Source organism: Streptomyces sp. NPDC052107 (assembly GCF_040680215.1).
Taxonomy (GTDB): Bacteria; Actinomycetota; Actinomycetes; order Streptomycetales; family Streptomycetaceae; genus Streptomyces.
Genome location: NZ_JBFAWG010000033.1, coordinates 1 through 56011, shown reverse-complemented (window position 1 = coordinate 56011; position 56011 = coordinate 1). Strand labels below are relative to the sequence as shown.

Genomic DNA, 56011 nt, shown 5'->3' with positions numbered 1-56011 from the left:
CCGGTGCGACTCGGACAGGCCGGAGGGCTTGTGCCGGGAGTCCAGCCGCCAGCGCAGGAGCAGCCGGGGCAGGGTGCGTGCGAAGAGGTCGACCGTGGGGCTCGCCAGCACCAGCGCGACGACGTTCGGTGCGGCCGACGCCGCGTGTGCGGCGACCTGGGTCCCACTTGAGTGACCCATGAGCACCGTACGGGCGGGGCCCCGCGACCGCAGCCAGTCCGCGACCGAGCGGCCGAACTCCGCCGCGTCGAGTTCGTGCGGCGGATCCCCGCTGCCCGCGGAGCCCGGCAGCTCCAGCAGATGCGCACGGGTCCACCGGCCGAGCGTGGCCAGCCCGGGCAGCAGGTGGTCGGCGACGCCCATGCCCTGCACAAGGACGACCTCGGGCATCTGTGGCCGCGGTCGTCCGACGGCACGGCTGCGCATGCGACCCAGCACGCCGTCGTGGAAGGCGATGTCGATCTCCTCGGGGAAGGGCGGGCCGTTCGGGTCCGGAGGCGTCACGGAACATCACGCCCCGGGCACCGGCATCCGGTTGAGGAACCCCTCCGGCTCGGCCAGGGACGGCGGGGGCGCCGCCGGGCGACGGTGTCCCGGCAGGGCGGCCCGGGCGGGCCCATGGCGAGGGGCGGCGCCGAAGTCCTCGAGGCAGGTACGTTCGTCGACGCCGAGCAGCCGGCCCGGGCCCCTCCTGGCATGGCGGGCGGCGAGTTCATGCCGTGCCCGGGCCCGGACCGAACCGCCGGGCGCGTGTCCAGAGGTACGGCGTGGGGCGCCGGGCACGGCCGAGCGTCGACGGGGGTGACGGGCATGCCTGCCGCCGTCGTCAGCGCTGGTACAGCCCGACGATGGTGCCGCTGGCGAGCTGTTCCCGGTCGAGGACGGCGTGTACGTCGTCGGCGGTGGCCCGGTCCGGGAGCGAGACCGGGGCGGGGAGGGCATAGAGCCGGAAGAAGTAGCGGTGGGCCTCGTCGCCGACCGGGGGCTGTGGTCCGCCCCAGCCGCGCTCCCCGAAGCCGTTGCGATGAGCCTGGCTGCCCTGTGGTGTCTGGCCGGCGTCCAGGCCCCCGACGCGGGGGTCGATGCCGGTGACGAGCCAGTGCACGAAGGTTCCGGACGGTGCGTCCGGGTCCTCGCACACCAGGGCCAGTTCCGCCGTGTCGTCCGGTACTCCGGACCAGGTGAGCGGTGGAGAGACGTTGTCCGCGTCATGGGCGTGGTGGCGCGGGATCATCGTGTGATCACTGAAGGCTGCGCTTCTGAGTTCGATACCGGCCATGCGACCGGAGTACCCCGCGCAGCCACGGGCATACGACCCAGCCGGACGGGATGACCTGGGAGGCGCGGGGTACCCGCTCGACCGACACACCCGTGCGAGGGGATGAGGAGACGAGGAGATGACTGCAATGCGCTTCATCGGACTGCTCCTTCTCGCGGGCGCGGGCGCTTTCACGGCCCTCGCGATCGCGGGCAACCTGTCCGGCGGGCCCGCTTACACGGTGTCCGTCCTCGATCACGACGTCGCCACCATGAGCGGCCTCGCCCTGTTCAGCTCCGGACTCGCGCTGGCGCTCATCTTCTGCGCGGGCCTGGCGATCATGATCGGTGGCGCGGCACACGACGGCCGGCACCGGGGCGGCTCCCGGCCGCGCCGGACGCGGCACACGACGCTCGGCGGGACGGGCGGCCCCGACGCCCGGGCCTGAACAGCGTTCGGGCGCGAGCAGCCTGAGCGGTGTGCCGTCAGCTCGTCCAGTCCAGCAGGCGCTCGCCCCTCTCGGGTGCCCGCAGCCGGCTGAGTGACTGCTTCTCCAGCCGACGGACACGTTCCCGGGTCAGTCCCACCTGGTCGGCCACCTGCTGCAGCGTGCGCGGATGCCCGTCGTGCAGCCCGGCGCAGGCTGAGGATCACGGCTCCGCGGGGAGCCGGCACGCCAGGGCGTCCCTGAGCTCCTGGGCGAGCGCCCGGTACTCGGCGACCTGCGAAGCCGGGAGTACGTCGGTGGCGGGGATGAGGTCGCCGACCACGGTCTCGCCGGTCTCGTCCACCGGTGTGTCCAGGCTCAGCGTCTGCCGCCCGACCCGGCGCAGCCAGGCGACTCGTTCCTCGTCGAACCCGCTCCCCCGGGCGACCTCGTCGTCCGTCGGCTCGTGTTCGAGGCGCAGCTGGAGTTGCCGTTCGGCTTTCGCGAGCTTGTGCAGCTGCTCCACGATGTGCATCGGCAGCCGTACGGCACGGGCGTGCTCGGCCAGGCCCGCTCGATCGCCTGCCGGATCCACCAGGTGGCGTACGTGGAGAACATGAAGCCCTTGGTGTGGTCGAACTTCTCCACCACCCGCATCAGGCCGAGGTTGCCCCTACTGGATCAGGCCGAGCAGGGGCGCGCCCCGGTGGGCGTGCCGTTCGGCGATCGACACCACGAGCCGCGGATTGGCCCGGATCATGTGGTCCTTGGCCCGGCGTGCCTCCCGTACGGCCGCCTCCGGTTCACGGCGGCGCGCTGGTGCGAGGACACCGTCGCCGGTCTCGGCCCGCTCCAGCTCCTCGGCGGCGCGCACACCGGCCTCGATGGCCTGGGCCAGCCGTACCTCGTCCGCGGCTTCGAGCAGCGGGTTCGCGGCGATCTGGGCCACAGGTAATGGCCGAGCAGATCCTCGGCGCCGGGCTCCGCGACCCGGCTGTGCGGGCGTGCGGACCAGGCGGCGGCACGGCGGCGTTCTCGGGGGTCCGCCACGGCGGATCGTGCCGGGGGAGGCATCGTTTCGGCCTCCGACGCCTGTCGCACCTCCGTGCTTCCAGAGGCGCATTCCGAGGGCGGGACACGTGCGCCCCGGCGCCCGGACGTCTCCTGGCGCGGGGGCGAGGCCGCGCGAACACCGTTTCGGGCGCGGCACCGCGGGAACCCGGTGCGGCATCCGCGGAAAGGGGAGCACGCCGTGCCCGAGACCGACCTGGACCGCATCCAGAGCCATGCCTTGCCGCTGACCGACCCGGCGTCGCTGGACCCGCTGATGGAGCGCATCGGCGACGCCCACTACGTGCTGCTCGGCGAGGCGTCCCACGGCACCGCGGACTACTACCAACTGCGAGACATGCTGACGCGCCGGCTGATCGAGGAAAAGGGTTTCTCCTTCCTCGCGGTGGAGGGCGACTGGCCGGACTGCCAGGCCGTGCACTGCTCCGTGGTCGCCGCTCCGGACGCGCCCGAGGACCCCGGCGAGGTACTGGCGGGGTTCAGGCGCTGGCCGACGTGGATGTGGGGCAACACCGACGTGGTCGCCTTCACCCGGTGGCTGCGCCGGCACAACGAGGCTCTGCCGCCCGAGGGGCGCGTGGGCTTTTTCGGGCTGGACGTCTACAGCCTGTGGGAGTCGCTGCATGCGGTGCTGTCCCATCTGCGCGAGCACGATCCCGGCCGGGTGGAGCACGCCCTGGAGACGTTCCGCTGTTTCGAGCCGTATGCGAAGGATCCGCAGGCGTATGCGCTGTCCACTCGTTACGTGCCGGAGGGCTGTGAACCCCAGGTGGTGTCTCTGCTCACCGAGCTGCGGCGGCGGGCCGCGCAGGCGGCGGCCCTGGACGGCACGCTCGCGGAGTTCGCAGTCCGGCAGAACGCCGAGGTGCTGGCCGGGGCCGAGGCCTATTACCGGGTCATGCTCGACAGCGGGCCCGAGTCGTGGAACATCCGGGACCGCCACATGGCCGACACCCTGGACCGGCTGATGGAGCACTACGGCCCTGATGCCAAGGCGGTGGTGTGGGAGCACAACACCCACATCGGTGACGCGCGTGCCACGGACATGGCCGACGTCGGCGAGGTCAACGTAGGCCAGCTGGTGCGCGAGCGGCATATGGGCAGGGGTGTGGTGCTGGTCGGGTTCGGCTCGCACTCCGGCACCGTGACCGCCGCGGATGCGTGGGGCGACGTCCCGAGGATCATGGGCGTGCCGGCCGCGCGCACCGGCAGCCTGGAGGATCTGCTGCACCAGGCGCTGCCCGGCGAGCGAGCTCTGTTCGTCTTCCCGCACGTGCAGCTCCAGCACCCGCCTTCGTCGGGCCGGGGCGAGTGGTTCCACGAAGAGCACGGTCACCGCGCGATCGGCGTGGTGTACCGGCCGCAGTACGACCGCATCGGCAACTACGTCCCCACGGTGCTGGCCCAGCGTTACGACGCCTTCTGCTATCTCGACCGCACGCACGCGCTCACACCGCTGCACCCGTTGGCGGAAGACAGCCGGGAGGAGCAGACCTGGCCTGCTGGCGTGTGACGCCGGCGCAGAGTGGTGTACTCGCCGGTGCGCTGCAGGCAGACCAGGTCGTCGGAAGGTGCTGGTGGTCGGTTCAGCTGGGCGTCGGCAGGCCCTTGCGCTCATCGGCCGAGAACCGTTGCGGCGATGGTGTCCGCAGACCTCCTTCCCTGCCGGACCTCCGCCCACGCGTCGTGACACCCGGCCCGGCAGGAGGTGAGCCAAGGCGCCGTCAGGTCAGCTCGGGATGGCCGAACAGCGCGGCGTATCCGCTCGGCAGCAGGCTCAGCAGCTTGTGCAACTCACCGCCCGACACGGTGTCGCCCACGGCGGTGAGCACCACTTCCGCGTCCCTCCGGGCGGTCGCCTCGTCCTCGGCGGCGGCCCGGGCCACCTGGCGGACGAACTCCTGCACGCCCCAGGTGCGTCCGGTGTTGCCCACGCCGGTGACGAATTCGCCGATCTCCAGGGGCAGCTGATCCGCGAGGTGATCCGCCGCGGTGGGCTGTAGCCGGTCGCCGAAAGTGCAGAGGACGGCTTCGGTGACGCGGGTTGCCTCGTCGCGGTCGGCGTACTCTCCGTGCTCCCGCACGGTGGCGAGGAATTCGGTGGACGTCATGATGCGCTCCCCAGTGGTGCTCCTGTGGCAGGTTGATCAGCGCCAGGCCGAGATCGGGGCGGTGGATCTGGGCCAACGCCGCCGGGCTGTCCCGCACGATCACCTCGAGCGTGGGCCAGACCAGGCCCTCCAGCAGGTGCCCGCCACGGGTCGTGCCGTCCGCCGGTCCCAGCACGGCGTGCAGGTGCGGAACGGGACCCTCCGCCCCGACGGCGATGTCCCCCAGCAGCGACAGCACGTCCCACTGTTCGCCGACCGGTATCCGCCGGTAGTCCTTGGCCGCGCGATCGAACCATCCGACCGTGGCCCGCGAGAACGCGCCTACGGCGGTCGTGGCGACGGCCTCTTCTCCCGGGGCAAGGACCACGACGAAGACCGCGGCCGGCGAGTCCTGCACCTGCTGCCACTCCATGCGCGCCCGGGTACCCGCGCCGTATGGCACCAACCGCCGTCCCGCGGCGGCGACACCGACAGGGCCCGCGGCTGCCGGGCGGCTTCCTCGACAAGGTCCTGCAGCGGGCTCTTGCCCGGCACGGTCCGGTAGCGCAGCAGGACACCCACTCCGTCGTTCACGTCGATGCGATCCGGCGGCAGCACGATGAGAGACCGGCCAGCAGCAGGGCCCCGCGTACCACTGCTCGACGAAGAAGAGCTGGGACACGTTGCGGAGGAACGCTCCCCCCACGTCGCTCCAGTGCAGGACCGTGGGTTCGGTGGCGGCGTGGGGCAGCGCGGCGACGCTCCGGTCATGGGGCCAGATCCGCCGGAAGGCGGGCGCGGCCAGGGTGACCGCGCCCGCCAGCAGCCAGCAGGGCATGGTCAGGGCCGGCAGATCCCAGATGTGCAGCAGCCGGTTCATGGCCGCCGTGACGACGGTGACCACGAGGCAGGCGGAGGCGGCGAGCAGCACCGTGGCCGGCCTGCCCGCGCCGAGGAACACGGCCAGTCAGAGTGCGGTCAGGCAGGAGTTGAAGCCCTCCAGGCCCGCCCGCACCCGGTCATGGGAGCTCCCAGCAGACGTGCGGCGCCGGTTCCGAGGGCGGCACCGCCCAGTGCGCAGGCGCCGTACCGCCAGTCCGCCGTCAACAGGGCGAGGGCGAAGAAGGCGCCTGCCCAGGCGCTGTCCAGGAACATGACCTGGGTGAGGCCGCGCAGCACCCGGATCGCGAACCGAACCTCGGACCGCGGCCGAGCGCCTTCAGCGTCACATGGCGCCGCATACTCAATCCCACCCTACTTTTCCACTTGGTGGCATTGCATTTCCACATAGTGACATTGCTGTACGGTCGGAGCCGGCAGGTGGGAGCGAGGAGATGATGGATCGGTGCTCGGACAGCCGTGCCGCATCACCAGGAGGTTCCGTATGCTGTCGCTCGATCTCCACCCGATCTTCCGCAACAACCGCGACATCGAACTGGCGCTGCGTCAGTTCCTCTTCAGAGCGAACCATTCGGGCGAGCCCGTTGCGGAGATCATTCCGGGCAAGGGCTCCGGACGGCTCAAGGATCGCGTGCTCACCTTCCTGGACCAGAAGCACATCAGGAGGCTGTACGTCCGGCGCGAGGTCGACACGGGCAACGCCGGACGCATTCTCGTCTACTTCCAGTGATCGCGCTGCTCTACAGCGGCGCCGGGGAAGAAGCGCCCGCGATCAGCAGGTGGGGGGTTCCCGAGCCGTCCGCGGGTACGCTCCACAGGTCGCTGCTGCCGACCCTGCCATCGGTGGGGAGCGCGTAGGCGACGGTGTGGTTGTCGAGCCAGGTGGCCTGGTCGTCCACACTGTGGCGTTCGGCCAGCGCCGTCTCGCGCAGGGTGTGCAGGTCGAGGACGTACTCGTGCCAGAGGTTGGTACGGGACAGCACCCGCTTCTTGAAGGCGATACGGGTCTCGTCGGGGGAGAGCGACGGGCACTCCACGTTCTCGACCAGGGTGGTGACCGTGCGCCGGGAGACCGAACCCCGAACCAGGTAGGTCTTGTTGGCGGTGTTGAGGGTGGCGTAGAAGGTGTCGTCGTCGGGGGCGAAGGTGACGCCCCAGAAGTTGATGTCCGAGGCGTGGTAGGGCTTGCCGCCCCTGACGATGGAGAACGTCTCCAGGCTGGGAGCCAGCCGCATGGTCCGGGTGTCCAGGATCGAGGTCCGGGTGGAGAAGAAGGCGGACGAATAGGACTCGCCGGAGACGAAGACGGTCCAGGCGGCGAAGCGGCCGCTGGGCGAGACCCGGGCCCGGCTGGGAGTGCCGGCCAGCGCGAAGGTGCGGCGGGTGCGCAGACCGGCGTCCAGCAGCAGCGCGCGGTTGCTCTGCTTGAGGACGCCGGGGTTGGACTGGAGGCAGATGCCCGTCCCGGCGGCCGCGTAGAAGCGCGCGCACTTCAGGGTCGAGGCGGTCCGCCCGCCCTCCGGATCCGTGGACCGTACCGAGGCGACCGCGTTGCGGTGCGGTCCGGGGGCCGCGTTGAGAAAGGCCAGGCGGCCCTTCTGGTCGAGCGTCAACGTGCCCGTACGGACAGTGGGATCGCCCGACCGCGGCTGGTTCGCCCGGTCCGCGCGGGCGGCGGCGTGCAGGACCACGCCGGTGGCCAGGCCCGCGAGGAGCAGGATCGCCGCGACGAGTGTGAGCAGACGGCGGCGCAGCGTTGTCATCCGGATCCTTGTGGCAGTGGTGGTCATCGGGTTTCGCCGGTCGGCCGCAGCACCACGCCCGCGACGGCCGCGCAGCACAGCAGGCCGACCGCCGAGCCGGCCAGCGCCGGCCCGTCTCCCCAGGCCGTCCAGGCGGCTCCGAAGGCCAGCGAACAGCAGAACCGGGTCAGCGCCTGGCTGGTGCCGACGATGGCCAGGCCGCTGGCGCGCAGATGCTCGGGCACGAGGCCGGCGAGGGCGGCCGGGAGCACCCCGTCGGTGGCCGCGTAGAACGTGCCGTGCAGGGCGAGTACGCCAGGGGCCAGGAGCGGTGTGTCCGGGGCCCACAGCAGGAGGGCGTACGCGGAGAGCAGACCCATGTGCCCGGCGAGGAAGACGGTGCGCCGTCCGACTCGGTCGGCCAGCGCGCCGACAGGCACGGCCAGCAGCAGGAACACGACGGCCGTGCCCAGCGGCAGCAGCGTGAACCACTCCTCGCCGACACCCGCACGCCGCTGGAGGAGCAGATACACGAAGGCGTCGCTGACGGTGGTCAGGCCGAGCAGCGCGGCGCAGCCGGCGAGCGCCCGCAGCCGCGGCAGGCGCAGCAGCGCCAGCGCCTCACGCACGCGGGCGGGCGGCTTGCCGCCCCTCGCGTCCGTCTCCACCGTCCCACCGGCATTGACTGTCACACCGGCCTCATCGCTCACACCCGCTGCGTACCGCGCACCCGCTGTGCCCGTCTTCGCGCCATGCCCTCTGTCCGCCCCTCGCCGCCTGCCCGGTACGAACAGCACCAGCACCACCACGCCGAGCGCGGCGACGCACGTGCTCACGCCGAACACGGCGTCGTAACCGTCGGCCGCCGCGCGCAGGATGAGGAAGGCTGTGAGTGGACCGAGCATCGCGCCCGTGGTGTCCATCGCCCGGTGTACACCGAAGGCCCGGCCCTGGCTCTCGGCCGGTGTGGCCAGGGAGATCATCGCGTCGCGCGGGGCGGTGCGCAGGCCCTTGCCGGTCCGCTCCAGGGCCAGGACCGTGCCGAGTGTGCCGAGGCTGCCGGCGAGCAGGAGCAGTGGCTTGCACAGGGCGGACAGGCCGTAACCGAGCCCGGCCAGCAGCTTGTGGTTGCGCATTCGGTCGGCGAGATGGCCGCCGGTGAGCTGGACCAGCGCGCTGACGCCGTTGTAGACGCCGTCGAGGGTGCCGAAGCCCAGCGGGCTGAAGCCGAGCGTGGTGACGAGGTAGAGCGGCAGGACGGCGGTGACCATCTCCGAGGAGATGTCCGTGATCAGGCTGACCGCGCCCAGCACGAGCACGACCGGGGCGACCTTGGGTCCCGGGCCGCGTCTTCGGCCCCGGTCGGTGCCCGACTCGGCGGGCGCGGAGCGGTCGGTGAGATACAAGACAAGGCTCCAGGTGCGGTGCGATCAGTTCTGCCGGCTGCTCTCGTCCCGTAGCCAGGTGCCGAAGTCCTGTGCCCTGACGGCTTTTCGGGCCTTCCGCCGGGCGGCGACCGCTGCCGCGACGAAGACCACGACAGCCGCGAAGAGCCTCGGTTCCCTGCGGAGCAGGTCCATCAGATCCGCCTTGCTCGTGCGCGCCGAGGCTTGTTCCGGTCCCTGATGCTGTTCGACCTGGGCGGTGGACACCGCGGCCCGGACGCGCCGCTTGATCAAGTCCCGCCAGGTACGCGGCGGTTGGATCACGACGCTGGCCGCGCGGACCACGAGCCGCTCCCCACGGGCGAACGCCAGCGACGCGGCCAGGTCGTCCGCCATCAGCGGCGGCAGCGCGGCGATACGGGCCTGCCCGGCGTTGGACACCGCGATGACGCCTCGGCCGAACAGCCCCTCGCGTACCGCGGGGAGCCGCTGCCACACCTGGTAGTAGGCACGCACCCGCCATGCGCAGGCGGCCAGCGGGATCTGCCGTTCGGGGGCGGTGGCGAGGACGCCCGAGGTGTCGTCGGTCAGGGGCTCGGTCAGCGCCCGTACGTCGGCGCCCGTGACCACGACATCGGCGTCCACGTAGAGCCGGGGGAAGCCGCGCGCGTGGTCGTCACCCGCCCTGAGGGCCGCGTGCTTGGAGGGGACGGGGATCTCGACCACCCGGACGCGCGGGCCGCGAGCGGCGGCGATCCGTGCGGTGTCGTCCGTACAGCCGTTGCACACGACCACGATGTCGGTCTCGTCCTCGGGGGAGTCGGCCAGCAGCGAATCGAGGAGCCGGCCGATGACGCGTGCCTCGTTGTGGGCCGGGATCACGATGCTCGTCACCCGGGCAGTATGGCGGCGAAGTCGCCATTGCGCTGCGTGTTTCGTCCAACTGTTCCCGTGACTGCGTCCTGTGGTCTAGATTGATGACCGCCGGACCGGTTTGGGAGGGGGACTTTCTCTTGACGGCACGTCAACGCACGGCGTCGTGAACCGGATACGGCACAGGCAGTAACCAACATGCTGGGGGCATGAGGCGGTTGGGGAACCGCTGAAGACTCTCTTGTTTTCCAGTGCCGCTGTGCTGAGGAGACACATGCGGTGCTGATTCAGCCCTGGCTGCGCACCTGCGCTCATGTGTGCGGTTGCGTGTGGTCAGGGGGAGCCGCGCATGTGGTGGGGGGCGCATGACCATTGAGGTCACGCATGAGCAACTGGATGTGGAACACAGACGTCCAGAAGTTCGCCGAAGACGTTGGGAACGGAAGTACAGGTTAATTCTGCTGATCGCGGACGGCCTCGCAGCGGTCGCCGCGGCCCTGGTCATCCATGGGGCGTACGGTCGCTGGGCCGTGGCCCTGGCGCTGCCCCCGGCGTGGATCGTGACGATGCTCGCCCACCGCTCCTACGACCGCAGCGCCCTTGGCCTGGGGACCGAGGAGTATCTGCGGGTGCTGCGCGGCGCCGTCGCCCTGCCGGCGCTGGCGGTCCTCGCGTACTGGCTGTTCACGCACGATTCCCACCTTCTGCATGACATGATCATGTCCGCGGTGCCGGCCGTCGCGATCGCCCTGCCGGTCCGGTACACGCTGCGCCGCCGACTGCACCGACTGTGGGCACGGGGCCGGGACCGGAGCACGACACTGCTGGTCGGGCCGTCACCCGGTATCGCCGACCTGGTCGCCGTGCTGCGGCGCGGCGGTGTACAGGAGCTGCAGGTCGCCGGAGTGTGCCTGAGCGATCCGCGGAACGCTGTGGAGATCCGCAAACTGGGGCTCCCCGTCCTCGGCGGCGTAGGCGACATGAACGACGTCATCCGGGCCCTGGGTATCACCACCGTGGTGATGCTTCCGGCGCCCGAGTTGGACGCCGCCGTACTGCGTCGGATTGCGTGGACGGCGGCCGCCCAGGGCGTCGACTTCCTGCTGGCCCCCATGTTGGCCGACGTCTCGGCCTCCCGGCTGGCGGTACGGCCCACCAACGGAGTCCCGTTGCTGCGGATCCAGGCGCCGAACCTCTCCCGCATCTCCCGGCTGCCCAAGGAACTGCTGGACCGGACGCTCGCGGCGACACTCCTGCTCTTCCTCGCGCTGCCCATGCTGCTGATGGCCCTGATCGTGCGGCTGGACAGCTCCGGGCCGGCGCTGTTCAGGCAGCAGCGGGTGGGCCGCTACGGCGACCACTTCACCATGCTCAAGTTCCGCACGATGCGGCCGGACTCGGAGGCCCTCCGGGCGGAACTGGAGCACCTGAACCAGAACAGCGACGGCCTGCTGTTCAAGGTGAAGGAAGACCCACGGATCACCCGGGTCGGCTCGCTCCTGCGCCGCAGCTCGCTCGACGAACTGCCGCAACTGCTCAACGTCGTCAAGGGCCACATGTCGCTCGTCGGCCCCCGTCCGCCGCTGCCCGAAGAGGTGGAGGAGTACACGCCGGACATCAAGCGCCGGTTGCTCGTCAAGCCGGGCCTCACCGGACTGTGGCAGGTCAGCGGCCGCTCGGACCTGCCGTGGGACGAGGCGGTCCGGCTCGATCTCGGATACGTGGACAACTGGTCGATGGGCCTCGACCTGTCGATCCTGGTGCGCACCGGGTCCGCGGTGGTGCGGGGAACGGGGGCCTACTGATGGACCGCCTCACAATGGACCAAGGGGAGAGGAACCAAGTGACGCAGACCACGCAGCCGTTGGGGGTCGCGGTCGTCGGGGCCGGCTACTGGGGCCCCAACCTCGTCCGCAACTTCCAGGCCAGCGATCGGTTCCGGCTGCGCTGCCTGTGCGACCTCGACGTGGACCGGGCCCGGCGGGTGCTGGGCGGTTACTCGACGGTCGAGGCCACGGCGGACTACGCGGCCGTCCTCGCCGATCCGTCCGTGGACGCGGTGGCCGTGGCCACGCCCGCCGGAACCCACCTCGACATCGCCCTGGCCGCCCTGCGTGCCGGCAAGCACGTCCTGGTGGAAAAGCCGCTCGCGGCGACCTACGCCGACGGGATGCGCCTGGTGACCGAGGCGGAGGAACGCGGTCTCACCCTGATGTGCGACCACACCTACTGCTACACGCCCGCCGCGGGCCGCATCCGGGAGCTGGTCCGCTCCGGCGAACTCGGCGAGATCCACTTCCTGGACTCGGTGCGGATCAACCTCGGGCTCGTCCAGAAGGACATCGACGTCCTGTGGGACCTGGCCCCGCACGACCTGTCGATCCTTGACTTCATCCTTCCCGACAACGTCGAGCCGGTCGCCGTCGCCGCCCACGGGGCCGACCCGATCGGCGCGGGACAGGCCTGCGTGGCATATCTGACGCTCACGCTCAACACCGGGGCCATCGCCCACGTGCACGTCAACTGGCTGTCCCCGACCAAGGTGCGCACCACCATGGTGGGTGGCGCCAAACGAACCCTGATCTGGGACGACCTCAACCCCCTGCAACGGGTGGCCGTTTACGACCGGGGCGTGGACCTGGCCTCCCCGCAGGAGATCGGCGCGGACGAGCGCCGGGACATGCTCATCTCGTACCGCTCCGGAGACATGGTCGCGCCCGCGATCGGTGAGAAGGAAGCGCTGCGCAGCATGGTCGACGAGTTCGCCGACGCGATCAGGGCGCGCCGGGCGCCGCTGACCGACGGCCGGGCGGGCCTGCGCGTGCTCGACATTCTCGAAGCGGCGTCGCGGAGTCTCGAATTCCGGGGCGCGGTCGTCGGCCTGCGCGCCGGGCGTTGAGCGACATCGGTTCAGCGGATCCAATTCACTGAGAGGGCAAGGCAGTTGAGCAGCGTACGAGGCAAGAAGATCCTGGTCACCGGGGGAGCGGGCACCATCGGCTCCAACCTCGTCGACCTGCTGGCCGAGGGCGGCGCCCGCGAGATCGTGGTGTTGGACAACTTCGTGCGTGGACGGCGGGACAACCTCGCCCAGGCCCTGCCCAGCGGGGTCGTGGAGATCGTCGAGGGCGACGTCCGGGACGCCGCCACCGTACGGAAGGTCACCGAGGGCGCCGACCTGGTGTTCCACCTCGCCGCGATCCGTATCACCCAGTGCGCGGAGGAGCCCCGGCTCGCCAACGAGGTGCTGGTCGACGGGACCTTCAACGTCCTGGAGGCGGCGGCCGAGGCCGGGGTAGCCAAGGTGATCGCCTCCTCGTCGGCGTCCGTCTACGGCATGGCCGAGGCCTTCCCGACGACCGAGCGCCACCACCCGTACAACAACGACACCTTCTACGGCGCCGCGAAGGCCTTCAACGAGGGCATACTGCGCAGTTTCCACGCCATGTACGGCCTGGACTACGTAGCGCTGCGTTACTTCAACGTCTACGGCCCCCGGATGGACATCCACGGCCTCTACACCGAGGTGCTCATCCGCTGGATGGAGCGCATCGAGGCGGGCGAGCCGCCGCTGATCCTCGGCGACGGCACGCAGACCATGGACTTCGTCGATGTCCGCGACATCGCCCGGGCCAACGTCCTGGCCGCCGAGTCGGATCTCACCGACGAGGTGTTCAACATCGCCAGCGGTACGGAGACCTCGCTGAAGGAACTCGCCGAGGGCCTGCTGGAGGCGATGGGAGCGACTGGACTGGAGCCGGTGCACGGGCCCGCCCGCAGTGTGAACTCGGTGGTACGGCGGCTTGCCGATACCTCGAAGGCCGCCGAGCGGCTCGGCTTCACGGCACACATCGACCTGCGTACCGGGCTGCGGGACCTGGTGGAGTGGTGGCGTGCGGAGCGGGAGGCGGCCAAGTGAGCACCGACCGCATCCCGGTGATGATCCCCTGGCTCGGCGAGGAGGAGGCCCGGGCCGCCTCCGACGCGGTGCTGTCCGGGTGGGTCGCCCAGGGCCCCCGGGTCGCCGCCTTCGAGCGGGCCTTCGCGGAGCGGGTGGGAGCCGAGCACGGCGTCGCCGTCAGCTCCTGTACCACCGCCCTTCACCTGTCGCTCGTCGCGCTCGGGCTGGGACCCGGGCACGAAGTCGTGGTGCCCTCGCTGTCGTTCATCGCCACCGCCAACGCCGTACGGTACGTCGGCGCCGAGCCGGTGTTCGCCGATGTCGACCCGGCGACCGGCAACCTGACCCCGGCCACCGTGGACGCGGTCCGTACCCGACGCACCAAGGCCGTCCTCGCCGTTCATCAGGGCGGCGTGCCGGCCGACGTGCACGCCCTGCGGGCCGCGTGCGCCGACTGGGACCTGCCGCTGGTCGAGGACGCGGCCTGCGCCATCGGGGCGACCGTCGGCGGCAAGCCCGTCGGCCACGGCGCGCTGCTCGCCGCCTGGTCCTTCCACCCGCGCAAGCTCGTCACCACGGGCGAGGGCGGCATGATCACCACCGACGACGCCGAGTGCGCTGCACGCCTGCGCCGGCTGCGCGAGCACGGGATGAACGCCTCGGCGGCGGACCGCCACGCGAGCAACAAGCCGGTCGTGGAGAGCTACCTCGAGGTCGGCTTCAACTACCGGATGACGGACATCCAGGCCGCCGTCGGGCTGGTCCAGCTCGGCAAGCTCGACGCGATGATCGCCCGCCGCCGCGAGCTGGCGGCCCGCTACGAGGCGCTGCTGCTCGACGTCCCCGGCCTCACCCCCGTACGCGATCCCGCGCACGGGCAGAGCAACTTCCAGTCGTACTGGGTGCTCCTGGACGAGGACTTCCCCGTCGGCCGGGACGACCTGCTCGCCGCGCTCGCCGGGGCCCGCGTCTCCGCCCGGCGCGGGATCATGGCGGCGCACCTCGAACCCGCCTACGCGGCCCACCCCCGCGCACCGCTGCCGGTCACCGAGCGGATCACCCGCGACTCGCTGATCCTGCCGCTGTTCCACACCATGACCGAGGCCCAGCAGGACCGGGTGGTGGCGGTGCTGCACGAACAGGCCGCACCATGACCGCGCTGCTGATCATCGGCGCCGGCGGCTTCGCCCGCGAGACCGCGCAGACCGTGCGGGACGCGGGCGAGGCCGAGTTGCTCGGGCACCTCGACGACAACGCCGCCCTGCACGGCACGAAGGTGGACGGCGTGCCCGTCCTCGGCGGCTGCGAGCTGGTCCACGACCTGCTCGACGCCCGGGTGGTGATCTGCGTGGGCAACCCCCGGGACTACGCCGCCCGCACCCGCCTGGTGCGCAGGCTCGACCTGCCCGCGGACCGCTACGCCACGGTGATCCACCCGACGGCGGTGGTGTCGGCGACCTCGCAGGTCGGCCCCGGCTCGGTCCTGCTCGCGCACTGTGTCCTGACCGCCGCCGTACGGGTGGGCGCGCACGTCGCCGTGATGCCGCACGTCGTCCTCACCCATGACGACGTGATCGAGGACTACGTCACCCTTGCCTCCGGAGTCCGCCTGGGCGGGGGAGCACGGCTGGCCAGGGGCAGCTATGTGGGTTCGGGGGCCCTGGTCCGGGAGGGCACGACGGTCGGCGCCTGGTCGCTGATCGGGATGGGGAGCACCGTGCTCGGCGATGTGCCGCCGGGCGAGGTCTGGGCGGGCAATCCGGCCCGGCGGCAGCGCGAGGCGGATGCGCCGGCGCTTGACGAACTTGCGACGAGAACCATGGGGGGACCCGTCAGATGAACCAGATCCCGCTGGTGGACCTCAAGGCGGCCCACGAGGAAGTCGCCGACGACGTACGGGCCGGATTCGAACGGATCCTGGCCAACACCGCGTTCATCGGAGGCGACGAGGTCCGCCGATTCGAGCGCGAATACGCGGACTTCGGCGCTGTCGCGCACTGCGTGGGCGTCGCCAACGGCACCGACGCCGTCGAACTCGCCCTGCGCGCCTCGGGGATCGGGCCCGGCGACGAGGTCGTGATACCCGCCAACACCTTCATCGCCACCGCGGGCGCGGTGGCCCGGACCGGGGCGCGACCGGTCCTCGCGGACTGCCGGCCCGACACCTACCTGCTCGACCCCCAGGCCGCCCTGGACGCGGTCGGCCCGGCCACCCGCGCGGTCGTACCCGTGCACCTCTACGGGCAGATGGCCGACGTGACCGCGCTGGCCGGCCAACTGCCCGACCGTGTAAAGGTCGTCGAAGACGCCGCACAGTGCCAGGGCGCCACCCGCGCCGGCCGGACGCCGGGCAGCGGCGGCATCGCGGCCACCAGCTTCTACCCGGGCAAGAACCTCGGCGCGTACGGCGACGCGGGTGCGGTGCTGACCGACGACGAAGAACTGGCCGGCCTGGTCCGCGCGATCGCCAACCACGGCGGCGTCGCCAAGTACCGCCACGACGTGCCCGGGTTCAACAGCCGTCTGGACGGACTCCAGGCCGTCGTCCTGCGGGCGAAGCTGGCGCGCCTGGCGGACGGCAACGCGGCCCGGCGCGCGGCCGCGACCCGCTACGACACGCTGCTCGCCGACCTCGCGGCCGCCGGCCGGGTCGTGCTCCCCACGACCGCGGCCGGCAACGTCCACGTATGGCACCTCTACGTCGTCCAGGTCACCGGGGCGGACCGCGACGACATCGTCGGCAAGCTCAACGCCGAGGGCATCGGCGCGGGAGTGCACTATCCGGCCCCGGTCCACCTCACGCCGGCCTACCGCCATCTCGGTCCCGCACGGGGCGACTTCCCCAACGCCGAGAAGGCGGCGGACCGGATCCTGTCGCTTCCGCTCTACCCGCAGATCACCCCCGACCAGCAGCAGCGCGTCGTGGACACGCTCGTCCAGGCCCTCCGCGGCTGACCGGTCACCGGCTTCACGCTCCACCCGGCCTCACCGGTCGGTCCTGCACAGCACCGCTGAGAGGTACACATGAACAGATGGAGCAGACGGATCCGGGGCGCCCGCCTCGCCGTCGTAGCAGCATTGATATGGGCGGTGCTCCCGCAGGCCGTGACCGCCCAGGCGGCCTCCGACCCGTGCGGAACGGGCTCGAATCCGATCGTCTGCGAGAACTCCAAGCCGGGCAGCCCGATGTCCGACTGGTTCGCGCCCAACGCCTACGGCGACATCAAGGGCTTCACCACCAAGGAGAGCGTCCAGGCCGGCGACACCGTCCAGTTCAAGGTCCAGTCGCGGATCCCGTACCACATCGAGATCTACCGGCTGGGCTGGTACGGCGGCGACGGCGCGCGCGAAATGTCGACCGCGGCCCAGGCAGCGGTGACCTATCCGGCCAACTACTCGACCAAGCCGGCCAGTTGCACCACCAAGAGCAGCACCGGGCTGGTCGACTGCGGCAACTGGCCCGTGACCGCGACCTGGACCGTGCCCAGCACCGCGGTGTCCGGCCTGTACATCGCGAACCTGACGCAGACGGACGGCGATGGCCTGATGCCGTACCCGTTCGTCGTCCGCAACGACTCCAGCACCTCCGACATGGTCGTGCAGACCAGCGACCAGACCTGGCAGGCCTACAACGACTACGGCGGCCAGGATCTGTACGGAGGCGCGGGGCCCGCGCCGGACGGCCGCGCCTACGAGGTCAGCTACAACCGGCCCCTGGACATCGGCGGCGACAACGGCATCTACGGCTCCGAGTACATGATGCTGTCCTGGCTGGAGCGCAACGGCTACGACGTCAGTTATCTGTCCGGCGTGGACGTGTCCTCGGCGGGCGGTGCCGCCCTGCTGAAGAACCACAAGGTGTACCTGTCCTCCGGCCATGACGAGTACTGGACGCAGAGCCAGTACTCCAACGTCCTGGCGGCCCGGAAGACCGGCGTCCGGGAGGGCTTCTTCAGCGGCAACGAGGTCTTCTGGAAGACACGGCTCGCCCCGAGCATCGACGGTACGAGCACGGCGGACCGGACCCTGGTCTGCTACAAGATGACCAAGATGGCGCAGAACAACGGCGTCGCCGACCCCAGTGGCGTCTGGACCGGCACCTGGATGGACCCGGCCAGCACCCAGTACGGCCAGACCTACCAGCCGCCGAACATCCTCACGGGCTCGATGTTCCAGGTGAACGGCTACCGCGGCGACGCCATCACCGTCCCCGGCTCGTACGGCAAGAACCGGATCTGGCGCAACACCTCCGTCGCGGGCCTCACCGCCGGCCAGACCGCCACGTTCCCGACGGGCACCCTCGGCTACGAGTGGGACAGTGACCTCGACAACAGCACCAGGCCCGCCGGGGCGATCGACGTGTCGTCCACCACGGTGGACGTCAACGACGGCAAGCTCCGCATGGACTGGGGCAACATCTACGGCAACGGAACGGCGACCCACAACCTCGTCGAGTTCCGCGACCAGGACTCCGGAGCCCTGGTGTTCGGGTCCGGGACCGTGCAGTGGTCGTGGGGCCTGACCGACGTGCCGACGAGCAACCCCGCCGACACGGTGGTCACCGAGGACTCGCGTATGCAGCAGGCGACGGTGAACATCCTCGCCGACATGGGCATCCAGCCGTCGACCCGGCAGAGCAACCTCGTCGCCGCCGCTGCCTCCACCGACACCACAGGCCCGGCCGTCACCGTGACGAGCCCGGCCTCCGGGGTCACCGTCCCGGCGCTGAAGCCGGTCACCATCAAGGGCACCGCCACCGACTCCGGCGGCGGCGTGGTGGCCCGTGTGGAGGTGTCCACGGACGGCGGAACGACCTGGAAGGCCGCGAGCGGCCTCGCGTCCTGGAGCTACAGCTGGACCCCGACGACCCCGGGCCCGGCATCGATCAAGGTCCGCGCGGTCGACGACAGCGTCAACATCGGCGCCGTCACCACCGTCCCGCTGACCGTCGGCCCCCAGACCTGCCCGTGCACCATCTGGCCGGCCGCTGCCGTTCCCGGCACCGTCAACGGGGGCGACGGCGGCTCGGTGGAGCTCGGCGTCAAGTTCCGTACCACGGTGACCGGTTCGATCACCGGCGTCCGCTTCTACAAGTCACCCGTCAACACCGGGACGCACATCGGTAGCCTGTGGAGCGCCTCCGGCACCCGCCTGGCCACCGGCACCTTCACGGGCGAGACGGCGTCCGGCTGGCAGCAGCTGAACTTCGCCACCCCGGTGCCCGTCAAGGCCAACACCACCTATGTCGCCTCGTACTTCGCCCCCAACGGCGGATACTCCTACGACGGCGGCTACTTCAACGACAGCGACGCCGGCCTGGCCCCGCTCACGGGACTGAAGTCCGGCACCGACGGCGGCAACGGCGTCTACCACTACGGCTCGACCAGCGCCTTCCCGTCCTCGCAGTCCTCCGGCAGCAACTACTGGGTCGACGTGGTGCTGGACACCTCGACGGCCAGTACGACCCCGCCCACCGTCAGCTCGACCTCCCCGACGTCCGGGGCGACCGGCGTGTCGATCACGGCACCGGTGTCGGCCACCTTCAGCTCGGCCGTCGACGCCGACAGCCTGACGTTCACCCTGAAGGGCTCGGACGGCAGCACCGTACCGGGGGCCACGACGCTCCCCGCGTCGAACAAGGCGACCTTCACACCGTCGACGGAGCTGGAGCTGAACACCACGTACACCGCCTCCGTACAGGCCTCCGACCTGTGGGGCAACGCCATGGCGGACCCGGTGACGTGGTCGTTCACCACCAGTTCCACCCCGCCCGCGGTGACCTGCCCCTGCACGCTGTGGAACTCCGGCACGGTACCGGCCACCACCGACATGACCGGCGACCCCAACTCCGTCGAGCTGGGCACCCGGTTCACCTCCTCGGCGGACGGCTGGGTCCCCGGCGTCACCTTCTACAAGGGCACCGGCAACACGGGCACCCACACCGGCAGCCTGTGGTCCGACGCCGGCACGCTGCTCGCCAGCGGTACCTTCACCAATGAGACGGCCTCCGGCTGGCAGACGCTGACCTTCGCCACTCCGGTGGCGATCGCCGCCGGCACCCCGTACGTCGTCTCCTACCACGCGCCGAACGGCAACTACGCGGTGGACGGCGGCTACTTCGCGGCGGCCCACCAGTCCTATCCCCTGACCGCCACGGCCGACACCACCGCGCACCACAACGGGCTCTACAAGTACGGCACCGACCCGGCCTTCCCCAACGGCTCCTACGGATCCGCGAACTACTGGGTGGGCCCCGTCTTCACCGCCGACAACCCGAGCGCTTCCCTGTCGACGGCCACCGCCTCGGAGGTGACCGCGTCCTCGGTGACGCACACAGCCGACGCGACGAGCGCCCTCGTCATGGCCCTGCCGGACAAGGCCGCACCGTCGTCCGTCAAGGCCACCGTGACCATCCTGCCGGGCCCCCGGGCGGTCGCCGCCAGGAAGCTCCACATCACGGCCGTCACCTCCTACGACCGGGCCACCCACAAGGTGTCCGTCCACCTGTCCGCCCCGTTGCCGGACGGCACCCGGTTCACGGTCACGGTCGCGGCCCGGGACAAGCACCGCCACCCGGTGAAGTCCCACGGCTGGACCCTGACCAGCAAGACCGTCCGCAAGAAGAAGAACTGACCGACCCGAACGCACCGGTGGTGGTCTCCGCCCAAGCCGGAGACCACCACCGGGGATTGGCTTGCCCACCGATGAGCACCGTCAGCGTTGTCATCCCCTGCTACAAGTACGGCCATTTCCTCGCCGACTGCGTCAGCAGTGCCCTGGACGAACAGAACGGCGTCGACGTCCGGGTGCTCATCATCGACGACGCCTCGCCCGACGACTCGGCGGACGTCGCGCACAAGCTGGCCGCCGCCGACCCGCGTGTCGAGGTCCGCGTCCACGAAACCAACAAGGGCCACATCGCCACCTACAACGAGGGCCTCCTGGAATGGGCCGACGGCGACTACGTCGCCCTCCTCTCCGCCGACGACCGGCTGGTCCCGGGCGCGCTGGTCCGGGCCGCCGCGCTCCTGGACGCCCACCCCGAGGTCGGGTTCGCCTACGGACGCCCCCTGCGCTTCCAGCACGGCGGCCCGCTGCCGAAGGCCCGTACACAGAGCACCGGATCGGTCGTCTACCCCGGGCAGTGGTGGCTGGAGCGGCGTTTTTGCGAGGGCACCGGCTGCATCACCTCACCGGAAGTCGTCGTCCGCACCAGCCTCCAGCGCGCGGTCGGAGGCTATGACCCGAAACTTCCGCACGCCGGCGACATCGAGATGTGGATGCGGCTCGCCGCACACGCCGACGTCGGCTACATACGCGGCGCCGACCAGGCCTTCTACCGCGTCCACGGCAAGAACATGTCCACGACGGACTTCGGTGGTCAGCTCGACGACCTGCGCCAGCGTCTCGTGGCCTTCGACTCGGTGCTCGCCAAATGCGCCGACCGGCTGCCGTACGCCGACCGCCTGGCCGACCAGGTCCACACCCGCCTTGCGCGCTATGCCCTGCGCCGGGCCTACCGGGCCTATGACCGGGGCCGAACCGGCGTCGTACCGGTCGACGCATGTGTGGCGTTCGCCGAGGAGTGCCTGCCGGGCTACGCGGCGCTGCCCGAGTACCGCGCGCTACGGCTGCGCAGACGAATCGGCCCGAAGGCGATGCCGTACCTGCAGCCGCTGGTGTGGTCGGCCGTGGCCGAGCGCGGGCGGGAGTGGCTGTGGTGGGAGTCGTGGAAGCGCCGCGGTATCTGATGTCCAGGAGGAACTCAGCCCGCCACCGGAATACCGTCGGCCCGGTGGTGCGGGTCCGGGGAGGTCTCCTTCCCGGTCCTGCGGCGCTGCGAGTACTGGTCGAACCACAGGGCGCCCAGGATCCCGGCGATTCCGCCCAGCAGTGCCGTACCGGCCAGTGCGCGGGTCCGGGTGCCCTGCACCGGAGTGGCGCTCGGGGCGACCAGGACGGATGCGCTGATCCGCGCCCCGGGCGCGATCCCCTGGGCCTCCTGCAGGTCCGTCACATGCCTGGTGTAGGCGTCGATGACCCGTTTGACCGCCGTGTCGGCCTCGACGGCGCCACTGCGCTGCGCCTGCACCTGCACCGAGGGAATCAGAAAGCGCGGCGTCGCGCTGGTGCCGCTGTTGCGCGGGATCAGCTGGTAGGCCCCGTGTACGCCGGCGGCGTTCAGCTCCTTGCGGCCGGCCGGCGACTCGAGTTGCTGGATGACGCCGTACGAGAGCGTGGCGAGCGGCGGTTGAAGGTTCGTCAGCTGGTTCGGCTGGTTTCCCGTCACAGGCGGTTTGAGGACGACCACCGCCGAACTCAGGTACTGCGGGGCGGGGTGCAGCACTCGGTAGGCTCCGGCGGCCGTCAGCAGGAGCGCGAGCAACAGAACGTACCAGCGGCGGAGCAGCGCTTCGGCGACGTCACGAGGCGACACAGAGATTCCTTCCGTCGGCACCGATCCTCGCAGGCGCCGGGGCGAGCCGCCACCGGATCACCCGACATATGCTGGGCCCGAGCCCGCACGTCCGGTCCCGCGGCACCGGGCCGGGGGGAGTTCTCATGAGCCTTGGCGACATATGGGCGATCATGCGCAAGCGCTGGTACTTCATGGTGCCCCTCACCCTGCTCAGTCTGCTGGCGGGCGGGTATCTGTACCGGACCATCCCGGTGTCCTACGAGTCGCAGAGCTCCGTCACGCTGCTCGACTCCAGGGCGGTCGCCGAGCTGGCCCCGACCTTCGGCAACCCCCTGTCGAACGCGGGCGGTTCGCTGGTCGTCACGGCCGACGTGCTGATCAGGACCCTCCAGTCCGGGGACTCGGCCAAGGAACTGCGCTCCCGCGGCGTCACGGACCGGTACACGGCCGGATTCGCGCCGGACGCCGACAGCCCGCTGCTCACCCTGAGCGTCACCGGAACCGACCGGGAGAAGGTGCTCCGGGAGACCGCCACCCTGACCAAGTTCGCCGGGGAGCAGCTGAAGGCCCTGCAGGCCGCCTCCAAGGTGCCGGCGACGTACCTGGTGCAGACCGCGCCGGTCGTTCTGCCGCAGACACCGGTCTCGCAGTCGAAGAGCCGGTACCAGGACGTCGCGGCGGTCGTCATCGTCGGGTTCGTCGGCGCGTTCCTGCTGTCCATCCTGGCCGAGGGCGTGGCCGTGGTCCGCCGCCGGGGACGTGCCCGGGCCGGATACGTTACCCGGCGCCGCCGTGCCCGGTCCCCCGGGCGGGCGCGCAGGGGCCTGCTGGTGCGGAGGCTGGACGCCACGACGATCCTCACCGGCTATCTGGTGCTGGCCTTCTTCGTCCCTTCGAACCTCACCCTGCCCGCGCTGGGCGGCGTCGGTACCCCGGCCAACGTCTTCGCTCTGCTGGGACTGCTCTGGTACCTCGCCACCTGGCTCGGCGGCCGCATCCTTCCGGCGCAGGGCACCAGGCTGCCGCGCGTGGTGATGTGCGTGCTCGCCGCGGCGGTGCTGCTGTCGTACCTCGCGGACGCGACACGCGACAGCTCGCACGAGGAGGTCCTCGGGGCCGACCGGGGACTCATCGGGCTCGCTGTGTGGGCGGCGCTGGTGGTGCTGGCCTCGGCCGGCATCCAGGAGCGCAGCCGGCTGGAGACCCTGATGCGCCGGCTCGTCGTCCTGGGCACGGTGGTCGCCCTGATCGGCTACTACGACTTCTTCGCCGCGACCAACATCGCCGACTCCATCCACGTCCCCGGCCTGCAGTCGAGCACCGCCGGGATCAGCGCCATGGACCGCGGCTCGTTCACCCGGCCACGCTCCACCACGGCCCATCCGCTGGAGTTCGGGGGGATGCTGGCCATCCTGGTTCCCTTCGCCGTCCATCAGGCGTTCGATCCGGTGCGCCGGCACGCCGGCGCACTGCGCCGCTGGGCCCCCGTGGCGATCATGGCGGGTGCGCTTCCGCTGACCGTGTCCAGGACGTCCATCATCGGCGCCTTCATCGTGATCCTGGTGATGGTGCCCCGCTGGAAGCCGCAGCGGCGCTGGGCCGCGATGGGACTGATCCTGGGTTCGGTGGCCGGTTTCAAGGTGATCATCCCGGGGTTGATCGGAACCATCACCAACCTGTTCGCCAGCTTTCTGTCCAACTCCGACAGCAGCACCCAGGCGCGCACCGTGAAGTACAGCGCGATCGTCCCCTATCTCAGCGAACGCCCCTGGTTCGGGCGCGGATTCGGCACCTTCACCCCCGACCTGTACTTCTTCACGGACAACCAGTACATGCTGACCCTGGCGGAGATGGGCATCGTGGGGCTGATCGCGCTGCTCGCCCTGTTCGTCACCGGGATCCACCAAGGCGGGGCCATCCGCCGGCTCGCCCGCACCGAATCGGACCGCGAGCTCGGGCAGGCCTTCCTCGCCTCGGCCCTGGTCGCCCTGGTCATCAGCGCCACCTTCGACGCACTCAGCTTCCCCATGTACGCCGGGATGTTCTTCCTGACCCTGGGTGCCGGCGGCAGCTACCTCGGCTTCATCCGCCGCGAGGCGGCTGCGGCCCCGGTCCCCGCCCCCCGTAAGTCATCCGAAGCCCAGCTCCCTCAACTCGCGGAGTCCCGATGAGCCCCGTCGCCGTCATCGTCGTCACCTGGAACAGCGCCTCGGTGCTCCCCGGGTTCCTCGCAGCGCTTCCCGAGGGCATGGCCGGCCTCGACTGGCGGCTGGTCGTCGCCGACAACGACTCAGCCGACGACACCGTCGAGGTGCTGCGGACACTGGCCCCCGACGCCACGGTCGTCCAGACCGGCCGCAACGCCGGGTACGCGGCCGGGATCAACGCGGCGCTGCGTGCCGCCGGCGACTTCGGGGTGGCTCTCGTCTGCAACCCGGACATCCGTATGCGGCAGGGCTGCGCCAAGCGTCTCGTCGACGCGCTCGGCGACGGTGTGGGGATCGCCGTACCCCTCCTGTACGAGGACGGACATGACACGCCCCACTACTCGCTGCGCCGCGAGTCGAGCGTGCTCCGAGCGCTCGGCGAGGCCCTCATCGGCAACACCCGGGCCGGGCGCTTCCCGGCCCTGAGCGAGCTCGTCACCGACCCCGTCGCATATCAGCGGCCCACACGCGCGGACTGGGCGACCGGCGCGCTGATGGCCGTCTCGGGGGAGTGCCTGGCCGCTTGCGGCCCGTGGGACGAGTCCTTCTTCCTCTACTCGGAGGAGACCGAGTACTGCCTGCGAGCGCGGGACCGGGGATACGTCACACAGCTGGAGCCGACCGCCGAGGCCGTCCACCTGGGGGGCGACTCCCAGGTGTCGTCCCGACTCTGGACCCTGCTCACCCTCAACCGTGTCCGGCTGTACGGGCGTCGGCACGGCGCACTCGCCACAGCCGCCTTCCGCGCTGCCGTCCTGCTCCGGGAAACCTCGCGCGCCGCCCTCGGCCGCACGGCCAGCCGTGCGGCCGCAGCAGCCCTGGCCCGCCCGGGCGGCCTGCGCATGACGCCGGGACCATGACGCGCCCAAAGAAAGGGGCGCGGGGAACTGCGCGACCAGCCCCTACGGCGCCGCGGACGGCCGACGGCACATCGCGGCACTCCCCTCAGCCCGCGCTGCGCGGCCGGCACACCATGGCGATGAAGTCATGCCCCACCTCCGGCAGCGCCGCGTCCTCCGCGGCGAAGCACCGCTCCAGCAGCGCCAGCGTCTCCGGCTCCTGGTCACGGAAGTTGTGCGCGATCCCGGAGAACGCGATGTGCAGCACCGTGCCCCCGTACGGCCGTTCCTCGACGACCTCGAAATGGCGCCGCAGGCCCGGCAGCAGCGCCGCCGCGTCGACCGCTTCCGAGGGGTCGTCCAGCACCATCGACAGCCTGCTGGGTCGCACGACACGGCGCTTGATCCGGCCGTCGGGCAGGCGCCGCCGTTCCTCGGGGAGCTGAGCCAGCAGCACGTTCGCCGCTTCCAGTTGGCCGTCGGTCCACTGGAAGCGGGTGGGGCCGACGAACTCGTCGATCACGAACATCCCGTCCGGCTGGATGAGTTGGGACAGGCGCGGCAGCGTCTCGTCGAGGTTGTCGAAGTGGTGCAGCGACTGCAGGCCCAGCAGCACGTCGAAGCGTTCCCCGTCGCTGGTCATCCGGTTCACGTCGGTGACCCGGAAGCGCAGGACGTCGCCGAGACCGTTCTCGGCGGCGGCGCGGGTGGCGAAGTCGATCCGCTCAGGCGCCACGTCCACGCCCTCCAGCAGCGAGAACGCGCCGGTCTTCGCCCACAGCAACTCGTTCCCGCCGGTGCCGCACCCGAGCGACAGGCCGCGCAGATCGGTGCGCGGCGCGAAGTGCTTGGCGGCCACGTACTGGGGGAAGGACGTGTCCGCGTCGCCGGTCATCAGCAGGTTCCACCGCCTGATGACCGCCGGTATCGCCCACCACTCGGTCAGCGACGGGTCGACCTGGGACCAGTGCCGGACCACTCGCGCGCCGCCGCGCACCCGCAGCTTGGCCAGCACGCGGTCCAGCTCCAGCTTGCGCACCTTGCGCAGCAACCGGTCCGCGTCATGTCTGTTGACCAGGTTGTTCAGCATACGGACTCCGTTCGTACGGCTATGAGCGACTTCGGGGCACCGAGCACCCGCTCGCTGAGGAGCGCTGATCGGGGGAAGAGGTAGCGCATCTCGGCGCGGGTCAGCAGCTCGATGTTGATCACGGCGTTCATCGCCGACTCCGGGCTGTCGGGACGGCTGTGGACGAGCGGCCAGTGCCGTACCAGGCGTGCCCTGGCGGCCAGGGGCAGGAACTGGAAGCCGGGCGCCACGAAGTGTGGCTCGACGGGGAAGTAGCGGTAGGGCGTCTGGATCCAGTGCTGCGGCGCCAGTTGCTCGACGGCGGAGACGAACTTCCGGCGCTGGCTGTGGCCGCCCACGTGCTCGATGGTCGAGTTGGAGAACACCAGGTCGTAGCCGCCGTGGCCGCTCAGTTCGGCGGCGACCGCCGGGTCGGTGACGTCGGCGTTCTCCGCGCTGATCCAGTCGGGCAGTTCGGCGGGGTGTTCCTCCAGGTTGATCAGGTGGACGTGCTTGGCGCGCACCGGTGCGCGCAGCCACATCTCGGCCGTCCCGCCCAGGTCCACGACGCTCATGTTCTCGATGCCGGGGAAGCAGCGCCGGAACCGCTCCCAGCGGGCGATGCGGAGTCGTTCGCCCAGCGAACCGGGCGCGTCGACGAACCTGTCTCTCAGGGCGCGGGAGCGGGGCATGGGATCAACCACCTGTGGTCGGAGCGGAAAGGGAGCAGGCCTCAGCTGGGCGGTGCCCACTGGGTGTAGAAGCTGGCCGGGTTCATCAGGTATCGGACGGTGGGGTACGGCACATGGAGCACCCGGTGCCTGCGGCCGTACCGGCGGATCAGTTCCCAGTCCTCCCGGGGCAGCACCTCCGGCGTCCGGCGCAGGCGGCTGAAGTGCAGTGCGCGAGTGCGGCGGGCGACGAAGGCGTTGGTGTCCAGGAAGGCTTCGCGGGCGGCCCGATGCCGGTCGTAGGACACCGACAGGACGTCCTTCTTGGTTCCGTCGGGCAGGACGCGGCGCAGCGCCGTGTAGACGCCGTCGGGTCCGCCGCCGGACTGCAGGACCGCCAACGTCCGTTCCAGATGGTCGGGTTCCCACAGGTTGTCGTCGTCCAGGAACGCCACGTACCGCGAGCGGGTGAGGCGGATGCCCACGTTGCGCACGACACCCGCCACGCCGGTGTTGCGCGCCAGGGAGACAGCGAACAGCCTTGGGTCGTAGGGGAGTTCGGGCAATCCGGCGCCGTCGTCGACGACGATGACGACCTGGTCGCGCACGGTCTGGCCCAGGGCCGAGTGGACCGCGGCACGCAGCGCCTCGGGGCGTCGGTGGGTGGCGATCACCGTGGCGACCAGCGCCGAGGGCGGCGACGGCAGGCCGGCTGCCAGTCGTCGGGTCTCGGCGTCCTCGATCCGGCGCAGCCGCACCGCGCTGGGGGCCAGCAGGACCTTGTTCCTGGCCTCGAAGAGCACCAGCCAGCCGAACAACGCCTTGAGCAGCGTCCAGGGCGCCCGCGCGACACGGCGCGTCATGACGCCGCTCACGAGGACGGCTCCGGCTGGATGGGGCGGCCGTCGGACATCCGGTTGTTCCGCCACACGTTTCCGGTGCCACCCGCGTTCCAGTGCGCGACCACGCCGTAGCCGCCGGAGGCGGGGTGGTACTGCGTCGAGAAGACGTTGTCGGTGACCTCGATCCCGGTGGCACCCTTGTCACCGCCGTAGAGGGCGTACGCGCCGCCGGCGATCCAGTTGTGGTCGACGGTGACATTGCGGACCACTCCGGTGTCCGCGAACAGGCCGATGCTTCCCGAGGCTCCCTGCTCGAGGCCGGTCGGGTTCAGCAGGGTGTTGTGGCGGATGATCAGCCGACCGGTGTTGCCGCCGCCGCTGATCACGGCGTTGGTGTGCTGCCACTCGCCGCCCTGGTTGACGAACGGGACGATGTCGTGCACGTAGTTGTCGTGCAGATCGCCCTGCCCCATGGACAGGGCGTCGCCGAACACCGAGACGTCGCACCAGCCGACCTCGATGGAGCTGGTCCCCATGTTCGACACCGCGTAGTCCACGCCGCCGTTGTCGGGCCCCTTGCCGGGCACGGCGGTGATGGTGGAGTGCAGGACCCGCAGGCCGTGGTAGCCGGGGCGCAGGTTGATGCCCCACCAGCCGTCGGAGGTGATCTTGGTGTCGATGACGGTGACGTCGTTCGCGTAGATGTCGAGCGAGCCCGTGATGTCCCAGCCCCGGATGACGAGCCCGTTGGTGCGGACGGCCAGGTAGCCGGTCTTGTGGGGCTTGAGGGCGGTGCGGGGGCCGGTGGTACGGGCGTCGGGGAAGCCGCAGGCGCTCGGAGAGGCGCACGCGGTCCCGGCCGCGGGATGTCCGGACGCACCGCCCGCGCCGGCCGTCGCGGTGGGCTTGCCCGTCGCGGTGGGCTTCCCCGTGGCGGTGGGTTTCCCCGTCGCGGACGGCGAGGGATCGGCACTCGGGTCCGTTCCTGAGCAGGCCACCCCGAGAACTGCGAGTAAGGCTGCGACCAGCGGCCCCGCGAGGGAGCTCAGGCCGATACGTCGTGACATCCGGCTCACCTCGGGTCCTGTTGGGTAGACGGAACCGCTGCGGACGACCGGTGCCGGCCGCGGTGGGACCGGTCGCCGTGGCCGACGCCGCGCAGGAAGTCGCGGCTGGGCAGTACGCACACCGTGTAGCCGGCCAGGGCGACCGTGCCGAGGGCGAGGAGCGCGAGCCGGCCGCCTCCGAACGGACGCTCCAGGCCGAGGATGATCGCGGCCATCACGGCCCCGCCGAGGAAGGGCCACGCACAGGCCCGGGCGATCCGGCCGACGCCGATGCCGCCACGGCGCAGGGCGATCAGGAACACGGGCACCACCATGCCGCCGGCGACCAGGACGTGGCCCTGTGAGACTCCGACGATGCCGTTCGCACGGGCGGCGACGAGGAGCACCGGGATCAGGGCCACCAGCCACAGGCCCTGCACCAGGAAGAGCGAACGGCGCTGTCCGATCGCGACCAGGCAGTCGTAGGCGAGTTCGCCGCCGATGCGGATCAGGCCCAGGGCCATCAGCCAGGGCAGTGCCGCGGCGGCGGGGGTCCACAGGCTTCCGTAGATGAGGCGGATGACCGGCTCCGCGAGGCCGGCCAGTAGCACGCACAGCGGCACAGTGCCGGTGATCACCACGCCCAGGGCACGGCTGAAGCCCTGGGCGAGCGCCTGCGGCGAGTCGGCCAGGCGGGAGAATCCGGCGAAGGAGACCCGGCGGGCGGCCTCGGAGATGATCCTCACGGGCCAGCCGGAAATATTGAAGGCGAGCACGTAGAAACCCAGAGACACATTGCCCAGCGTCGCGCCCACCACCATGGTGTCGACGTTGACCACCGCCAGGGCCAGCAGGCTCGCCCCCGCCAGCGGAAGCCCGAACCTCAGCAGCGCCCGGGCCTGCGCGGGGTCCCAGCCGAATTTCAGGGTGCCCGGTGCCGCCAACCGGCAGCCGATCAGGGTCACGAGGTTGCCCACGACGGCTCCCCAGGCGAAGCTCATCGCGCCCCAGCCCTCGAAGGCCAGCAGCAGCGTCACCGAGGTACCGAGCACGAAGTTGAGCCCGTCGATGATCATCCGCCTGCCCTGGGCGAACTCACGGGTGAGGAAGCCGCCGGGCACCTGTGCCACCCCGTCGATCACCACGCACAGGCACATCACCCGCAGGACGCCCGTGGCGTCCGGCGAGCCGAGCAGTCCGGCCACCGTCGGTGCCGCTGCGAACAGCGCCACGTACAGCAGGCCGCTGGAGAGGGTGCTGAGGGTCAGGACGGTCGGCGCGAAGCGCCGCGGGTCCCCCTCCCAGCGCACGATGGCCAGGCCCACGCCCAGCTCGTTCGCGGACAGCAGGACCAGCAGCACGGTCTGGGCGATGCCGTACACGCCCCATGCCGCGGGGCCCAGGGCGAAGCGCGCCAGCACGATGCCGGTCGCGAAGTTGCCCAGGCGCAGGACGACGGTGTTGATCAGGCTCCACCGGGCCGCCGAACGGACCTTCCGGTCCAGGGAGTTGGCAGCGGGGGGTGCGGGAGCGGCAGGAGCGGGGGCGTCGCTCGTCTCACCGGTCTCGCTCTCCGGCGCGCGGGCGGTGTCCATGAGTCGACTCCTCGTCGAGCGGCTCTGCGGCGGACGCCACGGCCATGACGGGACGTGGCGCTGTGGGCTCTGCGGTGCCTGGACCGCCCTCGGCGGACCGCGACCAACTCGGCGGCCGCCGGATGGCGAGCGTCTCGTCCACGGCCGGTTCCTCGGTCGAGGGCGCGGGGACGGTCGTCTCCTTCTCGGGCCCGGGCTTGTGCGACCTCTTGCGCGCCTCCACGTAGAAGACGGCGACCAGGCTCAGCACCAAACCCAGGCATCCGGCCATGATCAGGTACTCGATCCGGGTCTTGGTCTGCGCCACCGGGTCCTGCGGGGGCACGATGGTCGTCATCCGGATCATTGCCTTCGGGGCGACCGACTGTTGTTTCTGGAACAGGTCCAGCCGCTCCTTGGCATACGCGGTCAGGATCTTGTCCGAGGCCAGGACGGCGGCCTTGTCGGTGCCGGTGACGGTCAGCCAGAGGAGCGGTCCCTGGGCGTTGTCGGCGAGCTTGGCCGCGAACGTGCCGGTGGCGCCACGGGACTTGAGATCCCGGAGGGAGCCGTCGGAGTTGAGGTTGCGGGCCAGGCTGTCGGCCATGCCGGTGAGCGAGGTCTGGGTGCTGAGGAAGGGGTTGCCGTCGTAGGCCGTGGTGGCCTTCTGGGAGTTCAGCAGCACCACCGTGCTCTGCGACTGGTAGGTGACCGGAACCACCAGGGCCACACCGACGATCAGACCGGCGGTCAGCAGCAGTCCGGGCAGCAGGACGTACCAGCGCCTGCGCATGACCCGGAAGATCTCAGCGAGATCCATGGTGCTCCCCCCTGGCGACCCGACGTTCGACGAGCATATGTTGCAAGCGGATCATATGAGGAGCGTTTGGGCAGTCGGTCGCGGCCGCGTGATCGCGCTGTCTCCCTCCAGCAGCACGCCGGCGATGCGGTCGCTCGCGTGACCGTCCCACAGTTCGGGCCGGCGCGGCGCGGGCGGATCGTCCAGCACCCGGTTCACGGTGGTCACGATGCGTGCCGGATCCCGGCCCGCGAGCACGTTGGTGCCCTGCTCCACGGTGATCGGCCGCTCGGTGTTGTCCCGCAGGGTCACGCACGGCACGCCCAGCGCGGTGGTTTCCTCCTGTACGCCGCCCGAGTCGGTCAGCACGAGCCGGGCGGAGTCCTGCAGGGCGATGAAGTCCAGGTATCCGGCGGGCGGCACGAGGCGGATGCCTCCGGGGACGCCGATCTCGGCCAGCCGTCCGGCCGCGCGGGGGTGCACGGGCAGGACGAGCGGGCAGCGGCCGGCGATCTCGCCCAGGGCTTTGAGGAGCGCGGCGAGGACCTCGGGGTCGTCCACGTTGGCGGGCCGGTGCAGGGTGACCAGGCCGTACTCGCCCCCGGCCAGGCCGTACCGGCTCAGGGCGTCCGAGGTCCTGGCCCGCTCCAGGTTGGCGAGCAGCGTGTCGATCATGACGTTGCCGACGAGGTGGATCTGGTCCTCCCGGTACCCTTCCGCGCGCAGGTTCTGCACGGCGTCGGGCGAAGGGGCCAGCAGGTAGTCGCTGACGCGGTCGGTCGCGACGCGGTTGACCTCCTCCGGCATGCTCCAGTCGCGGCTGCGCAGACCGGCCTCGACGTGCGCCAGCAGCGGTCCGGCCTTGGCCGTGACGAGGGCGCAGGCCAGGGTGGAGTTGATGTCGCCGACCACGACGACGATGTCCGGCGACAGCTCGCCGAGCAGGGGCTCGAACGCGGTCATCACGCGACCGGTCTGCTCGGCGTGGGTGCCGGAACCGACCCCGAGGAAGCGGTCGGGCGGCCGGATGCCGAGGTCGGAGAAGAACACGTCGTTCATGGCCGGGTCGTAGTGCTGACCGGTGTGCACGAGGACCACCTCGGCGCCCCGGCGTTCCAGGGCGTCCATCACCGGCTTGGTCTTCATGTAGTTGGGTCGCGCCCCGGCGACGCAGACGATGCGCGGCATGGCTTCAGAGCACCTCGATCGTGGGTCCGGAGGGCAGCCGTCGACGGCAGTCGAGGACGAAGGGGGCGTGCTCGGCGACGAGTTCGTAGTCGAAGCTGTCATGGTCGGCGAGCAGCACCACCACATCGGCGGCCGACAGCTCCTCCGGGGTCGGTTCGACCCGCACCAGCCGGGTGTCCACCGGCAGGCCTTCGACGACGTGCGGGTCCGCCGCCTTGACCTGGGCCCCCATGTCGAGCAGCAGTTGGGATATGCGCAGGGCGGGCGACTCGCGCGCGTCACCGGTGTTCTTCTTGTACGCGAGGCCCAGCAGCAGGATGCGCGAGCCGTTCACGGAACGGCGTCTTTCGTTGAACAACTCGCCGATGCGGCGCGCCACGTACTCGGGCATGTGGTTGTTGATGTCGTTGGCCAGTTCCACGAACCGGAAGCTCTGGCCGAGTTCGCGCTGCACCCGCCACGACAGGTACGAGGGGTCGATCGGCAGGCAGTGGCCGCCGACGCCCGGTCCGGGCGTGAACCGCATGAAGCCGAAGGGCTTGGTGGAGGCGGCGTCGATGGCCTGCCAGACGTCGATGTCCAGGTGATGGGCGAACATCGCGATCTCGTTGACCAGCGCGATGTTCACATGACGGAAGGTGTTCTCCAGCAGCTTGGCGAGTTCGGCCTCCTTGGGCGAGCTCACCGGCACGGTGGTGTCGACGAGCTGTGCGTAGAAGTCCTGAACGGCCTTCAGTGACGCGGCGTCGACGCCGGACACCACTTTCGGGGTCTCCTTGAAACCCCAGACCGCGTTTCCTGGATCGATCCGCTCGGGGCTGTAGCCGAGGTGGAAGTCGCTTCCGGCGGTGAGGCCCGAGCCGTCCTCCAGGATCGGGGCGAACAGCTCCTGGGTGGTGCCGGGGTAGGTGGTCGACTCCAGGACGACGGTGGCCCCGGGGCGCAGGTAGCGGGCGAGGGTGACCGCGGATTCCTTGATGTAGCGGAGGTCGGGAGTGCCCTCGTGCAGCGGGGTCGGGACGGTCACGACGGCGACGTCGAAACCGCCGCAGTCGCGGGCCGATTCGCTCGGGCGGTAGGCGCCGCTGTCCAGTGCCGCGCGGATCCGCTCCGAGGAGACGTCCTCGACGAAGGACTCACCGGCGGACAGGCTCTTGACCCGCCGGGAGTCGACGTCGTAGCCGATCACCTCGTGTCCGACCTCGGCGGCGCGGATGGCCAGTGGCAGGCCGACGTATCCCTGTCCAACCACGACGACGCGCATCAGTGACTCCTGTTCGCGGAAGCGGACGACGGGGTGAGCCGGATGAACTCGCGCGCCGTCATGAGGACGAAGGCTGCATTGGTGGTGAGATAGCGCCGGCCCAGGCGGCGCGGCTCCTGCAGTGCGCGGTAGAGCCACTCCAGGCCCCACCGCTGCCAGGAGGCGGGGGCCCGCCTGGTGACCCCGGCCAGGATGTCGAAGGAGCCGCCGACTCCGTGTACGACGCGAGCGCCGGTGCGTGCGCCGTAGGAGGCGGTGAAGATCTCCTTCTTGGGCGAGGTCATGCCGAGGAACAGCATCTGGGCGCCGCTTCGGGCGATCGCGTCCGCTATCGCCTCCTGCTGGGAATCGTCGAAGTAGCCGTTCCGGCTGCCGGCCACCTTCAGACGGGGGAAGCGGTCGGCCACCCGGTGCAGCATCAGCTCCAGCACGTCCTGTCCGGCGCCGAGGAAGTACACCGACACGCCCGCCGATTCCGCCTCCGCCAGCAGCCGCAGGAAGAGATCGATACCGGCCACCCGTTCCGGCAGCGGTGCGCGTAACACCCGGCCGGCCCAGACCACGGCCTGTCCGTCGGCCAGGACGAGATCGCAGCCGGCCACGGCCCGGGCGAGCCGGGGGTCCCGCCGCATGTTCACCAGCTTCGCGGCGTTGACGACCCCGATCTCCAGCTGTCTGCCGTACCGGACCGCGTCCAGGCAGCGCTGTACGGTCTCGTCCATGGTCAGCGGGTCCAGCTCGACGCCGAAGAGAGACTGACGCTCGCTCATATACGGCCCCCCTGCCAGGCGTAGAGCATCCAGCCGAATTCGTACGGGCGGCATTCGCGGTCCACGGAGAGCGGCCGGTACATCCGGTCCAGGGACCGCAGCCGGAGGTTCGGGGCGACGCGGGTGCCGAGTCCCCGGGCGGCACGTACGGCCTTCTTCGGGTCGCCGCGGTAGACCTTGCGCCAGGTGGCGCCGAGTTCGTTGAGGATCAACGGCTCCCGGTGTTCTGGGCGTTCGGCCAGTTCGGGCACGTCCGTCATCCAGCGCAGGCCCTTGCGGATCGACGCGCCGAAGTCGGTTCCGCCGGCGTCGGTGAGGTCGAACAGGGCGGTCGGCGCCATCGCGTGCTGGTGGACGCTGTAGACGGGGTAGCCCTCCACGACACCGCCGGTGCGCGCGTCGTAGTGCCACCACCACTGCCCGCCGTCGCCCTGCAGTACGCAGATGCGCGCCGCGCACGCCTCGGCCGCGGCCAGCGCCTCGGGATCGCCGCCCGCGTCGTCGCTGGTGTGGGCGCGGGCCAGAGCCTGGAGCGGGTACGTCTGGTCGGCGAAGCAGCTCACGTGCGCCCGGTACCAGGGCACCAGGCCGGGTCCGGTGGCGTGCGGGAACAGCGGGCTGTCGCCGATCCGGGCCCGCAGCAGGCGGTTGCGGGCAGCGGTGAAGTGTTTCTCCACATCGACCGTGCCACGAGCCGCCGCGAGAGCGGACAGCACCCACGCGGCCTCGACGGTGTACTGCGGCCGGCCCGTCTCGTCCAGGGCTTCGACCCGCGCGAGAGCGTCGGACAGTTTGGGGTGTCCGGTCTCGGCGGCGGCCCAGGAGATGAGCGCCGCGTCACCGAGGTTGGTCACCGCGGGCAGCGACTCGACCAGCAGACCCGTGAACTCCTGGGCGCTGCGGCCGCCGAGCACCGCGCGCTGGCGGTCCTCGGGGAGGAACCGGGCGCCCAGCGCGGTGATGGCCGCGTACCGGGCACTGGTCCCGCGCCGCTCCAGGGTCCAGGAACCATCGGGTCCTTTCCGCCCGGCCATGGTGAAGGCGAAGGCCTCACCGCCGGGGAACAACATCGACGGCAGCCCCGACTCGGCGACCGCGAGCAGTCGGCGGGCGAGCGCGAGCAGCGGCGGCTCCTCACGACCGAGCGCCGCCAGACGTGTGATGGTCATCTTCTGGACACACCAACCCCCCTGTGGGTCCTCTTTTTACGCAGGCTTGAGAGCGCCGCGTCGCAGGACGGCCACGCGGCGGAAGGCGGACGTCGGAACGTCAGACGTCAGGCGACGAAGCGGCCGTCACTCCCCGCTTCGGACACAGGTTTCCCCACCCGGTAACCCCCCCTGGGCACTGGTTTGTGCGCTAACTGTGCCTTGTCTGCACAGTTCGCACACATGTTATGCCTGCACGTGTTCGAGGATTGGTGTTTTGGGAGAATCAGAAGTCATGCACGCTCGACGAGTTCGCCGTCCTTCTCGTCGTACAGCTCTCCCGTCTCGGGGCACTCCCATCCCCCCGGCTCGCCTTCCCGCTCGACGAGTCGCACGCCGGCCCGGCCGACCCAGCCGATGCGGCGCGCCGGAACGCCCGCCACGAGCGCGAAGTCCGGCACGTCCCGGGTCACGACGGCGCCCGCGGCGACCAGCGCCCAACGACCGACGCGCACCGGCGCCACGCACACCGAACGGGCCCCCAGGGACGCTCCCTCGCCCACCACCACCGCCACCGGCTCCCAGTCGCCACCGCGCTTGAGCCGGCCCCGTGGGTCCACCGAGCGCGGGAAGTAGTCGTTGGTCAGCACCGCCGCCGGGCCGACGAACACCCCGTCGCCGAGCTCCGCGGGTTCGTAGACCAGCGCGTAGTTCTGGAGCTTCACGTTGTCGCCGATGCGCACCCCCGGGCCGACATACGCTCCCCGGCCCACGATGCACCCGCTGCCCAGCCGGGCGTCCTCCCGTATCTGGGCCAGGTCCCAGACCGTCGTCCCGTCACCGATCGTGGCACTCTCGTCGACCTGGGCGGTCGGCTGGATCCTGAAGTTCACCGGGCGGAACCCTTCTTCTCGTGGAGCAGAGCCGGAAAAGCCACCTGCAGCGCCTCGCGCCAGGGACGGATCGGTTCGATCCCCGTCCGGCGCCAGCGGTCGCGTCCCAGGACGCTGTACGCGGGTCGGGGAGCGGGTCGCGCGAAGGCCGTGCTGGTGGTCGGCCGAACCCGGCCGGGGTCCGCGCCGAGCAGCCGGAAGATCTCCTGGGCGAGGCCGAACCAGGTCGTCTCGCCACCACTGGTGCCGTGGTAGACCCCGGCGGGCGCGGTACCGGCGAGGGCGGCACGCCCGAGCCGTACCAGCCGGTCCGCGAGGTCCACCGTCCAGGTGGGCTGTCCGCGCTGGTCGTCGACCACGTCGACGGTGTCCTTGACCGCCTCCAGTCCGATCATCGTGTCGACGAAATTCCTTCCCCCCGCCCCGTACAGCCAGGCCGTACGCACGACGTACCCCGCGTCCGGGAGCGCCGCCAGGACCGCCTGTTCTCCGGCCAGCTTGGTACGTCCGTACGCGCTGCGCGGGGCGGTCGGGGCGTCCTCGGGATAGGGGCTGGCGCCGTCGCCCGCGAACACGTAGTCCGTCGAGACCTGGATCAGCCGGACCCCTGTCATCGCACACGCCTCGGCCAGGTGCCGGGGCCCGTCGCCGTTGACCCGCAGGGCGTCCGCCTCGCGGGCCTCGGCGTCGTCAACGGCCGTCCAGGCGCCGCAGTTGACCACGGTCCGGGGCCGGTGCACACCGACGACGTCGTCCACCGCCTCGGCGTCCGTGATGTCGAGACTGCCCCGCGCCAGGCCGACGGCTTCCTCGCCGTCCCGGCGAAGCCGGGCGAGGACATCCTGCCCGAGCATTCCCGTGGCACCGGTGATCAGCCAAGTGGTGGTCATGGGGCACCTGTTCGTCGTTCGAAGGGTGGGGATACGGCACTAGAATGACGCGCGCTCCTTAGAGGCTCCCACCAGGCGCGGTTCTCGCGGTACCAAGTGACCGTCTCAGCAAGCCCGGTGGCGAAGTCCTTGCGGGGCTCGTAGCCGAGCTCGTCGCGGATCTTCGCGCAGTCCACGGAGTAACGGCGGTCGTGGCCCTTGCGGTCGGTGACGTACTCGACGCTGGAGTCCCACTCAGCGCCGCAGGCCTCCAGCAGCAGCGCGGTCAGCTCCTTGTTGGTCAACTCGGTACCGCCGCCGATGTTGTAGACCTCACCGGCGCGCCCCCTGGTGCGCACCAGCTCGATGCCCTGGACGTGGTCGTCGATGTGCAGCCAGTCGCGGACGTTGCCGCCGTCGCCGTACAGCGGCACCTTCCTGCCGTCCAGCAGGTTCGTGATGAACAGCGGGATGACCTTCTCGGGGAAGTGGTGGTGCCCGTAGTTGTTGGAGCAGCGGGTCACCCGCACGTCGAGGCCGTGCGTGCGGTGGTGGGCGAGGGCGATCAGGTCGCCGGCCGCCTTGGAGGCGGCGTACGGGGAGTTGGGGCGCAGCGGGTCCGTCTCCGGCCAGGAGCCGAAGTCGATGGAGCCGTAGACCTCGTCCGTGGAGATGTGCACGAAGGACTTCGAACCTCCGTGCCGCAGCGCCGCCTCCAGCAGCGTCTGAGTGCCCAGGACGTTGGTCCGGACGAACTCGCCGGCGCCCAGGATCGAGCGGTCCACATGTGACTCCGCGGCGAAGTGGACCACCTGGTCGTGCTCGGCGAGCAGCCCGTCGACCAGTACGGCGTCACAGATGTCACCCTGGACGAAGGCGAATCCCGGGTGATCGCGCACCTCGTCGAGATTGACCGGATTACCCGCGTAGGTGAGCTTGTCCAGCACCGTGACCGCCACATCTGCCGGGCCGGCCGGGCCGAGCAGCGTGCGGACGTAGTGCGAGCCGATGAAACCGGCACCGCCGGTCACCAAAATTCTGATGGTCATCAGATCTCCTTCGAGGTAACCCCGCCGTTCAGGGCGGGGAGGAATTGAACCCCTGCGGAGCAGGCGACGAAGTCGGTTCGCTGCCAGGGCGGACCGGGGTTTACCCCCAACAGCCCACAGCCTTCACAAACTGATGGGCTAGTATGTGAACCATGAGGGCCACCCGCGTGAAGCGGGCATTCAAGTACCGCTTCTATCCCACCGATGCGCAGGCAGCCGAGCTGTCGCGCACGTTCGGTTGCGTGCGGAAGGTCTACAACCTGGCCCTTGCGGCGCGCACTGAGGCGTGGGCTCGGCAGGAGCGGGTGAACTACAACCAGACGTCGGCGATGTTGACGGCCTGGAAGCAGACCGAGGAACTGGCGTATCTCAACGACGTCTCCTCCGTCCCGCTCCAGCAGGCACTTCGCCACCTTCAGACGGCGTTCACCAACTTTTTCGCGAAGCGCGCGATGTACCCTCGTTTCAAGTCGCGGAAGAAGTCGCGGAAGTCGGCGGAGTACACCACCAGCGCGTTCCGGTTCCGGGACGGGAAGCTGACGCTGGCGAAGATGGCGGAGCCGCTGGACATCGTGTGGTCCCGTCCGCTCCCCGAAGACGCGTCGCCGTCCACGGTGACCGTCTCCCAGGACACGGCGGGACGCTGGTACGTGTCCCTGCTGTGTGAAGACCCCTCCGTCCAGCCACTTCCGGCGACTGACACGGCGATCGGCATAGACGCTGGCCTCGACCACCTGTTGACCCTCTCCACCGGGGAGAAGATCGCCAACCCGCGGCACGAGCGGCGAGAACGCGCCCGCCTCGCCAGGGCCCAGCGGCAGCTTGCCCGCAAGGCCAGGGGTGACGGAGCGAACCGGGCCAAGGCCCGCCGGAAGGTCGCCAAGGTCTATGCCCGCATCGCCGACCGGCGACGCGACCACCTGCACAAGATCACCACTCGGCTCGTTCGTGAAACCCAAACGATCGTGATCGAGGACCTGGCTGTTCGGAACATGGTGAAGAACGGCAAGCTCGCCCGCGCCATCAGCGACGCGGCGTGGAGCGAGTTCCGGAGCATGCTGGAGTACAAGGCCCGGTGGTACGGCCGCGAAGTGATCGCGGTCGACCGCTGGTTCCCCTCCTCCAAGCTGTGCTCCACCTGCGGCAGCTTGCAGGGCATGATGCCGCTGAACGTCCGTACCTGGACGTGCGACTGCGGCACGACTCACGACCGGGACGTGAACGCGGCGAAGAATATCCTGGCGGCCGGGCTGGCCGTGTCTGTCTGTGGAGCTGGTGTAAGACCTCAACGGAGAACTCCGGGCGGGCAGTCGGCGACGAAGCAGAAACCCCTACGGCGCGAGCCGTAGGAATCCCCTCCTTCAGGAGGGAGGAAGTCAAGACGAGATCTGCACCTTGCTGTGGTCGCCGAGGACCAAACGGTGGGCGGCGGGCTTGCGGGGCGCGGGAGTCACCTCGACGTTGCGTCCGATGAGGGAGGCCTCCACCCGCCGGACCCCGCTCACCGAGGAGTCGCGCAGCACGATCGAGTACTCGATCTCGCTGTCGTCGATCCGGCAGCCGCCGGCTATCGAGGTGAAGGGGCCGACGTACGAGTCGGTGATCACGGTGTTCGCGCCGACGACCACCGGGCCCACGATCCGGCTGCCGGTGACCTTCGCCCCGGGCTCGATCCGCACCCGGCCGATGATCTCGCTGTCGTCGTCGACCGTGCCGTCGATCCGGCGCTCCAGGGTCTCCAGGACCGAGCGGTTGACCTCGAGCATGTCGGTGACGTTCCCGGTGTCCTTCCAGTACCCGGAGATGATCGTGGAACGCACATCACGTCCGGCGTCGATCAGCCACTGGATCGCATCCGTGATCTCCAACTCGCCGCGTCCGGACGGCTGGACGGAGCGTACGGCCTCGTGGATCGCCGGGGAGAACAGGTACACCCCCACCAGCGCAAGTTCGCTCTTGGGATGCCTGGGTTTCTCCTCCAGGCCGATCACCTGGCCCGCCGCGTCCAGCTCGGCCACCCCGAACGCGGCCGGGTCCGGCACCTTCGTCAACAGGATCTGCGCGTCCGGCCGTTGGCCGCGGAAGGCGTCCACCAGATCCGTGATGCCGCCGACGACGAAGTTGTCCCCCAGGTACATCACGAAGTCGTCGTCGCCCAGGAACTCACGGGCGATCAGCACCGCATGGGCCAGACCCAGCGGGGCCGCCTGCGGGATGTAGGTGACGTCCAGGCCGAACGCGGAACCGTCGCCGACCGCCGCCCGGATCTCCTCGGCGGTGTCCCCGACGATGATCCCGACCTGGGTGATGCCCGCCTCGGCGATCGCTTCCAGGCCATAGAACAGCACCGGTTTGTTCGCGACCGGTACAAGTTGCTTGGCCGAAGTATGGGTTATGGGGCGCAAACGGGTACCTGAGCCACCAGACAACAAAAGTGCCTTCATGTATATCAGCCTACTTACGCCCGACTTGCTGACGGGGGGATTCCGGTAACGGGCGGGACCGCACAGAACGTTCACTGCTTGCACCCCCTTCGCGACGACACCTGGCACCTAGCCTCGAACGTCGCGACACATCTGTCGCGATCATGTCAGTCATGCGGCGGAGTCCGGCGGAGTCCGCCGACGGGGAGGGGAACGCATGCGGAAAAGACGTGGCTCCATCCGACGCGCCTGTACGGCGCTGACCACGAGCCTGCTGCTCTTAGCCGGGGGATTGGGGCTGTCGGCGGCGCTGGCGGCTCCCGCACGGGCGGCGACGGTCGGCACGGTGGTCAATGTCACGCGCAGCGCGGGGAATCAGGCCGAGGGCGCCATCGCGGTCGATCCGACGAACCCGAGCCACCTGGCGGCCGTGTCGAACAACGGCGACGGGGCAGGAGCCGGCATGACCGCCGCGTACAGCACCGATCACGGGGCGACCTGGACGCACCGGACCATCACCGACGGCAACGACGGCCTGGCGAAGTCATGCTGCGATCCCAGCCTGTCCTGGGACTCCTTCGGAAACCTCTTCCTGGTCTACCTGGACGCCGACACGGACTCCGGCGCCGTTCACGTCGTCCTGTCGACGGACGGCGGAAGGACCTTTTCCCGGCTGGCCGATTTCGCCTCCGGTGACCAGCCCGACCAGCCCACCATCACCACCGGAGCCGGGAGCGTCTGGGCGGTGTGGACCGATGGCGGCCACGCGAACGCGGTCACCGCGGTCGGCGCCAAGGTCACCGGTGCCGGCGCCTCCGGCGTCGGTGCCTTCTCGGCGCCGCAGAGAGCGGGCTCCGGGGATTACGGGGACATCGCCGTCGGCCCCACGGGCGAGGTGATGGTGACGTACCAGCGGCCGCAGGGCGGGAGCGAGGCCGGCAAGCTGTACACCGCCCTCGACCCGGACGGTCCGGGCGGTGGAGCATTCCAGGCCGAGGCGACGGCCGTGGACCTGAACATCGGCGCCTTCTACCCCATCCCCGCACAGAGCGGCCGCATGATCGACGCGGAGGCCGGACTGGCCTGGGACCGCAGCGGCGGCGCGCACAACGGGCGGCTGTACTTCCTCTTCAGCGACGCTCCCTCCAACGGCAGCGCGGACACCGACGTCTTCGTGAAGCACTCCGACGATTCCGGGGCGCACTGGACCACCCCGGTCCGGGTGAACGACGACACAGGGACGAACAGCCAGTTCCTGCCGAAGATCGCCCTGGACCAGACATCGGGCAAGATCGCCGTGTCCTGGCACGATGCCCGCAACGCCGGCTCGGCGAACGACACGGCGCAGTTGTACGCCGCCACCAGCGACGACGGCACGGCCTTCGCGGCCAACGACCGGGTCAGCGACGGCACGTCGAACGCCTCCCAGGCACACAACCACATCGACTTCGGCGACTACTCGGGGCTCGCCTACCAGGACGGCAGCTTCTACCCGTACTGGGCGGACAACTCCAACAGCACCGGCGACAACCCGGACGGCGCGAACAGCCGCTTCGACATGTACACAGCCCGGGTCCAGCTGGTCAAACCGCCCACCGCGAGCAAGCTGACCTACACCGGTCCCACCACCGCCGACTACCACGACGCCTTCACCGCCGGCGCCCAACTCACCGCAGGCGGCAGCCCCGTGACGGGCGCCGACGTCGACTTCACCCTCGGCAGCCAGAGCTGCACCGGCACCACGGACGCCTCGGGGAACGCGAGCTGCTCGCTGACGCCGCAGAACGTCCCCGGCCAGACCACGATCACCGCGAGTTTCGCGGGGAACGCCACCACCGCCCCGAGCAGCACCTCCGTGGCGTTCACCATCACCAAGGAGGAGACCGCCCTCGCCTACACCGGCCCCGCCAGGATCGCGAACGGGGCCCCGGTACACCTGTCGGGAACCCTCACCGAGGATGCCACGGCCCCGATCGCCGGTCGCACGGTCTCCTTCGCGCTCGGCACCGGCGCCGCCCAGCAGTCCTGCACCGGCACCACCGACTCCGCCGGCCACGCGTCCTGCACCATCGACAAGGCGAGCCAGCCGCTCAACGACGCCGCCACCGTCCCGATGACGGTGTCCTTCGACGGCGACGCCTACTACCGGCCTTCCAGGGCCACCGCCCAGCTCAAGCTGGAGTACTACACGGGACGCGCCTACGGGATCGCCGGCAAGGTCGACCTGCTCCTGACCCAGCTCGACCTGAAGCCGACCCCGGACACCGGCGCCATCCGCACCGCCCAGGCCTCGAGCACCGACACGCCGTGCACGGCTTCCGTCGACGTGCTGATCATCACGGCCCACGCACTGTGCCCGAAGGTGGCCACCTCCCTGGCACCGGGGACCTCGACGGCCACCACCACCGTCAAGGACGCCTCCATCGGCATCCCGGGCCTGCCTGTGATCGGGATCAGTGGGCTGACCGCCTCCTCCACCAGCACCTGCCAGAGGACGACCGGGAGCGCCACCCTGACCCTCACCATCGCGGGCCTACCCACCACGGTGCCCACCGCGCCCAACAGCTCCATCGATCTCGGGGGCGGTGCCAAGCTCGTCGTCAACGAGCAGACGCCGGTTCCCGGAGCGGACTTCGGGCTGACCGTGAACGCCGTCCATCTCACCGCCGCCGGGGGACTGGTCGACGTCGTCGTCGGATCCGCCACCAGCGACGCGCACAACTGCGTCTGATCCCGCCCGTTGCGTGGGGGTGGTGCGCGGCGCGGGAACGCCGGGCGCCACCCCCACGTCGAACCGACACACCCCATGGTCCGGCACCATACGAGGCCGGACGAGGAGGAACCGATGCCTGCCCGCCGCCAACTCCTGTCCAGGGCGGCCGCGTTCGCCACCGCTGCCGCACTCGTGCTCGTCGGCTGTTCCTCGGGCGGCGGCGACTCCGCGGGGCCGAGCCCGTCTCGCACACCGCGCACGCCGTCGGCAACAGAAGCGGAACCGTCGGCGACGCAAGGGAGGCCGGGGGAGACCGCGACACCGAGCACGGCCGGGCCGTCGCGGCCCGTCACCACCCCCGAGCTCAGCATCACCACACTGCGCCCAGGCGGGACGATCACCCTGCCCGCCACCGTCGGCTACACGATCACCGGTATGCACTTCACCGCCTCGGCCGGCTACCGATTGCGCCTGACGCTGGGCGGCTCGGAATCGTACGGCCTGGACCTCCCGCTCAAGGGTCCCACCGGCACGGTGACCATTCCGCTCGACAAGATGCTCCCCGGCAAGCGCGACCTCACCTTCACCGTCGTCCGCGAAGGCGGGAGGCCCGCCTGGCCGGCTCAGCGCGCGGCGGACGTGGCCGACGTGACCATCTACGGCCCCAAATAGCCGGGACGAGTGGGCGCCGTCCTGAGCGCGCGGCCGGCGCCACGCCCTGTTCGCCACGACTCCTGTCTCCGGGCAGGCCGTTACCTGGACCGTGCCGAGGCCGGCGAAGGGCCCGCCGTGGCCGGGGGATCCAGATCCGCGGCCTCACCGACGGAAACGTTGCGTGGACGCAGGCCACCGACCAGGCCGAGGATCAGCACGGCGATGCCCAGCCACACCGACGGCCCCGGCGCGCCACTGCCCGACACGGCGCCGACGACCGCCGCGGCAAGCGGCGCGACGCCGGTGAGCAACCCCGCTCGCCCGGCCCCCACGGCGCGAACCGTGGAGTACCACAACACAAAGGCGACCGCCGTCACCATCGACGCCAGATAACCGGCGGCCGCCCACTGGGCCCCGGACACCTCCCGCACGGCGGAGGGCCCTTCCGTCACTACGCCGAGGACGGCCAGCAGCACACCGGCCAGCCACATCGCGTGCACGGACACTCCCCACGGCGAGTGCCGCCGTAGTACCGGCACCGCGAGCAGCGTGAACGCGGCCTCGCAGCCCAGGGCCAGCGCCGCCCAGGCCACCCCGACGGCATCGGTGCGGCCTGTTCCCTCCACGAGCACCGCGCCCGCCATGACGACAGGCGCCGCCCAGAGCACCTGCCGGCTCGGCCTGCGCCGTTCCAGCACCGGGCCCACCACCCCGAGAACCACCGGTACGCACGCGACCGCGACAGCGATCACCGCGGGCTCCGCATGGCCGACGCCCCGGACCACGGCCACGTTGAACAGCACCAGGCCGGTGACCGCGATCCCGGCGAGCCACAGCCACTCCCGTCCCCGTGGCCACACCAGCCGGGCACCGGCGAGCCGCGCCATGACCAAGAGGATCACGGTCGCGGCCGCGTACCGGACCGCCTGGGTGGTGAACAGCGGGGCGTCGACCAGCGTGCGGGAGACGGTCACGCTGCTGCCCACCAGCGCCATCCCGACCATGCCGGGGACGAGCTGGGCGAACGAAGCGGAAGGTGTGTGCATACCGCCCACGCTGCCCTCACCACGGAGGTGATGGACAGGTCCACAAGGTCACCGGTGCAGGGGTCCAAAATCCATGCCCGGCGGCCGGATCGGCGAGGCGCGGGCGCTGCACGACGAGAGAGTGGACGGCGTGCTCGTGTGAGCCCTGTATGCGCCCCCGTCCGGTCGAGAAGACTGCCTTGGCGAGGGCGGTTGGCCAAGGCGTTACTCGCCGCCTTCGGTCCACACCTGAGGAAGGCAGGCCGGGCGCTGTGTTGTTGTGTCTCCCCACGTCGGTGTCCGAAGCGCAGGAGTACCTGGCCGAGGGGGCCGTGCCGATCGGCGGCGCCACGCTCGTGTGGGCCACCTGGCAGCGGGACGGCTTCCCCGAACTGGCGATGTCCCTGCGGGATGTGCCGGAGGCCAACGTGCTGGAGCGGGAGACGGTGGGAGGCGCTGTGGTCCTGCACCGGATCGACGACCGGGTGCCGGACGTGCTGCGCCTGGCGGCCGCCGCGGTGGGCACCGGGGCCGTGCGGCGGGCGGCGACGGTCGGCGGCAACCTCGTCGGCAGCGCACTGCGCTGTCTGCTGCCCGCGGCCATCGTCCTGGACGCCCGGGCGACGGTGCTGGAATCCGACGGAGTCCATGAGACGGACCTGGCCGAGCTGGTGGCCAAGCGCCCCGTCCTGCTCAGCCTCCGCTGGCGTGAACCGATCGCCTGCGCGTATCGGAAGTTGGCCGGCGAGGCAGGTGGACCGCCGCCCCTCGTCGTCGCCTCGGCGGTGCACGCGGGCGACGATGGCGACCGGCTGCGGGTCGCCGTACGCGACGGCTACGGCGTACTCAGCGGCAGCGCCCCGTGCGCCACCGACACCGAGGAGGCCCTGCACGCGCTGCGTGCGACGGCCTTCGGCGACCTGCCGACCGCCGCGTGGGACGTCGTACGCTCAGAGGTCACCGGCCTGTTGGGTGGTCGTGGCGCGGACTGACCTGCGGCTGTGAGCGGGGCTTCGACGGCGGTGAGATGCCTGTGTTGCTCCGGCGGGGCATCTCATCGAAGGTCGTTTCCGTATGACATCACAGGAGGAAACACCTCCCGGACAACAGCAGCATTGAAGGGTTTCGTCAACGCTTATGCGCGATATGCTGGGCGGGTGGGACTGGACCACGCCTCGTTGACCAGCCTGGCCGCCTTCGGCGACGCCACACGCCGTCGCATGTTCGAACTGATCCGGCACGAGCGGCGGCCGATCACGCGTGAGGAGGTGGCCGACAGCCTCGGCATCTCCCGCAAGCTCGCGGCCTTCCATCTCGACAAGCTGGTGGCTGCCGGCCTGCTCCAGGCCCGCTACGAATCGCCGACGGGCATCCGCAAGGTCGGACGCAAGCCCAAGGTCTATGAGCCGACGGGCGAGGCCATCTCGGTGAGCATCCCGGAGCGACGCCACGGAATGCTGGCCGACATCCTCACCGAGGCCGTGCTCACCGAGAGGGACGACGAATCGGCCCGCGACGCCGCGCTCCGCGTGGCGTACGCGCGCGGGGAAGCCCTGGGCGGTGCCGAACGCGAACGGGTGCACCCCGGACGCCTCGGTGCCGAGCGCGGACTGGGCCTGGCGGCCGAGACGCTCGAGGAGTTCGGCTTCGAGCCCGAGCGCGCCGCACCCACCCTGCTGCGGCTGCGAAACTGCCCCTTCCACCCCGTGGCGGCGAAGGCCCCGGAGCTGGTCTGCGCCGTCAATCAGGCATTTCTGGCCGGCTATCTGCGCGGTCTGGGAAGTGACAAGACCACAGCGGTGCTGGCCCCGCGGCCCGGTGCCTGCTGCGTCGAACTGCGCGCTGAACACACGCCGGGAAGCGGTCCAGAGGAGGGCACCGCCTGCGAGCGGTGAACACAAGAACAGCTGGAGTCACCATGAACTCCACCTTCGCGACCGAAGTCACCCTCAGGGGACTGGGAGTGTGCTGCGCCGTCGGCAACATGGTGCTGCACGCTGTCCTCGTTCCTGATCACCTTGAGGAGAAGTTCTACATCGGCGTTCTGTTCGTGGTGGGCGGTGTCGTCATGCTCATCGTGGCGGCGGCACTGGTGGCCTTGGCGCGCCCCATGATCGCCTGGCTGACCGGGGCCCTCGTCAGCCTCGGCATGATCGTCGGATTTCTGCTGTCCCGCACCGTCGGCCTGCCGGGCGGCTACTACGAACCCGGCTGGGAGGCGCCGTACGGCCCCCTGTCCCTGATCGTCGAAGGGCTGTTCGTCCTCACCTTCCTCGCCTGGCTGGGACGCCCGGCGACCGGTGCCGTGCCGAGGCCGCCGCACAGAGCGGATCGGATGCGGACCGCGTACGGGCAAAGAGTGCCGAAGCGCTGATCCTGGCGCGTCGGTCGCACGGCTTCTGCATGTCGACGGGGCCTTGACGTATGGCGTAAATAAGGCCAAGAATCATTGGTGAAATAGCTCAGCGGCCGGCTCAAGGGCGAGGGGCCGTATGACGGTGGACAGTGATCTCAGGGGTCTGCGGCAGGCGAAGGAGCCGGTGAGCGGCGCGCTGGCAGGGCCGTACGGGCATCCGTTCCATCCCATCCTGGTCACCGTGCCGATCGGGGCCTGGGTGTGCAGCCTGGTCTTCGACATCGCCTCGCGGATCGTCCACCGGCCGGCCTTTCTGGCCCATGGCTCGGCCTGGTTGATCGCCATCGGTGTGCTGGGTGCGCTGGCGGCGGCCTGCGTGGGCTTCCTGGACCTGTTCGCCATTCCCACCGGCACGCCGGCCTTCCGGACGGGCCTGGTGCACATGGGGCTGAACCTGGCCGTGACCGCCGCGTACGCGGCCGGTTTCGCCTGGCGTCAGGGCGGCGGATACCCGGAAGGGCAGGGCGTCGGATACGGGCAGTTGGCGCTCTCCGCCGTCTCGCTCGCCGCCCTCGGCGTGTCCGGCTATCTCGGCGGCAAACTCGCGTACCGCGACGGCGTACGTGTCGCCGAGGAGTCCGTACAGGCCGAGGGGTACCGCACCCCGCACCGCCCCTGACCCGGCCGCCCGGTCCTCACCACACCCGTACCCAACCCTGGAGTACGACATGGACATCGCCGCGCTCGTCGCCTGGGTGGTCACCGCCCTCGGCGGATTCGTCCTCCTGGCCCGCTGGATCGCCCGTGGCGGCCTGCGCCAGCAGCAGACGGGGACGACCCGCTTTCCGGCCCCCGTCGTCTTCGGCCACTTCCTGCTCGCGGCGGCCGGCCTGGTCGTCTGGATCGTCTATCTCGCGGCCGACCGGTCGGCCCTGGCCTGGACGTCCTTCGGCATCCTCGTCGCCGTCGCGCTGCTCGGCTTCACGATGTTCGTCCGCTGGGTCCCCGTGTACCGCACCGCCCCGCCCGCCGCGGGCGAGGAGACGACGCCCGCGGAACGGCATCTGCCGGTTCCCGTTGTCGCGGCCCATGGCCTTCTCGGCGCCGCGACCCTGGTGCTGGTCCTGCTGGCGGCGCTGGGAGTGGGCGGCAGCTGACACGGCCAGGCGATGCCGATGCCGATGCCGCGAGGATCCCTGTCAGCCGTCGCCGACTTGGCCGGGCGCTCTGCCGAGCACCAGGCTCCAGCGACCGTCACGACCATGACCACCCGCCCCCGCCCCGCGGCCAGCCATGACGTTCGGGGTGCCTCACCCGTGGAGGGCCACAGCTGGTCGTCGGAGGCCTGGACGTCTGCGATCGGGCCGTCAACGGTCGGGAGTGAGCAGGGCTTGACGTCCAGGATCGGTGTCGAGTCGAGGGCTTCGAGGTTGCGGACATGGACGCGCGTGCCGTCGATGGCGAGGATGTGGACGGTGTGCAGGCCGATGGGGTTGGGACGGTCGGGGGCGCGGGTGGCGAAGACGCCGGTGAGCGGGCGGGTGGTGTCGCCGCGCGGGCGAACGGTGAGGGTGTCGCGGTCGGCGCGGTCGAGCCAGGTGAGCAGCAGCACATCGGTGCCCGGGGCCAGCCCGTCCAGGGCGGGGGCGCACCGGTCGTCGAAGACGAGCCAGGCGTCGGGGGCACCCTCATCGGGCTGCCGGGGCGCCGCCGTCCGATCGGTCAACGGTGATTCGACGCGCCCGATCGGGCGCAGTGTGTATGCCGTCAAGAGTTCTCAGTCCTTTCCCGGCCGAGCAGGTGCAGGGCACGGCCGCCACGTGAGTCGGCCCCGTGCCTGTCGAGCCGTCGGGCTCGGCACCCTGCCGGTACGCCCCACCCAGCATGCCAAGTCGTGGGCAGGAACTCACCGTTGGGCCGGCGCGGGCTCCTGTACGTCTGCCTGATCCAAGCGGCACGGTCGTCGCTTCCACCGTCACGTCGGTGACGCCGGCGATGCGCCGTACGTCCTGCCGTCGACCCGTGCGTTGTCGCTGACGCGGTTCAGCGAGTCGGCAGAGGTCGACGGCGGGAGAACCGCCTCGGCGCCGGGCATTCGCTGCCCACCGGGCCGAGCGGCAGGTGAGCGGCGCGGTGTCAGGACACGTCGCGTCGCATGGAGGTGGTGACGGCGAGTGCGGCGAACACGAGCGTGTACACGGCGAGGACGGCGCCGCCCCCCAGCGTGGCAGCAGGTCTTCGCTCGTCATGGCTTTGGCTCCGGCGCCGAGGGCGTCTTCGAGACGCTCCGTGCCGGTGCCAGCGGCTTCCTGGGCAAGGGCGCCGACGCGGAGGAACTGCTGTAGGCCATCCGCACGGTCAGCCGCGGCGACGCTCTGCTGTCTCCCGCCGCGACCAGAACCCTCATCAGCCGCTTCCTCGCCACCCCGGCCGTCCCTGGTCCCCTGGACGAGGCGGCCAGCCGCGGGCTGGAGGCGCTCACCGAGCGCGAACGGCAATGCACCGGCCTGGTGGCGACCGGGCTGTCCAACGACGAGATCGCCGCCCGGCTCGTGCTCAGCCCCGCAACGGTCAAGACCCACGTCAACCGCGCCATGGCCAAGGTCGGCGCCCGTGACCGCGCTCAACTCGTCGTCTTCGCCCACCGCAGCGGCCTGACCGAGTCGCCGTAGCGCCCATCGCCGGTGCCGCCGCCAGGGACCGGACCTTGGCCGATCTCGCTCACTGGTTGTCGTACTCGTCGTGACGACGCCACCAGAAGCCGTTCTCGTTACGGCCGCGGGGCGCGCGGTCGAGCCACTGGTACATGCCCCACAGGGCGTCCAGCCCGCGCGCATACGCCGAGTAGGTGTGGTAGACGGCGCCGTCCTGCAGCGCGAACGCGCTCACGCCGGGTCCTTCGCGCCGGTAGGTCTCCCAGTCCGTACCGACGATCGCCTGGGTGAAGGTGTCGCGGGAACTCTGCTCGTCGTCCGTCGCCGGCCGCATGTCCTCCTCACCGAAGTTGTACGCGACGACTCCCGCTTCCCACTCCTCCTTGGTGTGCGCCACCCCGAAGTCGACGTTGAAGTCACTGCCGTAGGACGACGCCCACGGGAAGGTCCAGCCCATCCGATCCCGGTACGTGTGGAGCTTGGCGAGCGGGGCTCGCGACACCGCGCAGAACGTGACGTCGTGGTGGGCGAGGTGGACCACGGAGCCGTTGAAGCCGTCGGCGATCGCCGAGCAGGACGGGCATCCGGCGGTGTAGTCGGGCCCGAACATGAAGTGGTAGACGAGCAGCTGCGAGCGTCCCCGGAACAGGTCGGCGAGCGACGCCGTTCCCTTGTCGGTCTCGAAGCGGTAGTCCTTGTCGACCCGGACCCAGGGCAGCTCCTGCCGTCGCCGGGCCAGCTCGTCGCCGCGCCGGGTCAGCTCCTTCTCGGCCTCGAGCAGCTCCAGCCTCGCGGCAAGCCACTCCTCGCGTGTCCCCGTCTTGTGACTGGTCATTGCCTGTCTCCTTGTCCTGCCTCGTCTTGTCTTGTCTTGTCGCTACATCGCCGGAGGCGTGAGCCCCGGAACCAGCGAGGGCGCGACGACGATCACGAGTCCGAGCCCGACGATCGCCAGCGCGAGCGGAACATCGATCGCGGTCTTCTCGGGCAGCAGCTTCTGGGCGGAGGCGAGAACGGCGACCGACGACATCCACAACACGCTCATCACGCCCAGTGCCACCAGCATCGCCATCAGCCCGATGCTCGAGCCGGCGCAGTACAGTCCGAACCTCAGTCCGGAACCGGCAACCTCATGGCAGCGTCGCCGGAACCACCGCTTGACCGGGGTGAGCTCGTAGGCGCCCGCGATGATCACCACGGCGCCGGCGGCCGACGATCCGTGCGGCCGGGCCAGCGCGTACGCCACGACACCAGCGAGCGCCCAGACGGCGAGGTAGGTCCCGGCGAACAGCGGTGCGCCCCGCAGGCCGCCGACCAGGCGGACCTGCCTGGCGACCGCCGGAGCCGCGCCCGGCAGCATCATCGCCGCCATCATCGTGATCCACGTCGCGGCGAAGAGCCCGAACGACCCGGGCCTGGTCGCGACCCCCATGTCCATGCCCTGCATCAGCCGGACCGCGGCTACCCAGAATGCCGCGGCGAGCCCCAGCGTCACACCCACCACCCTCGCCGACGAGGCCGGGTGCCGGATTTCCACGTTCACCGTGGGTTCTCCCTCCGGTGTGTCAGGCGGCGGACCCGTCACGGAGTTCCGCGCGCCTGCTCATCGAGGTGATCTTTCAGTGCGTCGAGCGGGCTGTCCCAGTCGCGAGCCAGTGCGGCCAGGAACTGTTGCGCCACCTGCATCGGTGCCGACCGCAGCCGGTAGCGCACCCGGCGCCGCTCACCCGGTTCGGCCCTCACCAGGCCGGCATCGGCCAGCAGAGCCAGGTGTTTGGCGATCGCCTGCCGTGTGATCGGCAGCCGGCCGGCCAGGTCAGTCGCCGTCGCCGGCCCTCCTGAAGCCAGCGCGGCCAGGATGGCACGTCGGCTCGGGTCGGCCAGGGCGGCGAAGACCTGTTCGGCGATCGCCTCGATGTCAGGCTGCGGCATCGAGGTAGTCGACCAGTTCGCCCAGTTCGCGCGCCCAACCCTCGGTGTGGCCGCCGTACTCCTTGCGGTAGACCTCGTCCGGGAGCTGGGCGAAGCCGGTCTCGACCACCGTCAGCCGGGTGCCGGAGCCGACCGGTTCGAGCGTGAACTCCACATAGGTGCGGCGCGGATCGTCCTCGGGCAGTTCGGCCATGCGCCACGTGAAGCCGAACACCGTCGGCTCCTCCACCCGTTCCACCCGCATGTCGGCGGAGTGGCCGCCCTCCCACTTCATCCAGGCCGAGCCGCCCGGGCGCAGATCGATCCCCGCCTGCTGGCCGAACCAGGCGCTCAGTCCCTCGGCCGTGGTGAGCGCCGCCCACACCTTGGCCGGCGTGTGCGCGATCTCGATGGTGCGCTCGATTCGATCAGGGAATGCCATGCGTGCCTCCATAGATATAGCAACCGTCTGATTGCGACAGTATGGCAACCGAACGGTTGCGTCAACTGAATCGAGCGAGGCGTCGTGGGTCGTCGCACCTGCCGTGATCGACTTGGCCGCATCCACGGCCGGAGCCCCCGTAGCACGACTCGGCCTCTTCTTGGGCGGCGACACGCTGTGGTGTGTGAGGTGAGCGCGTATCAGGAGATCAGCCAAAAGGGCTAATGTCGCATCAATCTCCTTTGATATTCCGGTACTTGATGCTCATGGGTATCCCCCGGGAGGCGGTGCGTGTCGCCGGAAATACCCCGTTCGGCGCCTGATGTTGGTAATTCAATATGACTGGTATGTCTGCTATAGGTACGTTTGATCACGACCGGCTGACGGGCCGGTATCTCTGAGACAGCAGACAGGAGAAGCGATATGAAGGTCCCCCGTTCCACTATGGTCACCGCTGGTCTCGCGGCCGCCGCAGCGCTGACCGCGACCGGCATCACCTACGCGTCGGCGGCTTCCGCCCCGGTGCCCCAGTCGGCTCCGGCCGTTGCTGCCCCGGCTCCCCTCGACGGCATGTCCGGCCCAGGCAAGGGCAACGAGGGCCGCGGGGGCGGCTGGGGCGGCTGGGGCGGTGGAGGCCGCGGAGGTGACTGGGGTTGGATCCAGATCAACGAGCGGTCGTACTCCGCCCACCCGGGCGACTGCATCACCGTGGTCAGCGGCCTGGGCGCCAGGACGCTGAACATCCGCAACGACACGCGCAAGACCGTCGAGGTCTTCCGCGGGGCGGTCTGCGACAACGGCGCTCCCATCGCCACCGTCGGGCCGCACAGCTCCGCGGACGGGGTGCGCCCGTGCCCCACCCATGGAGTCCACGTCAAGGACGGCGTGCTCGCCAGCTTCCGTGTGGTCCGGCACTTCGGCGGGGACTGGGGCTAGTCCGGCGGTGAGTACATGATGTGGGGCCCCGGCTCGCCGGAATCGGGCCGGGGCCCCCGATATTGAACATTCTCTGACAACACAAGCGCCCGTGCGCGGCCTGCCGGAGCCGCGCACCCGGCGCTCCTCGTCTGCTGTCCGGATGTTCGTCCTTTTGTTCACCGGCCGATCCGCCTGGTGACGGCCGCCCGTGGGCCTCCCGTCGGTGCCTGTCCCGACGCCTGTGCCGTCGGCTTCCTTCCCGGAGTTTGCTACCGCCGAACGGGTGGTCAAGGTGTGAGACGCATGCTGAGGGACCGCTCCCCCTTCCCCCTGGGCTGTGGACCGAGGCATGGGTCAGGGACGATATGTCACCTGGCCGGACGGCCGAGGTATGGCGGCGAGGGCGGCCTGCCGGCCGGACCTGCGGGCGATGCGGAAGCGCATGACCTGGCACAGGGGGCCGTCCGCCCATGCGCTGACCAGGGTGGCGTGGTGCCCACCGGGCGGTGGGTGAGGTCTACGACGGCATCGAAGCGTTCCCAGGAGGCGGAAGCGAGCCGCGTCCGAGCCGCCACTCCGGGCGCGCGGCCCTGCACCCGGCGCCGGCCGCAGCCACCCGGCACTTCGACTTCCGCCGCTCGGACGAATCGTGGACCATCAACGGCCACCCCTTCAGCACCTCGAGGATGTCGGCCCATTTCCAGCCCCATACCGGGCCGCGGACCTTCCCGGACGGGGCAGGTCCTCGGCCCAGACCGCATCGCAGCGAGGCTCGGTGTCGGCTTCTTTCACGCCAAGAGATCCACGCTGGCTGTGCGCCCTCGCCGCCATGGACGCGGAACTGGTCGCTGACAGCCTCGTCTGCCGCTACGCCGGCCACGTCGGCCTCTTCGCCGAGGAGATCGGTGCCACGGGCGAGCAACTCGGCAACTTCGCCCGGTCGTTGAGCCATCTCGCGCTCATCACGGCGGCCATGGCACTGGACGAGGACCTGGACGTCGGCATGTGGGGGGAGGGCCCCTATGCGGCGCTGATTGCGGTGAGCAGGTACTCGGCCGTGTCGAAGGCGGTTGCTCCGTCGAGAGGGTTGGAGTAGGTGCGCGACCAGGTGATGAGTCCGTCCTGGACGCGGGCGAACATCACCATGTCGAAGGCGAACCTCCTTCGGGTGGCCAGGACGCGTCCGTGGAGGCGGTATTCGGCGACGACGAGTTCGGGATCATCCGTCTCGCGCACCTGGACGTGATCCACCGCATGGAACTTCTGTAGCTTCGCCCCTTCGCGCAGATGGGCCCGGAAGGCGTCCCGTCCCGGTTGCTGCGCGGGAGCGCCGGGCGGCAGGTAGGGCATCTCGAGGACGGCGTCCGTGCCGAACAGGTCGGCCATCGCCTCACTGGGACCGTCGGCGGTGAGGCGGAGGAAATGCCGCAGGACGTCACACGGTGCGGCAGGGGTCATGGGACACTCCTCTCGACGTAACCGGGGCGAAGGACCCGGTTAGAGTGGTTGAATATACGGGGCGCAAGCCCCGGTTATCAATGCCTCAACTCAATGTCTTTGGAGGCCACTTGTACAACGAACGGCAGCGCCCCCTACGCGCCGACGCCCGCCGCAACCGGGCACGCATCCTGCAGACCGCCCGCACGGTCTTCGCCGCCGAGGGCATCGCGGTCCCGCTGGACGAGATCGCCCGCCGGGCGGGGGTCGGGCCAGGCACCGTCCATCGCCATTTCCCCACGAAGGAGGCGTTGTTCGAGGCGGTCGTCGGTGAGCATCTTGAGCAGCTGATACTCGAGGTCCGTACTGCCTTGACCGGCCCAGAGGCCGGGCCGGCGTTGTTCGCCTTCCTTGCCAAGATGACCGCCGAGGCGGGCGCGAAGCAGGACCTGACCGAAGCCATCACGGCAACGGGCAGTCCCATGAGCCCCGCAGTCGAACAACGGACGGCAGAATTGCGTGAGTTGTTCGCCATGCTCCTCGCCCGCGCGCAGCAGGCCGGGGCTGTGCGCGACGACGTGGACGCGGCCGACGTGCAGGCCATCGTCGTGGCCGCGCTGACGGCCGACCGCCGGCGCGGCGCGAGTGACCGGCCCGGGAGACTGGCAGGGATTGTCTTCGACTGCCTTCTTCCTGCCCACGCACACACCGACGAGAACGCGGCATGATCTGCGTTCGCTCGTGCCGAGGTGGGTGTGAGGCGGTGTACGCAGGCAGTGCCGGTCCGGCGCGGGATGACGGCTCGACCATTGGCCGGCCGCGCCGCAACAGCTGTGCCCCGACGTCGTCCCGGCCGAGATGGGAGCTCTGCACGCCTGCGGCTACGGCGCGGAGCGTTCGTCAGCGCAGCCCGGCCCCTGCCCCTGAGGACAATCCTGATCGTGCCCGCAGAGGTGGGAGCCGGTGCCTGCTCGACCGGGACTGCCTGGCTGGGGGGAGTGAGGCTCAACTACTTCATTAGCTATCCCGAGTGTTGTGCTCGTATAGTTCTGTGCATGGAGTTGCTGCGGATGTCCAAGGCTGAGAAGCGTCTCGGGATACACCCGATGACGCTTCGTCAGTGGGCGTTGGACGGCAAGATCCCGTTCACGTGGGTCGGCCGTGAGCGCCGGTTCTCCTCGGTG

General features: G+C 70.4%; 51 protein-coding genes and 5 pseudogenes (1 of these 56 cut by a window edge). 25 read left to right on the top strand and 31 right to left on the bottom strand.

Annotation, left to right across the window (positions count from 1 at the left end; all coding sequences use genetic code 11):
* Both AB0M27_RS28685 and AB0M27_RS28680 read right to left on the bottom strand, forming a co-directional pair.
* A protein-coding gene (locus AB0M27_RS28685) for an alpha/beta hydrolase (protein WP_365725594.1) crosses the window boundary here: on the bottom strand, window positions 1-504 show its 5' portion. 276 nt of this gene lie to the left of the window's left edge; 504 of the gene's 780 nt are visible here — the first part of the coding sequence; its start codon is at window positions 502-504; its stop codon lies beyond the left edge, outside the window.
* Between the two features lie 322 nt (window positions 505-826).
* Complete coding sequence (locus AB0M27_RS28680; RefSeq protein ID WP_365725592.1) at window positions 827-1279, bottom strand: YbhB/YbcL family Raf kinase inhibitor-like protein; 453 nt, start codon at window positions 1277-1279, stop codon at window positions 827-829.
* 118 nt (window positions 1280-1397) lie between these two features.
* On the opposite strand from AB0M27_RS28680, the gene AB0M27_RS28675 reads away from it, so the two are divergent.
* Window positions 1398-1706: a hypothetical protein gene (locus AB0M27_RS28675; RefSeq protein ID WP_365725590.1), complete on the top strand. Its 309-nt coding sequence runs from the start codon at window positions 1398-1400 to the stop codon at window positions 1704-1706.
* Between the two features lie 37 nt (window positions 1707-1743).
* Here the strand turns inward: AB0M27_RS28675 and AB0M27_RS28670 are convergent.
* Window positions 1744-2759 (bottom strand): annotated as a pseudogene (locus tag AB0M27_RS28670) (sigma-70 family RNA polymerase sigma factor).
* Window positions 2760-2937: 178 nt separating this feature from the next.
* On the opposite strand from AB0M27_RS28670, the gene AB0M27_RS28665 reads away from it, so the two are divergent.
* Window positions 2938-4269: an erythromycin esterase family protein gene (locus AB0M27_RS28665; protein WP_365725588.1), complete on the top strand. Its 1332-nt coding sequence runs from the start codon at window positions 2938-2940 to the stop codon at window positions 4267-4269.
* A 211-nt stretch (window positions 4270-4480) separates the two neighbouring features.
* On the opposite strand, the gene AB0M27_RS28660 is transcribed toward AB0M27_RS28665, so the two are convergent.
* The 3 genes and pseudogenes from AB0M27_RS28660 to AB0M27_RS28650 form a co-directional block, all read right to left on the bottom strand.
* Entirely contained in the window at window positions 4481-4867 is a 387-nt protein-coding gene (locus tag AB0M27_RS28660) for a DUF2267 domain-containing protein (RefSeq protein WP_365725586.1), read from the bottom strand.
* A 100-nt stretch (window positions 4868-4967) separates the two neighbouring features.
* A pseudogene (locus AB0M27_RS28655) lies at window positions 4968-5750 on the bottom strand (urea transporter); the annotation flags it as partial.
* A gap of 74 nt (window positions 5751-5824) precedes the next feature.
* Window positions 5825-6025 (bottom strand): urea transporter, encoded by a 201-nt coding sequence (locus AB0M27_RS28650; RefSeq protein ID WP_365725584.1) that lies wholly within the window; start codon window positions 6023-6025, stop codon window positions 5825-5827.
* 205 nt (window positions 6026-6230) lie between these two features.
* On the opposite strand from AB0M27_RS28650, the gene AB0M27_RS28645 reads away from it, so the two are divergent.
* Window positions 6231-6476: a Smr/MutS family protein gene (locus AB0M27_RS28645; protein WP_365725582.1), complete on the top strand. Its 246-nt coding sequence runs from the start codon at window positions 6231-6233 to the stop codon at window positions 6474-6476.
* 10 nt (window positions 6477-6486) lie between these two features.
* Here the strand turns inward: AB0M27_RS28645 and AB0M27_RS28640 are convergent, their stop codons facing one another.
* Genes AB0M27_RS28640 through AB0M27_RS28630 form a run of 3 tightly spaced genes read right to left on the bottom strand, consistent with a single transcriptional unit; the run spans window position 6487 to window position 9767 of the window.
* A complete protein-coding gene (locus AB0M27_RS28640; RefSeq protein ID WP_365725580.1) occupies window positions 6487-7509 on the bottom strand; it encodes a TolB-like translocation protein in 1023 nt (340 codons plus the stop codon).
* Window positions 7510-7532: 23 nt separating this feature from the next.
* A complete protein-coding gene (locus AB0M27_RS28635; RefSeq protein WP_365725578.1) occupies window positions 7533-8894 on the bottom strand; it encodes an MFS transporter in 1362 nt (453 codons plus the stop codon).
* 24 nt (window positions 8895-8918) lie between these two features.
* Window positions 8919-9767: a glycosyltransferase family 2 protein gene (locus AB0M27_RS28630; RefSeq protein WP_365725576.1), complete on the bottom strand. Its 849-nt coding sequence runs from the start codon at window positions 9765-9767 to the stop codon at window positions 8919-8921.
* 344 nt (window positions 9768-10111) lie between these two features.
* Here AB0M27_RS28630 and AB0M27_RS28625 point away from each other — a divergent pair, with 344 nt between their 5' ends.
* The 8 genes from AB0M27_RS28625 (at window position 10112) to AB0M27_RS28590 (ending at window position 21398) form a co-directional block, all read left to right on the top strand.
* Complete coding sequence (locus AB0M27_RS28625) at window positions 10112-11551, top strand: sugar transferase (RefSeq protein WP_365725574.1); 1440 nt, start codon at window positions 10112-10114, stop codon at window positions 11549-11551.
* 38 nt (window positions 11552-11589) lie between these two features.
* A complete protein-coding gene (locus AB0M27_RS28620; RefSeq protein ID WP_365725573.1) occupies window positions 11590-12645 on the top strand; it encodes a Gfo/Idh/MocA family oxidoreductase in 1056 nt (351 codons plus the stop codon).
* 45 nt (window positions 12646-12690) lie between these two features.
* Window positions 12691-13665, top strand: a complete 975-nt coding sequence (locus AB0M27_RS28615; protein WP_365725571.1) for an NAD-dependent epimerase/dehydratase family protein — start codon at window positions 12691-12693, stop codon at window positions 13663-13665.
* Window positions 13662-14801 (top strand): DegT/DnrJ/EryC1/StrS family aminotransferase, encoded by a 1140-nt coding sequence (locus AB0M27_RS28610; protein WP_365725568.1) that lies wholly within the window; start codon window positions 13662-13664, stop codon window positions 14799-14801. Before AB0M27_RS28615 ends, AB0M27_RS28610 begins: the two co-directional genes overlap by 4 nt.
* A complete protein-coding gene (locus AB0M27_RS28605; RefSeq protein WP_365725566.1) occupies window positions 14798-15487 on the top strand; it encodes an acetyltransferase in 690 nt (229 codons plus the stop codon). Before AB0M27_RS28610 ends, AB0M27_RS28605 begins: the two co-directional genes overlap by 4 nt.
* The gene (locus tag AB0M27_RS28600; protein ID WP_365725564.1) at window positions 15484-16602 is read left to right on the top strand and encodes a DegT/DnrJ/EryC1/StrS family aminotransferase; all 1119 of its coding nucleotides are present in this window, start codon (window positions 15484-15486) and stop codon (window positions 16600-16602) included. Before AB0M27_RS28605 ends, AB0M27_RS28600 begins: the two co-directional genes overlap by 4 nt.
* 69 nt (window positions 16603-16671) lie before the next feature.
* Entirely contained in the window at window positions 16672-20280 is a 3609-nt protein-coding gene (locus AB0M27_RS28595; protein WP_365725563.1) for a DUF4082 domain-containing protein, read from the top strand.
* 71 nt (window positions 20281-20351) lie between these two features.
* Window positions 20352-21398: a glycosyltransferase gene (locus tag AB0M27_RS28590; RefSeq protein ID WP_365725561.1), complete on the top strand. Its 1047-nt coding sequence runs from the start codon at window positions 20352-20354 to the stop codon at window positions 21396-21398.
* 14 nt (window positions 21399-21412) lie between these two features.
* Here the strand turns inward: AB0M27_RS28590 and AB0M27_RS28585 are convergent, their stop codons facing one another.
* A complete protein-coding gene (locus AB0M27_RS28585) occupies window positions 21413-22084 on the bottom strand; it encodes a hypothetical protein (protein WP_365725559.1) in 672 nt (223 codons plus the stop codon).
* Window positions 22085-22209: 125 nt separating this feature from the next.
* Between AB0M27_RS28585 and AB0M27_RS28580 the strand changes: the two genes are divergently transcribed.
* Both AB0M27_RS28580 and AB0M27_RS28575 read left to right on the top strand, forming a co-directional pair.
* Window positions 22210-24237 carry an O-antigen ligase family protein gene (locus AB0M27_RS28580; protein ID WP_365725557.1) on the top strand — a complete coding sequence of 676 codons (2028 nt, stop codon included), beginning with the start codon at window positions 22210-22212 and terminating at the stop codon, window positions 24235-24237.
* Entirely contained in the window at window positions 24234-25133 is a 900-nt protein-coding gene (locus AB0M27_RS28575) for a glycosyltransferase family 2 protein (RefSeq protein ID WP_365725556.1), read from the top strand. The genes AB0M27_RS28580 and AB0M27_RS28575 overlap by 4 nt, the downstream gene beginning before the upstream one ends.
* Window positions 25134-25218: 85 nt before the next feature.
* Here the strand turns inward: AB0M27_RS28575 and AB0M27_RS28570 are convergent, their stop codons facing one another.
* From AB0M27_RS28570 to rfbB, 13 genes are all read right to left on the bottom strand, one after another.
* Window positions 25219-26202, bottom strand: a complete 984-nt coding sequence (locus tag AB0M27_RS28570; RefSeq protein ID WP_365725553.1) for a class I SAM-dependent methyltransferase — start codon at window positions 26200-26202, stop codon at window positions 25219-25221.
* Window positions 26196-26873: a class I SAM-dependent methyltransferase gene (locus AB0M27_RS28565; RefSeq protein ID WP_365725548.1), complete on the bottom strand. Its 678-nt coding sequence runs from the start codon at window positions 26871-26873 to the stop codon at window positions 26196-26198. Before AB0M27_RS28565 ends, AB0M27_RS28570 begins: the two co-directional genes overlap by 7 nt.
* 41 nt (window positions 26874-26914) lie before the next feature.
* On the bottom strand, window positions 26915-27715 hold the full coding sequence (locus AB0M27_RS28560; RefSeq protein WP_365725545.1) for a glycosyltransferase family 2 protein: 801 nt from the start codon (window positions 27713-27715) through the stop codon (window positions 26915-26917).
* Between the two features lie 8 nt (window positions 27716-27723).
* On the bottom strand, window positions 27724-28761 hold the full coding sequence (locus tag AB0M27_RS28555) for a hypothetical protein (RefSeq protein WP_365725531.1): 1038 nt from the start codon (window positions 28759-28761) through the stop codon (window positions 27724-27726).
* A gap of 5 nt (window positions 28762-28766) precedes the next feature.
* Entirely contained in the window at window positions 28767-30335 is a 1569-nt protein-coding gene (locus AB0M27_RS28550; RefSeq protein ID WP_365725530.1) for an oligosaccharide flippase family protein, read from the bottom strand.
* Complete coding sequence (locus tag AB0M27_RS28545) at window positions 30298-31134, bottom strand: chain length determinant protein (RefSeq protein WP_365725528.1); 837 nt, start codon at window positions 31132-31134, stop codon at window positions 30298-30300. The genes AB0M27_RS28550 and AB0M27_RS28545 overlap by 38 nt, the downstream gene beginning before the upstream one ends.
* A gap of 51 nt (window positions 31135-31185) precedes the next feature.
* Window positions 31186-32301, bottom strand: coding sequence for a UDP-N-acetylglucosamine 2-epimerase (non-hydrolyzing) (gene wecB, locus AB0M27_RS28540; RefSeq protein WP_365725526.1), 1116 nt, complete (start codon window positions 32299-32301; stop codon window positions 31186-31188).
* Window positions 32302-32305: 4 nt separating this feature from the next.
* Window positions 32306-33565 carry a nucleotide sugar dehydrogenase gene (locus AB0M27_RS28535; RefSeq protein WP_365725523.1) on the bottom strand — a complete coding sequence of 420 codons (1260 nt, stop codon included), beginning with the start codon at window positions 33563-33565 and terminating at the stop codon, window positions 32306-32308.
* Window positions 33565-34335, bottom strand: a complete 771-nt coding sequence (locus tag AB0M27_RS28530; protein ID WP_365725520.1) for a WecB/TagA/CpsF family glycosyltransferase — start codon at window positions 34333-34335, stop codon at window positions 33565-33567. Before AB0M27_RS28530 ends, AB0M27_RS28535 begins: the two co-directional genes overlap by 1 nt.
* Complete coding sequence (locus AB0M27_RS28525) at window positions 34332-35504, bottom strand: hypothetical protein (RefSeq protein ID WP_365725518.1); 1173 nt, start codon at window positions 35502-35504, stop codon at window positions 34332-34334. Before AB0M27_RS28525 ends, AB0M27_RS28530 begins: the two co-directional genes overlap by 4 nt.
* A 272-nt stretch (window positions 35505-35776) precedes the next feature.
* Window positions 35777-36376, bottom strand: a complete 600-nt coding sequence (locus AB0M27_RS28520) for an acyltransferase (protein ID WP_365725515.1) — start codon at window positions 36374-36376, stop codon at window positions 35777-35779.
* Entirely contained in the window at window positions 36373-37266 is an 894-nt protein-coding gene (gene rfbD, locus AB0M27_RS28515; RefSeq protein WP_365725509.1) for a dTDP-4-dehydrorhamnose reductase, read from the bottom strand. The genes AB0M27_RS28520 and rfbD overlap by 4 nt, the downstream gene beginning before the upstream one ends.
* Window positions 37263-38294 carry a dTDP-glucose 4,6-dehydratase gene (gene rfbB, locus AB0M27_RS28510; RefSeq protein WP_365725507.1) on the bottom strand — a complete coding sequence of 344 codons (1032 nt, stop codon included), beginning with the start codon at window positions 38292-38294 and terminating at the stop codon, window positions 37263-37265. Before rfbB ends, rfbD begins: the two co-directional genes overlap by 4 nt.
* 152 nt (window positions 38295-38446) lie before the next feature.
* Here rfbB and AB0M27_RS28505 point away from each other — a divergent pair, with 152 nt between their 5' ends.
* Window positions 38447-39643, top strand: a complete 1197-nt coding sequence (locus AB0M27_RS28505) for an RNA-guided endonuclease TnpB family protein (protein ID WP_365725505.1) — start codon at window positions 38447-38449, stop codon at window positions 39641-39643.
* Between the two features lie 27 nt (window positions 39644-39670).
* On the opposite strand, the gene AB0M27_RS28500 is transcribed toward AB0M27_RS28505, so the two are convergent.
* A complete protein-coding gene (locus tag AB0M27_RS28500) occupies window positions 39671-40738 on the bottom strand; it encodes a glucose-1-phosphate thymidylyltransferase (RefSeq protein WP_365725503.1) in 1068 nt (355 codons plus the stop codon).
* Window positions 40739-40934: 196 nt separating this feature from the next.
* Between AB0M27_RS28500 and AB0M27_RS28495 the strand changes: the two genes are divergently transcribed.
* Together AB0M27_RS28495 and AB0M27_RS28490 are read left to right on the top strand one after the other, a co-directional pair.
* Window positions 40935-43448, top strand: a complete 2514-nt coding sequence (locus AB0M27_RS28495; RefSeq protein ID WP_365725501.1) for a choice-of-anchor P family protein — start codon at window positions 40935-40937, stop codon at window positions 43446-43448.
* 114 nt (window positions 43449-43562) lie between these two features.
* On the top strand, window positions 43563-44102 hold the full coding sequence (locus AB0M27_RS28490) for a hypothetical protein (RefSeq protein WP_365725499.1): 540 nt from the start codon (window positions 43563-43565) through the stop codon (window positions 44100-44102).
* A gap of 80 nt (window positions 44103-44182) precedes the next feature.
* Here the strand turns inward: AB0M27_RS28490 and AB0M27_RS28485 are convergent, their stop codons facing one another.
* Complete coding sequence (locus AB0M27_RS28485) at window positions 44183-45130, bottom strand: DMT family transporter (RefSeq protein ID WP_365725497.1); 948 nt, start codon at window positions 45128-45130, stop codon at window positions 44183-44185.
* Between the two features lie 251 nt (window positions 45131-45381).
* Here AB0M27_RS28485 and AB0M27_RS28480 point away from each other — a divergent pair, with 251 nt between their 5' ends.
* The 5 genes from AB0M27_RS28480 (at window position 45382) to AB0M27_RS28460 (ending at window position 48622) form a co-directional block, all read left to right on the top strand.
* Window positions 45382-46101 carry an FAD binding domain-containing protein gene (locus tag AB0M27_RS28480; protein WP_365725495.1) on the top strand — a complete coding sequence of 240 codons (720 nt, stop codon included), beginning with the start codon at window positions 45382-45384 and terminating at the stop codon, window positions 46099-46101.
* A gap of 165 nt (window positions 46102-46266) precedes the next feature.
* Window positions 46267-47004 carry a helix-turn-helix domain-containing protein gene (locus tag AB0M27_RS28475; protein WP_365725493.1) on the top strand — a complete coding sequence of 246 codons (738 nt, stop codon included), beginning with the start codon at window positions 46267-46269 and terminating at the stop codon, window positions 47002-47004.
* Window positions 47005-47027: 23 nt separating this feature from the next.
* Window positions 47028-47483 (top strand): hypothetical protein, encoded by a 456-nt coding sequence (locus AB0M27_RS28470; protein WP_365725489.1) that lies wholly within the window; start codon window positions 47028-47030, stop codon window positions 47481-47483.
* 118 nt (window positions 47484-47601) lie between these two features.
* The gene (locus tag AB0M27_RS28465) at window positions 47602-48144 is read left to right on the top strand and encodes a DUF2231 domain-containing protein (RefSeq protein ID WP_365725486.1); all 543 of its coding nucleotides are present in this window, start codon (window positions 47602-47604) and stop codon (window positions 48142-48144) included.
* Between the two features lie 49 nt (window positions 48145-48193).
* Window positions 48194-48622, top strand: coding sequence for a hypothetical protein (locus AB0M27_RS28460; RefSeq protein ID WP_365725484.1), 429 nt, complete (start codon window positions 48194-48196; stop codon window positions 48620-48622).
* A gap of 284 nt (window positions 48623-48906) precedes the next feature.
* Here the strand turns inward: AB0M27_RS28460 and AB0M27_RS28455 are convergent.
* Window positions 48907-49191, bottom strand: a pseudogene (locus AB0M27_RS28455) (TrmO family methyltransferase); the annotation flags it as partial.
* Between the two features lie 541 nt (window positions 49192-49732).
* Here AB0M27_RS28455 and AB0M27_RS28450 point away from each other — a divergent pair.
* A pseudogene (locus AB0M27_RS28450) lies at window positions 49733-50137 on the top strand (response regulator transcription factor); the annotation flags it as partial.
* 49 nt (window positions 50138-50186) lie between these two features.
* On the opposite strand, the gene AB0M27_RS28445 reads toward AB0M27_RS28450, so the two are convergent.
* The 4 genes from AB0M27_RS28445 to AB0M27_RS28430 are packed head-to-tail and all read right to left on the bottom strand — an operon-like array spanning window position 50187 to window position 52472.
* Window positions 50187-50954 carry a thioredoxin family protein gene (locus AB0M27_RS28445; RefSeq protein ID WP_365725482.1) on the bottom strand — a complete coding sequence of 256 codons (768 nt, stop codon included), beginning with the start codon at window positions 50952-50954 and terminating at the stop codon, window positions 50187-50189.
* 42 nt (window positions 50955-50996) lie between these two features.
* Window positions 50997-51662, bottom strand: a complete 666-nt coding sequence (locus tag AB0M27_RS28440) for a DUF2182 domain-containing protein (RefSeq protein ID WP_365725479.1) — start codon at window positions 51660-51662, stop codon at window positions 50997-50999.
* Window positions 51663-51700: 38 nt separating this feature from the next.
* Window positions 51701-52051 carry a metalloregulator ArsR/SmtB family transcription factor gene (locus AB0M27_RS28435; protein ID WP_365725477.1) on the bottom strand — a complete coding sequence of 117 codons (351 nt, stop codon included), beginning with the start codon at window positions 52049-52051 and terminating at the stop codon, window positions 51701-51703.
* Window positions 52038-52472 (bottom strand): SRPBCC domain-containing protein, encoded by a 435-nt coding sequence (locus AB0M27_RS28430; RefSeq protein ID WP_365725475.1) that lies wholly within the window; start codon window positions 52470-52472, stop codon window positions 52038-52040. The genes AB0M27_RS28435 and AB0M27_RS28430 overlap by 14 nt, the downstream gene beginning before the upstream one ends.
* Before the next feature lie 423 nt (window positions 52473-52895).
* Between AB0M27_RS28430 and AB0M27_RS28425 the strand changes: the two genes are divergently transcribed.
* Together AB0M27_RS28425 and AB0M27_RS28420 are read left to right on the top strand one after the other, a co-directional pair.
* Window positions 52896-53408 carry a hypothetical protein gene (locus AB0M27_RS28425; protein WP_365725473.1) on the top strand — a complete coding sequence of 171 codons (513 nt, stop codon included), beginning with the start codon at window positions 52896-52898 and terminating at the stop codon, window positions 53406-53408.
* Between the two features lie 775 nt (window positions 53409-54183).
* Window positions 54184-54486: pseudogene (locus tag AB0M27_RS28420) on the top strand (hypothetical protein); the annotation flags it as partial.
* Here the strand turns inward: AB0M27_RS28420 and AB0M27_RS28415 are convergent.
* Window positions 54411-54848 carry a nuclear transport factor 2 family protein gene (locus AB0M27_RS28415; RefSeq protein ID WP_365725470.1) on the bottom strand — a complete coding sequence of 146 codons (438 nt, stop codon included), beginning with the start codon at window positions 54846-54848 and terminating at the stop codon, window positions 54411-54413. The pseudogene AB0M27_RS28420 and the gene AB0M27_RS28415 sit on opposite strands and share 76 nt — an antisense overlap.
* Before the next feature lie 110 nt (window positions 54849-54958).
* Here AB0M27_RS28415 and AB0M27_RS28410 point away from each other — a divergent pair, with 110 nt between their 5' ends.
* Window positions 54959-55555, top strand: coding sequence for a helix-turn-helix domain-containing protein (locus AB0M27_RS28410; protein WP_365725468.1), 597 nt, complete (start codon window positions 54959-54961; stop codon window positions 55553-55555).
* Window positions 55556-56011: the final 456 nt, after the last annotated feature.

Bases quoted from the DNA above. Each gene is read 5' to 3' on its own strand.
- AB0M27_RS28545 (WP_365725528.1), bottom strand. From the start codon at position 31,134: ATGGATCTCGCTGAGATCTTCCGGGTCATGCGCAGGCGCTGGTACGTC.
- AB0M27_RS28595 (WP_365725563.1), top strand. From the start codon at position 16,672: ATGAACAGATGGAGCAGACGGATCCGGGGCGCCCGCCTCGCCGTCGTA.
- AB0M27_RS28530 (WP_365725520.1), bottom strand. From the start codon at position 34,335: ATGAGCGAGCGTCAGTCTCTCTTCGGCGTCGAGCTGGACCCGCTGACC.
- rfbD (WP_365725509.1), bottom strand. From the start codon at position 37,266: ATGACCACCACTTGGCTGATCACCGGTGCCACGGGAATGCTCGGGCAG.
- AB0M27_RS28590 (WP_365725561.1), top strand. From the start codon at position 20,352: ATGAGCACCGTCAGCGTTGTCATCCCCTGCTACAAGTACGGCCATTTC.
- AB0M27_RS28500 (WP_365725503.1), bottom strand. From the start codon at position 40,738: ATGAAGGCACTTTTGTTGTCTGGTGGCTCAGGTACCCGTTTGCGCCCC.
- AB0M27_RS28460 (WP_365725484.1), top strand. From the start codon at position 48,194: ATGGACATCGCCGCGCTCGTCGCCTGGGTGGTCACCGCCCTCGGCGGA.
- AB0M27_RS28485 (WP_365725497.1), bottom strand. From the start codon at position 45,130: ATGCACACACCTTCCGCTTCGTTCGCCCAGCTCGTCCCCGGCATGGTC.
- AB0M27_RS28505 (WP_365725505.1), top strand. From the start codon at position 38,447: ATGAGGGCCACCCGCGTGAAGCGGGCATTCAAGTACCGCTTCTATCCC.
- AB0M27_RS28445 (WP_365725482.1), bottom strand. From the start codon at position 50,954: ATGACCAGTCACAAGACGGGGACACGCGAGGAGTGGCTTGCCGCGAGG.
- AB0M27_RS28640 (WP_365725580.1), bottom strand. From the start codon at position 7,509: ATGACAACGCTGCGCCGCCGTCTGCTCACACTCGTCGCGGCGATCCTG.
- rfbB (WP_365725507.1), bottom strand. From the start codon at position 38,294: ATGACCATCAGAATTTTGGTGACCGGCGGTGCCGGTTTCATCGGCTCG.
- AB0M27_RS28470 (WP_365725489.1), top strand. From the start codon at position 47,028: ATGAACTCCACCTTCGCGACCGAAGTCACCCTCAGGGGACTGGGAGTG.
- AB0M27_RS28570 (WP_365725553.1), bottom strand. From the start codon at position 26,202: ATGCTGAACAACCTGGTCAACAGACATGACGCGGACCGGTTGCTGCGC.
- wecB (WP_365725526.1), bottom strand. From the start codon at position 32,301: ATGCCGCGCATCGTCTGCGTCGCCGGGGCGCGACCCAACTACATGAAG.
- AB0M27_RS28680 (WP_365725592.1), bottom strand. From the start codon at position 1,279: ATGGCCGGTATCGAACTCAGAAGCGCAGCCTTCAGTGATCACACGATG.
- AB0M27_RS28550 (WP_365725530.1), bottom strand. From the start codon at position 30,335: ATGGACACCGCCCGCGCGCCGGAGAGCGAGACCGGTGAGACGAGCGAC.
- AB0M27_RS28625 (WP_365725574.1), top strand. From the start codon at position 10,112: ATGACCATTGAGGTCACGCATGAGCAACTGGATGTGGAACACAGACGT.
- AB0M27_RS28535 (WP_365725523.1), bottom strand. From the start codon at position 33,565: ATGCGCGTCGTCGTGGTTGGACAGGGATACGTCGGCCTGCCACTGGCC.
- AB0M27_RS28465 (WP_365725486.1), top strand. From the start codon at position 47,602: ATGACGGTGGACAGTGATCTCAGGGGTCTGCGGCAGGCGAAGGAGCCG.
- AB0M27_RS28525 (WP_365725518.1), bottom strand. From the start codon at position 35,504: ATGACCATCACACGTCTGGCGGCGCTCGGTCGTGAGGAGCCGCCGCTG.
- AB0M27_RS28605 (WP_365725566.1), top strand. From the start codon at position 14,798: ATGACCGCGCTGCTGATCATCGGCGCCGGCGGCTTCGCCCGCGAGACC.
- AB0M27_RS28415 (WP_365725470.1), bottom strand. From the start codon at position 54,848: ATGACCCCTGCCGCACCGTGTGACGTCCTGCGGCATTTCCTCCGCCTC.
- AB0M27_RS28580 (WP_365725557.1), top strand. From the start codon at position 22,210: ATGAGCCTTGGCGACATATGGGCGATCATGCGCAAGCGCTGGTACTTC.
- AB0M27_RS28645 (WP_365725582.1), top strand. From the start codon at position 6,231: ATGCTGTCGCTCGATCTCCACCCGATCTTCCGCAACAACCGCGACATC.
- AB0M27_RS28560 (WP_365725545.1), bottom strand. From the start codon at position 27,715: ATGACGCGCCGTGTCGCGCGGGCGCCCTGGACGCTGCTCAAGGCGTTG.
- AB0M27_RS28600 (WP_365725564.1), top strand. From the start codon at position 15,484: ATGAACCAGATCCCGCTGGTGGACCTCAAGGCGGCCCACGAGGAAGTC.
- AB0M27_RS28675 (WP_365725590.1), top strand. From the start codon at position 1,398: ATGACTGCAATGCGCTTCATCGGACTGCTCCTTCTCGCGGGCGCGGGC.
- AB0M27_RS28565 (WP_365725548.1), bottom strand. From the start codon at position 26,873: ATGCCCCGCTCCCGCGCCCTGAGAGACAGGTTCGTCGACGCGCCCGGT.
- AB0M27_RS28555 (WP_365725531.1), bottom strand. From the start codon at position 28,761: ATGTCACGACGTATCGGCCTGAGCTCCCTCGCGGGGCCGCTGGTCGCA.
- AB0M27_RS28435 (WP_365725477.1), bottom strand. From the start codon at position 52,051: ATGCCGCAGCCTGACATCGAGGCGATCGCCGAACAGGTCTTCGCCGCC.
- AB0M27_RS28660 (WP_365725586.1), bottom strand. From the start codon at position 4,867: ATGACGTCCACCGAATTCCTCGCCACCGTGCGGGAGCACGGAGAGTAC.
- AB0M27_RS28575 (WP_365725556.1), top strand. From the start codon at position 24,234: ATGAGCCCCGTCGCCGTCATCGTCGTCACCTGGAACAGCGCCTCGGTG.
- AB0M27_RS28490 (WP_365725499.1), top strand. From the start codon at position 43,563: ATGCCTGCCCGCCGCCAACTCCTGTCCAGGGCGGCCGCGTTCGCCACC.
- AB0M27_RS28495 (WP_365725501.1), top strand. From the start codon at position 40,935: ATGCGGAAAAGACGTGGCTCCATCCGACGCGCCTGTACGGCGCTGACC.
- AB0M27_RS28425 (WP_365725473.1), top strand. From the start codon at position 52,896: ATGAAGGTCCCCCGTTCCACTATGGTCACCGCTGGTCTCGCGGCCGCC.
- AB0M27_RS28430 (WP_365725475.1), bottom strand. From the start codon at position 52,472: ATGGCATTCCCTGATCGAATCGAGCGCACCATCGAGATCGCGCACACG.